Origin of the sequence: Corynebacterium sp. MSK158 (assembly GCF_030229085.1) — a bacterium.
Lineage (GTDB): Bacteria > Actinomycetota > Actinomycetes > Mycobacteriales > Mycobacteriaceae > Corynebacterium.
The window spans coordinates 1-56,855 of the sequence record NZ_JASPHJ010000013.1; the positions used below are offsets into that span (position 1 = coordinate 1).

A 56,855-nucleotide genomic window follows, 5' to 3' on the forward strand; every position below is an offset into this window, starting at 1 on the left:
ATACGCTAAACTCCACCAACACAAAATGTCGTTTAGCCCGACACGCCGCAAAACAACACATTCTGTCGTTTAGGCCCCCAAGACCGTGCCAATCGACGCCCATCTGCGCGTCTCCATGTGCCCAGAACGGACTAGGGCAAAAAGAACTACTCTCCCCGTCACCCTTGCGCCGTTGTTAAGGCGGAAGGAGAGGGGAGAGCGGTGGATGCTAGAGCGTCTTAGCTCTGCGGGGCGTCGCTTGCGGCGGCGTCGTCAGAACCGGCGTTGGCTGCGGTCTCGGAGCCAAGCTTGGCCATTTCTTCGGCGGCAGAAACCATGGCATCCTGGCCGCGGATGACGCCATCTACGGCGGTCTTCAGGGCAGCCTGCAGCTGCTCGTCGGTCATGCCGGCGGCGGCAGGGATATCGCGCTCAGTGCGCACCACGAGCATGTCATCGTGCTCCGAGATAACTGCGCGGGCACCGAAGGCGACGGAGTTGATCTGGTTAGCCGCGAGGAAGAGGCCGGCGTCGGCCTTGGAGTAGGCGGCGTCGGTAGGCACATCGCAGCGGACAATAACCACGGAATCGAGAACGGCGAACATGGTGGGCAGGCCGTTGAGGTTGGCGGTAGCTGCCTCAATATCGCTGTCCATCTTGGTCAATTCGATGTCGAAGGTGCGCATGGCCTCGACCACGCGGTCCAGGGTGATCTCCGGCAGGTTATTTTCGGTAGAGGCATTAGTCATGGTTGTGCTCCTCCCAAGTCACGAGCTGTGGGTAGTGTTCTTCCACGAAGGCGAAGGACTGCAGCATAGAATCCAGCGTGGACATCACGAAGGCGCCGATCTGATTACGGGACAAACCGTGGGCAATGTTGATCTCGCGCACGCCGGAGACAGCGAGGTTATTCTCGGCAGACTCGAAGAAGCGCAGGGTCGGCGCGAAGTGCTGCTGGTTCCATTGGTTGAGTACCATCAGCAGGCTTGGACCCTCAGAAGAAGGCACGTTGCCGCGCCATACGGAATCTGCCACGAGCACATCATCGCGCACCTGCATGGCGATGGCGACGTTGGAGAAGCCCGTGCGCAGAATCTGCACGGTTTCTTCCTCGCTCACTGGCTGCTCTTCGAGGCGGTATTCTAGGTTCTCAGATGCAAAGATCTCGCCGATGCGCTCGAGAGTTACGGGCTCTACCGGCGTATCGGGATACAGGGTTGGTTCTTCAGACACTTAAGTAGTCTCAATCCATGTACTAATCGGGGATAAAGGTCAACCTTTGCTAGTTTACCTAAGTTCTTATCTAGCTACTGGGACTGCCATAGGCGCTCGCCGCCAAGTTCGTGGGCGAGAGCAGTATCGATCGTGGGGTACCGGAACGTATGCCCGATGTTTTGTAGAACGGTGGGGCTTACGCGTTGTTGCGCCAAGGCCAACTCTTGGGCGCCTTCCTTGCCCAGCAAGATTGCGGGACCGAAGGGCGGAACGGGAAGCAAGGCCGGACGGTGTAGCTCTGCACCGAGGGCTTTGACGAAGTCCTTGTTGAGCACCGGGTTAGGCGAGGCCGCATTGACCGGGCCTTCCAGCGAATCGTCCACGATGGCGCGGAAATAGGCATCCGTCAGATCATCGAGGGCAACCCAGCTGAACCAGAACTCACCGTCGCCGAAGGGGCCGCCCAGGCCGGTGGAGAAGAGGGCGCGCAGCAGTGGCAGGAGGCCGGAACCGCCCGACATGGCGATGCCGGTGCGGATATTGACCACGCGGGTGCCTGCGGCGCGGGCGGGCTCGCAGGCGCGCTCCCATTCGACCACCACGTCTGCCAGGAAGCCCTCGCCAGGTGCGGAGTCTTCGGTGAGGATCTCATCGCCGCGGTCGGACCCGTAGTAGCCCACGGCAGAGGCGCAGACCATGGTGTGGACGGAATCCGTAGTGCCCGCCAGCCGCGCTAGGCGCTCGGTGGGGCCAACGCGGGAATTGCGGATGGCGGCCTTGTGCTCGTCGTTGAAGCGGCCGAAGATGGGCTCGCCTGCCAGGTGGACGAGGACGTCAACGCCGCGTAGGAGGTCGGGATCGGGCTGCTCCGGGCGCCAGGTGCGCTGGCCCTTGGAAGCCGTGCCGCGCACGAGCTGGATCACCGTGTGCCCAGCGGTGCGCAGTTGTGCGGTAAGCGCTGTGCCTACGCTGCCGCGGGAGCCGGTTACGGCGATGGTTAGTGGTTGGGTGTTTAAGGCGGCGTCGGCAAGCCGCTGGAGAAAGGAAAAATCCTCAATGAGCTGGTGCTGCCGATAAGCAAAGACCGATTCCAGCGCCGCCGAAGGGATGCGGGTAGTAACTTCATCGCGAACGAGCGTGCCGTCTGGGTGATCCGCAAAGGTGTGGTGGTGCTGCCATGTGGCAAATTTGCGAATGGGCGAGTTTACGCACACATCGGTGAACTCATAGCCCTCGCGGTACTGGGAAAGTTTATGCTGAGCAGTCCAGCGCAGGCCGCCCGGAAGGCCCAGGATGGAGGTGCCATCGCCTAGGCTCTGGGCCTGCTGGATGGGTTTCATGAAGGCAAAGGGCGCGTTCAGACGGGTTAAAGCGCCTTGGCGGGTATGCCATTGCCAGACCTGCTCGCGCGGGGCGGGGACTATGTGTTCGGCGGAAAAACTCACTGACTGATACGCCTCCTTCTTTTCGCCCTCACCCAAATGGTGGGGAAGGTGCTAGAGTATTCTGTGTCTAAGAGCATAGACATTTTTGAGACCATCAACCGGCATCCTTTAAAGACCGCACCGTGAGGCGGGGAAGGAGGTCACGATGAGTGGAACTGACGCTACCGCGAACAAGCTAGAGCTTTTAAGCTCCGATGATGTTTCGCGTACCGTTGCACGCATCGCGCACCAGATTATTGAAAAAACGGCGCTCGATTCCGCGGACGCACCGCGGGTCATTCTGCTTGGCATTCCCTCTGGTGGCGTGCCCCTTGCACAGCGCCTAGCGCACAAGATTGAAGAATTTTCCGGGGTCGTAGTCCCATGGGGCTCCCTCGATATCACTCTCTACCGCGATGACCTTTTGAATAAGCCGCATCGCGCACTCCAACCGACGACGATTCCCACCGGTGGAATCGATAATGCCATCGTCATTTTGGTCGACGATGTGCTGTATTCAGGCCGCACAATCCGCGCCGCCTTGGACGCGTTGAGTGACGTGGGCCGTCCGGACATTATTCAGCTGGCCGTCCTCGTAGATCGCGGCCACCGCGAGGTTCCTATCCGCGCCGATTATGTGGGTAAGAATCTGCCCACCGCGCGAGAAGAAGATGTCACCGTATACAACAGCGAGATTGACGGCCGGGATGCGGTCGTATTGACCCGAGCCGCCGCAACAACTGACGGAGCTGGCTCCGAAACGGGGGAGGCATAACCATGAAGCACCTCATCGATATGGCAGAGCTGGACCGAAGCGAAATTATCGGTCTGATGGATGAAGCGGATCGCTTCCGCGAGGCCCTCGAAGGCCGCGAGGTAAAGAAGCTGCCGACCCTGCGGGGGCGGACCATCTATACCCTCTTTTATGAAAATTCCACCCGCACCCGCTCTTCCTTTGAAACGGCCGGCAAGTGGATGTCCGCGGACGTCATTAACCTGTCTGCCTCCACCTCCTCGGTAAAGAAGGGCGAGTCCCTGAAGGATACGGGCCTTACCTTGGCCGCCATCGGCGCCGATGCGATCATCATGCGCCACCCTTCCTCCGGTGCGCCGCAGCAGCTGGCCCAGTGGGTAGCCCCTAATGGCAAGGGACCTTCAGTGATCAACGCGGGCGACGGCGCGCACCAGCACCCAACGCAGGCGCTGCTCGACGCCGTCACGATGCGCCAGCGCCTGGGCCTGCACAGCGACGAAGGCTTTGCCGGGCTGAAGGTGAAGATTGTGGGCGATTGCCTGCACTCGCGCGTCGTTCGCTCCAACGTAGATCTGCTTACCACTCTTGGTGCTGAGGTAACCCTCGTGGGCCCAGCCACCCTCATGCCCTTTGGGGTAGAGAATTGGCCGGTGCGCGTGTCCTATGATTTTGATGCGGAAATCGCAGACGCCGACGTCGTCATGATGCTGCGCGTGCAGCAGGAGCGCATGAACGGCGGCTTCTTCCCCTCCCACCGCGAATACGCCAACCTCTTTGGCCTGTCCAAGGATCGCGCGGCGGCCATGCATAAGGACGCCATCGTCATGCACCCAGGCCCGATGCTGCGCGGCATGGAGATTAACTACGGCGTCGCAGATTTGGACAAAACTGCGGTCCTGCAGCAGGTACGCAACGGTGTACACGCCCGCATGGCGGTGCTGTTTACCCTGCTTACCAATGGCGAAAACGCCGGCATTTAAAACCGCGACCCACACTCAACTTTAGGGAGAGACAATGACTACTTACCCGGAAACCGGTCGCCTTTCCGCGCCGGCGGAATCCCCACTGGTGATTAAGAATGTGCGACTGTACGGCGAAGGCGAGCCCACCAATGTCGTGGTCAAGGACGGCGTCATCGCTGCCATCGGTAATACGGCAGAAGCCGAGGATGCACAGGTCATCGACGGCCAGGGCAACGTGCTCTTGCCAGGTCTGGTGGATATGCACGTGCACCTGCGCGAGCCCGGCCGCGAGGATACCGAGACTATCGAGACCGGCTCCAAGGCTGCCGCCAAGGGCGGTTTCACCGCCGTGTTCACCATGGCTAATACCAACCCGGTGACCGACCAGCCGATCATCGCTGAGTCCGTATGGGCCAAGTCCCAAGCACTGGCGCTGTGCGACGTCCACCCGGTGGGCTCCATTACCAAGGGCCTGGAAGGCAAGACCCTCACTGAGTTCGGCATGATGGCGCGCTCGGACGCCAAGGTCCGCATGTTCTCCGATGACGGCAAGTGCGTCCAGGATCCGCAGCTGATGCGTCGTGCCTTGGAATACGCCAAGGGCATGGACGTGCTGCTGGCACAGCACGCCGAGGATGACCGCATGACTGGTGGTGCTTCCGCCCATGAAGGCGAGACCGCGGCCAAGCTCGGCCTGCGCGGGTGGCCGCGCGTGGCGGAGGAATCCATCGTGGCCCGCGACGCCCTGCTGGCGCGCGACTACGGCAACCGCGTGCACATCTGCCATGCCTCGACCCAGGGCACCGTGGAGCTGCTGAAGTGGGCAAAGGAGCAGGATATTCCTCTCACCGCCGAGGTAACCCCGCACCACCTATTGATGACCGATGACAAGCTGCGCACCTATGATGGCCTCTTCCGCGTCAACCCGCCGCTGCGCGAACAGCGCGATACCGAGGCCCTGCGCGAGGCGCTGCTCAACGGCACCATCGACTGCGTTGCCACCGACCACGCCCCGCACGGCTCCGAAGACAAGTGCGTGGAGTTTGAAAATGCCCGCCCTGGCATGTTGGGACTGGAATCTTCCTTGGCCGTCATCGCCAAGATCTTTGTCGAGACCGGCTTGGCCGATTGGCGCTTTGTCGCCCGTGTCATGTCCGAGCGCCCAGCAGAAATCACCCGCCTGCCGGGCCATGGCCGTCCCATCGTAGAAGGCGAGCCTGCCAACTTGACCATTGTGGACCCAAACCACCATTGGGTTTCTGATTCCGCCAAGCTGGCCTCCAAGTCCGAAAACAACCCGTACGCTGGCGAAGAATTTGGTGCCCGCGTTACCCACACCATTTTGCGAGGTGCCGTCACTTTTGACTTGGCAGCCTCCGAAGAAGACTAACCTTGCACACTGAGACCACCTATATGGCAGAGAAAGGCCACGACGTGACTGATAGAACCCCAGCAATCCTCGTTCTCGCGGACGGGCGCACCTTCCGCGGTTATGGCTTTGGTGCCACCGGCACCACCTTGGGCGAGGCCGTATTCACCACGGCGATGACCGGCTACCAGGAGACCATGACGGACCCGTCTTACCACCGCCAGATTGTGGTTTCCGCAGCGCCGCACATTGGCAATACCGGTTGGAACGACGAGGACAATGAGTCCCACGGCAACCACATCTGGGTTGCGGGCCTCGTCATCCGCGACCTCGCGCAGCGCGTATCCAACTGGCGCGCCGAGCGCAGCCTCAGCGAGGAGATGGAAAAGCAGGGTGTCATTGGCATCCGCGGCATCGATACCCGCACCTTGGTGCGCCACCTGCGCAACTACGGCTCCATTGCCGCCGGCCTGTTCTCCGGCGAAGATGCAAAGCGCCCAGTAGAGGAGTTGCTCAAGGAAGTTAAGTCCCAGGACTCTATGGAAGGCGCCGATCTCGCCGCGGAGGTATCTACCGACGAGCCGTACACGGTTGAGGCCGTAGGGGAGAAGAAGTACACCGTCGTTGCCTTCGACATGGGGGTGAAGACCGCAACCCCGCGCCACTTTTCCCAGCGCGGCATCGAAACCATCGTCGTGCCCGCAAATACCTCCTTTGGCAAGGTGAAGTCCTATAACCCGGATGGCGTCTTCGTCTCCAACGGCCCGGGTGACCCGGCTACCGCCGATGAAATGGTGGGCATCATCAGGCAGGTGCTGGAAGCCAAGATTCCGTTCTTCGGCATCTGCTTTGGCAACCAGCTCCTGGGCCGCGCGCTTGGCCTGGACACCTACAAGATGAAGTTCGGCCACCGTGGCATCAACGTGCCGGTGCGCAATAACGTGACCGGCAAGATTGATATCACCTCCCAGAACCACGGCTTCGCGCTGAAGGCGCCGGAAGGCTATGACCTAGACAGCAAGGACGCCGAGTTCGCCACCGACTTCGGCCCCGCGCAGGTCACCCACATCTGCCTGAATGACGACACCGTTGAGGGCGTGGCATTGCGCAACGGCATGGCCTACTCCGTGCAGTACCACCCGGAATCTGCGGCTGGCCCGCACGATGCCAACCCGCTATTCGATCAGTTTGAAGAACTGATGGCTAACCACACCCCAAATAAGTAGACAACCAGGAAAAGGAAGAATAACTATGCCAAAGCGCAACGACATCAACCACGTCCTGGTCATCGGCTCCGGCCCGATCGTCATCGGCCAGGCTTGCGAGTTCGACTACTCCGGTACCCAGGCCTGCCGCGTGCTCAAGGAGGAGGGCCTGCGCGTAACGCTGGTCAACTCCAACCCGGCCACCATCATGACCGACCCTGAGTTTGCGGACCACACCTACGTGGAGCCCATTGAGCCGGAATACATCGAAAAGATTCTGGTCAAGGAACGCGAAGAGGGACACCCCATCGACGCCGTTCTGGCTACCCTGGGCGGCCAGACCGCGCTAAATGCCGCAGTTCAGCTCGACCGCCAAGGAATTTTGGACAAGTACGGCATTGAGCTTATCGGTGCCGATATTGACGCCATCGAGCGCGGCGAGGACCGCCAGAAGTTCAAGGACATCGTCGCCTCCATCGGCGGTGAGTCCGCCCGCTCCGCTGTGTGCCACAACATGGATGAGGTCCACGAGACCGTCGACAAGCTCGGCCTGCCCGTCGTTGTCCGCCCTTCCTTCACCATGGGCGGCCTGGGCTCCGGTCTGGCCTTCAATAATGAGGACCTGGATCGCATCGCCGGCGGCGGCTTGGCCGCATCCCCTGAGGCCAACGTGCTCATTGAGGAATCCATCCTGGGCTGGAAGGAATACGAGCTCGAGCTCATGCGCGATGGCGATGACAACGTCGTGGTCGTTGCCTCCATCGAAAACGTCGACGCCCTGGGCGTGCACACCGGCGATTCCGTCACCGTCGCCCCGGCGCTGACGCTTACTGACCGTGAGTTCCAGAAGATGCGTGACTTGGGCATTGCCATCATCCGCGAGGTCGGCGTCGATACTGGCGGCTGTAATATCCAGTTCGCGGTCAACCCGGACGACGGCCGCATCATCGTCATCGAGATGAACCCGCGCGTGTCCCGTTCCTCCGCGCTTGCCTCCAAGGCCACCGGTTTCCCGATTGCCAAGCTGGCTGCCAAGCTCGCCATTGGCTACACCTTGGACGAGGTGCAAAACGACATCACCGGCGAGACCAAGGCAGCCTTCGAGCCGACCCTGGACTACGTCATTGTCAAGGCCCCACGCTTTGCTTTTGAGAAGTTCCCGGGTGCCGATGACACCTTGACTACCACCATGAAGTCTGTGGGCGAGGCCATGGGCATCGGCCGTAACTACATCGCGGGCCTGAACAAGGTCATGCGTTCTTTGGAAAACAAGCCCAATGGCTTCTGGACCAAGCCGGATGAGTACTTCGCGGGCGAGCGTGCTACTGACCTGCAGGCCGTGCTCAAGGATCTGGAGCGCCCAACCGAGGGCCGCATGTACGACATCGAGCTGGCCCTTCGACTCGGCGCTTCTGTCGACGAGGTCCACGAGGCTTCCGGCGTTGACCCCTGGTTCATCGCTGAGCTGGCCACGTTGGTGGCCTTCCGCCAGGAGCTTATCGACGCCCCAGTGCTCACCGAGGAACTGCTGCGCGAGGCCAAGGTCTTTGGGCTTTCCGACGCCCAGATTGCCGCCCTTCGCCCCGAATTCAACGGCGAGGATGGCGTACGCAGCCTGCGCTGGCGCATGGGCATCCGCCCCGTGTACAAGACGGTAGATACCTGCGCCGGTGAGTTCGAAGCACAGACCCCGTACCACTACAGCTCCTATGAGCTTGACCCGGATGCCGAGTCCGAGGTTCGCCCCGCACCGGAAGGCTCCAAGGGCAAGGTCATCATTTTGGGTTCTGGCCCTAACCGCATCGGTCAAGGCATCGAGTTTGACTACTCCTGCGTTCACGCAGCCCTGGAACTTTCGGATCAGGGCTACGAGACCGTCATGGTCAACTGCAACCCGGAGACCGTCTCCACCGACTATGACACTGCAGACCGCCTCTACTTCGAGCCGCTGACCTTCGAGGACGTCATGGAGGTCTACCACGCGGAGGCCGCTTCTGGTGACGTTGCTGGCGTGATTGTCCAGCTGGGCGGCCAGACTCCGCTAGGCCTTGCCGCCCGCTTGGAGGAGGCAGGCGTTCCGGTTGTGGGCACCAGCCCCGCAGCTATCGACTCCGCCGAGGATCGCGGCGAATTCGGCAAGGTCCTCGATGAGGCAGAATTGGCAGCACCGGAATACGGCACCGCCACCTCCTTCGCGGAGGCCCGCGAGGTTGCTTCCTCCATCGGCTACCCGGTACTGGTTCGCCCGTCCTACGTGCTGGGCGGCCGCGGTATGGAAATCGTCTACGACGAAAAGGCGTTGGAAGACTACATCGAGCGCGCCACCGAGCTGTCTCCGGACCACCCGGTTCTGGTGGACCGCTTCTTGGATTCCGCTATCGAGATTGATGTTGATGCGCTGTGCGACGGCACCGAGGTCTACTTGGGCGGCGTCATGGAGCACATCGAGGAGGCCGGTATCCACTCCGGTGACTCCTCCTGTGCGCTGCCTCCGATGACACTTGGACCCGAGGACATTGAAAAGGTCCGCACGTCCACCCGCTTGCTCGCCGAGGGCATTGGCGTCAAGGGCCTGATGAATGTCCAATTCGCCTTGAAGGACGACATCCTCTATGTGATCGAGGCGAACCCACGTGCTTCCCGTACCGTGCCGTTCGTATCCAAGGCCACCGGCGTACCACTGGCTAAGGCAGCTTCTCGCGTCATGATGGGCTCGAGCATCGCGGATCTACGCGCCGAAGGCATGATTCCTTCCGAATACGACGGTGGCTCTTTGCCGCTGGAACACCCGATTGCCGTCAAGGAAGCAGTCTTGCCGTTCAACCGCTTCCGCCGCCCAGATGGCAGCCTGCTCGATACGCTGCTCTCGCCAGAGATGAAGTCCACCGGTGAGGTCATGGGCTTGGCTACCAACTTTGGTGCGGCCTATGCCAAGGGCGAAATCGCGGCCTTTGCCGTACCGCCCACGGAGGGCACCGTCTTCGTTTCTGTTGCCAACCGCGACAAGCGCACCCTGATCTTCCCCATTCAGCGCCTGGCCAACATGGGCTACAACATCGTCGCTACCGCCGGCACCGCGCAGATGCTGCGCCGCAACGGTATCGAGTGTGAGGTTGCCGCCAAGGTCTCTGAGGCCAAGGATGGCGAAGAGTCCATCGTGGATAAGATTTTCAATGGCGAGATTGACTGGATTCTCAATACTCCTGCCGGCTCCGCCGGTGCCCGCCACGATGGCTACGATATCCGCGCCGCCGCCGTGCACATGGAGATCCCGCTGGTGACCACCGTGCAGGGTGTAACCGCAGCTGTTCAGGGCATCGAAGCTATGCGCATTGGCAACCTGCAGGTACGCGCACTCCAGGAGCTTGAGCATGGCCCACAGCACTAAAGGATTTGGCGAGCGGCTAGAAGAAGCCGGGCAGGAGCGTGGGCGCCTGTGCGTTGGCATCGACCCACACCCATATCTCTTGGACAAGTGGGGGCTAGAGCCCACCGCTGAGGGTCTGCGGACCTTTAGCATGCGCTGCGTTGAAGCCTTTAGCGATACCGCCGCCTTGGTAAAGCCACAGGTTGCCTTCTTTGAGCGCTTTGGCTCTCAGGGCTTTGCGGTCCTCGAAGAAGTCCTAGCTTCCCTGCGGGAAGCGGGGTGCCTGACTGTTGCCGATGCCAAGCGCGGCGATATTGGCTCCACCATGGCCGGCTACGCAGATGCGTGGCTCGGCGATAGCTCGCCGCTGCGCGCAGACTCTGTGACCGTGTCGCCCTATCTAGGCGTTGGCGCACTGGGTCCGGTTTTCACCAAGGCCGAAGAAACCGGCCGCGGTGTATTCGTCCTCGCCGCTACCTCCAACCCGGAGGCGCGTGCCATCCAGTCGGTCCCGGTGGGCGAGGAGAGCACTATCGCTCAGGGCGTCGTCGATGAATGCGCCGCGTTCAATGTCGAGGCGAACAAGGTCGACAAGCCTGGCGATGTCGGCGTAGTCGTCGGCGCTACGTTGGACAATCCGCCGCGCCTCGATGCGCTCAATGGCCCAGTTCTTCTGCCAGGCGTCGGTGCCCAGGGCGCCGGCCCAGAGCAGGTGCACGGCATTGTTTCTGCTCGACCATCGCTGGGATTCGCCAATGTGTCCCGAGCAGTGCTGGAGCAAGGTCCTGACGTCACTGACCTGCGCAAAGCAGTTGCTCAGGTGGCAGCGGAGTTCCGGGACTAAAAGGGGCGGCGTGGCTGATTAACAGCCGCGCCGTTTACCTGGTACTTTGTTTAAGGTATGTGCGGTGACGTGCTAAAATAGGCGTGCTTTTGGACCCGCTAATCGTCACCGTTCAATGAGCAGTGCTAGGATTACCAGAAGTCGGTTTGCTCGAAGGTTATTAATAACTTTCCGCGGTGTATTAACTGCGTTAGGCAACCGTAATCTGGTACCAAGTACTAGACGTAACAGAATCAATCTAATGAATCGGAGGAAACCCGTGGCCCTTCCAAAGTTGACTGATGAGCAGCGCAAGGAAGCTCTCGCAAAGGCCGCTGAGGCCCGCAAGGCTCGCGCCGAGCTCAAGGCTGCGCTCAAGCGCGGCGAGACCGACCTGAAGGACGTGCTCGAAAAGGCCGAGACTGATGAGATCATCGGCAAGACCAAGGTTTCTGCACTCCTCGAGGCTCTGCCGAAGGTTGGCAAGGTCAAGGCTAAGGAAATCATGGAGGACTTGGAGATTGCTCAGACCCGTCGTCTGCGCGGCCTAGGTGAGCGTCAGCGTCGTGCTCTCCTCGAGCGTTTCGGCTACGGCGAATAGTCACAACCATGGCTGACGCAACTGCACGCGGGCGCCTCGTCGTATTGGCGGGGCCTTCCGCAGTGGGAAAATCCACCGTAGTTTCGCGTCTGCGCAGTGACGTCGAGGGGCTGTATTTCAGCGTGTCTATGACCACGCGCCAGCCCCGCCCCGGGGAGCAGGACGGTGTCGACTACTTCTTCGTCACCCCAGAAACCTTTCAGCAGCGAATCGATGCCGGGGAGATGCTCGAATGGGCTGATATCCACGGCGGGTTGCAGCGCTCTGGAACGCCCGCCCAGCCGGTAGAGGAAGCTTTGGCCGCTGGCCGGCCGGTACTCGTTGAGGTTGACCTCGCGGGTGCTCGGAGTGTTAAGAAAGCGCTGCCGGAGGCAGACCTGGTCTTTTTGGCACCCCCGTCATGGGAGGTACTTGTGGAGCGGCTTACCGGCCGCGGTACCGAGCCGCAAGACGTCATTGACCGTAGGTTGCAAACTGCGCATGAGGAACTAGCCGCACAGGACGAGTTCGATCACGTCGTTGTGAACGAGGATCTGGACGAGGCAGTATCTGCCATTAGTGATATCCTGCGGGCATAGACCTCCTTTTTGACCATCTTCAATCAATGTAAAGGTGCATGTGACTAACGTGACCACCCCTTCTAACACTGAAGCCGCAAAGGCGGAACCAGTATTTGATGATCCGATCGGCATTACTGATCCCCCGATCGATGAGCTTTTGGACAAGGTTTCCTCTAAGTACGCTTTGGTCATCTTTGCCGCTAAGCGCGCACGCCAGATCAATAGCTACTACCAAGAGCAGGATGAAGGTGTCTTCGAGTTCGTAGGCCCGCTGGTTACCCCAGAGCCAGGCGAAAAGCCTTTGTCCATCGCATTGCGCGAGATTGATGCTGGCCTGCTTGACCACGAGGAAGGCAAGTAGCTAGCACTAAGCGTGTAATAGCTTTAAGGCTCCACGCGCCGCCACGGATGTGCATCCCCGAAGTAGGGTGCACCTCTTGGTCGCGGCGGGTGGAGCCTTTCTCTATGTCGGCAGGTACCATCGTGCGGTGTGACTGATAAAGATACCTCTCGCAATATTGTTCTGGGCGTCGCTGGCGGCATCGCTGCCTACAAGGCGTGCCATCTCGTGCGCAACCTCAAAGAAGCGGGCGATGATGTCCGCGTTGTCCCCACGGAAAGTGCACTGAACTTCGTGGGCGCGGCCACGTTTGAGGCACTGTCCGGCCATCCCGTCGCCACGAGTGTGTTTCAGGCCGTGGATGAGGTGCAGCACGTCAACGTAGGACAGCATGCGGATGCAGTGGTCATTGCGCCCGCCACCGCGGATCTTATCGCGCGGTTAGCTGCAGGCCGAGCAGACGATTTGCTCACGGCCACCGTATTGGTCGCGACGTGCCCGGTTATTGTGGCCCCGGCCATGCACACTGAGATGTGGCATAACCCCGCTACGCAGGACAACGTGGCTACTTTGCGGCGCCGCGGTATTACCGTCATCGAGCCCGCCCACGGACGCCTTACCGGCAAGGATTCTGGCCCAGGTCGTTTGCCGGAGCCGGAACAAATCGCGGAGATTACCCGTACTGAACTGGCAGGCTATCGAGTGCAGCACACCTGGCAGGGCAAGAAAGTCGTCATATCAGCCGGCGGTACCCAGGAAGAGCTGGATCCGGTCCGATACCTGGGCAATCGCTCTTCCGGCAGGCAGGGATTCGCGCTCGCGGAATGGGCCGCCCAGATGGGGGCCAAGGTCACCCTCGTTGCGGGTAATATCGCCCAGCTTCCTGTGCCAAGTGGCGCGAAGCTCCGGCACATTGTCTCCACCCGTGAGTTGGAGGACGCCATGCGCGAGGAGTCCCGCGATGCGGACGTGGTGATCATGGCCGCTGCAGTCTCTGACTTCCGTCCGGCGGTGGTCGCCGAATCGAAGATGAAGAAGGGGCAGGCAGACGATGCACTCTCGACGCTCCATCTGGTGGAAAACCCGGATGTGCTCAAAGGGCTCGTCGCTGCGCGCGAGCGCTCGGAAATCCCTGCCGAGTGCGTAATTGTGGGGTTCGCCGCCGAAACCGGTGATGCTCAGAAGTCCGCCTTGGACTACGCCCAGGAAAAGTTTGCGCGTAAAGGCTGCGATGTACTCATGGCCAATGAGGTCGGGCGCGGAAAGACTTTTGGTCAAAAGTCCAGCGAGGGTTGGATCTTGCGCCCGGATTCCGCGCCGCAACGCGTGGAGCATGGCTCGAAGCAGGTTGTCGCCGCTCAGATTCTCTCGGCCGTGAATGAAATGTTTCAAGGGTAGACAACTAGAATTGCGTTTATAGACCGCTTGGTCTAGGCTTGCGAGGTATTAGGCTTGGGCGTAGAAAACCCACAGCATCGAATCAACAGTGAGAACATAAGGAAGTTTTTGTGACTGATAACGCTGCAGTGGCAACTCGTCTTTTTACCAGCGAGTCCGTTACGGAAGGCCATCCCGATAAGATTTGTGACGCCATTTCTGACGCCATCCTTGATGCCCTGCTAGAAAAGGATCCAGCATCCCGCGTGGCCGTTGAGACGTTGGTAACCACCGGCCAAGTCCACGTGGTGGGCGAGGTTCGCACCGAGGCATACGTAGAAATCCCGGCGCTGGTGCGTGACACCCTTAAATCCATCGGCTTTACTTCTTCCGAAGTCGGCTTTGATGGCAACACTTGCGGTGTGAATATCGCCATCGGCGAGCAGTCCCAGGAAATTGGCGCGGGCGTAGATAACTCCACTGAAGCCCGCGCCCATGACGAGGACTATGATGCCGAAAACGATACCGCTGGCGCAGGCGACCAGGGCCTGATGTTCGGCTATGCTTCCAATGAGACCGCTGAGTACATGCCACTGCCTATCGCTTTGGCGCACCGCCTGTCCCGCCGCCTGACGCAGGTACGCAAGGAAGGCATCGTCGATCACCTCCGCCCGGATGGCAAGACCCAGGTGACTTTTGCCTATACGGACGACAATGAGCCGTCCCACCTGGATACCGTGGTGATTTCCACGCAACACGATGCCGAGGTCGATAGCGCTTGGTTGGAAGGTCCCTTGCGCAGTGAGGTCCTTGAATGGGTTATCAAGGACGCCGGCTTGGACAAGTACTACACCGAAGAGACGACCTTGTTGGTCAACCCTTCCGGTTCCTTCATTCTTGGCGGACCGATGGGTGATGCCGGTCTTACCGGCCGCAAGATCATCGTCGATACCTACGGCGGCATGGCTCGCCACGGCGGCGGCGCCTTCTCCGGCAAGGACCCAAGCAAGGTGGACCGTTCCGCTGCTTATGCCATGCGCTGGGTGGCTAAGAATATCGTCGCGGCGGGCTTGGCAGATCGCGCTGAAGTCCAGGTGGCTTACGCCATCGGCCGCGCCAAGCCGGTCGGCTTGTATGTGGAGACCTTTGGTACCGCCAAGGAAGGGCTGAGCGATGCGAATATCCAGGCTGCGGTGAATCAGGTATTTGACCTGCGCCCGGCCGCTATCATTCGCGAGCTCGACCTGTTGCGTCCCATCTATGCGCAAACTGCGGCCTACGGACACTTTGGCCGCACCGACGTTGAGCTGCCGTGGGAGCAGTTGAACCGAGTGGAAGCATTGCGTGCTGCCGCTGGTCTGTAGAATCGAGGCCTATGCCTAAGAAAACACCCGCCACCCGGAAGCCGGTTGCGCGGGTGTTGCCTCTCTTAGGGGTTGCGCACCTGGACCGAGGATTTGATTACCTCGTGGAAGAGACAGACTCGGAAGAAGTCCAACCGGGGATTAAGGTGCGCATCCGCTTCAACGGGCGCTTGGTGGACGCGATTGTCATAGAACGCCGGCATGATTCTGAATTTGGCGGCAACCTGCGCTTTATCGAGCGCATCATCTCACCCTTCCAGGTTTATCCGCCGCAGCTGGCCCGGCTTGTCGACGCCCTGGCAGACCGCTACGGCGGGGTGCGCTCAGACATTATCCGCTCCGCCATCCCGCCGCGGCACGCCAAAGCGGAAGAATCCGACCTGGAAACCCCGTGGGAGGAGCTCGGCACCACGAGCGAGCCCGACCTATCAGGATGGTCGGCCTATCAACATGGCGAGGCTTTCGTCGATTCGATTCTGGCCGGCAAGCTCGCCCGTGCCGCCTGGCAAATCGCCCCGGGCGATGATTGGGCACATGCGCTGGCTGCACTCGCTGCCAAAGTGGCGCTTGGGGGAGGAGGGGTCCTCCTCGTCGCCCCGGACCAGAAGGGCGTTGATGCTTTAGACGCCGCGCTTCGCCAGGTCCTTGGGGCAAAGCAGATTACGGTGCTGACTAATAGCATGGGCCCGCAGGCGCGCTATCGCCGCTATCTCTCCGCTCTAGTGGGCCAAGCGCGCGTGGTCATTGGTACCAGGTCCGCCGCTTTTGCCCCGGTCAAAGACCTGCAACTGGCGGTGATCCTCGATGATGGCAATGATAATTTGGTCGACAACCTCAAGCCCTATGTCCACGCGAGGGAAGTACTTACCACCCGCTCCGCCTTCGAAGGCTGCAGCATGGTTTTGGCCAACCATTCGCGGACGGCGGAGACACAGCTCCTCGTGGAATCAGGATGGGCGCACGACGTGGTGGCCAAAGAGCAAACCATAACGGCGCGTTGCCCGGCTATTGAAGCGGTGGGGTCGTTCGGTCTGTCTATCGCCCGCGACCTCCAGGGCGGCACCACAAAAGTACAGGCGCAGGCCTTCCAAGCCGCCCACCAGGCGCTGGATAGAGGAGAGCCCGTGTTGGTGCAGGTCCCGCGCAAGGGGTATGCGCCCATTTTGGCCTGTGGCCAGTGCCGAGCGCCGGCTCGCTGCCGGCATTGCAATGGGCCATTGGGGCTGCCGCCCAAGGGGGCGTCGGCAAGCGTAGGCTCGGACGAAGCGGGAATGCCTACCTGCCGCTGGTGCGGTCGCATTGAGGCGCGGCATCGGTGCACCGAATGCGGGTCTCCGCGCCTGCGGGCCATCGTGTTGGGCTCGGAGCGCACTGCGGAAGAAATGGGCCGGGCCTTTCCCAATACGCGGGTGGTGGTCTCAGGCGGAAACAAGGTCCTCGATGCGGTGGACAATGCGCCGGCGCTGGTCATTGCCACCCCTGGTGCGGAACCGAGAGTAAACGATGGAGCCTATGGCGCGGCGTTGCTCTTGGATGCCGGGGCATTGCTCAACCGGCAAGACCTGCGCGCCACGGAGGATACCCTAGCGAAGTGGGCGCAGGCGGCTACCTTGGTGCAGCCGCATTTCAAGGGCGGTCGAGTAATCCTGGCGGCCGATGACTCGCTTACCGTAGTCCAGCATTTCCTGCGTTGGGATATGGTGGGCGCGGCCGCGGCAGAGCTTACTGCCCGGCGCGAAGTGCGCTTCCCACCCGCGGTGCATTTTGCTGCCATCGACGGTGCGGATGCATCCTTGGATGGCTTTGCCGAGCTTGTGGATCTTCCAGACCACGCGGAGGTATTAGGACCAGTTCCCCTTCCGCCGGGGCAGAGCCTGCCTGGTGACTACGATAGCCAGCGCTTTGGCCCACCGCAGCGGTTGGTCGTGCGCACCCCGCTGGGGCCGCGGTCCCAATTGGGGCGGGCTTTGCGCAGCGCCAACGCCGCGCGCAGCGCCCGGAAGGATGACCTGCCTTTGCGCATTGTGGTTGACCCTATCCACGTGGGTTAGCCATATCGGGGCCATAGGCGCTCATGCGCTAATCTCGACGGAGGAAGCCGCCACCGCCGGCCGGCTTGGTCTCGGTGCCATGAGAAAGGTGTGATTGCCATGTCCCTTCGAGAGCTGCGTATCTACGGCGACCCAGTATTGGGCAGCCGCGCGGAGGAAATTAATAAATTTGATGCCGGTCTGCGCGCTCTGGCGAGCGATATGCTCGAGACCATGGATAAAGCCGGGGGAGTAGGGCTAGCGGCTAATCAGGTGGGGATTTTGAAGCGAATCTTCGTCTATGACTGCTCGCACACCCAATCTGGGCTGCGCGGGGCGATTGTTAACCCGATCTGGACCCGGTGGGAGAGCAGCAGCAAACAGGCCCGGAAGGCTGTCTATCCATTCCGGGAATTAGCGCTGAAACTACGAGGTTCAACCAGGTTTTTGTGTCTGGCCAGGATATTGAGGGGCGCCCTGTGTCCATGGTGGCCTCAGGACTAATGGCTCGGTGCATCCAGCATGAGACGGACCACCTCGATGGGGTGCTCTTCCTACAACGCTTGGAGGCGCCAGTGCGCAAGGAGGCCATGCGCGCCATCCGTGAATCCGAGTGGTTTAACGCCTCGTAGCCCGCTCGCTGTGGCGGCAGCGTTGCGGCGTTGTAGCCTAGTATTTTGAACGACATTAAGAGGAGAGTTTCCCCGCATGCGGATTATTTTTGCCGGTACCCCTGAGCCAGCCGTTGTGGCCTTGGAAAAGCTGCTTGCCTCGTCGCACGAGGTGGTGGCGGTAATCACTCGCCCAGACGCGAAGAAGGGCCGCGGCCGCACTCTTCACCCGAGCCCAGTAAAGGCGCTCGCCCAAGAACACGGCATTGAAGTATTGACCCCGACCACCCTGCGCCCTGACTCGGAGGACGGTCAGGCGCTGCGCTCCCGCCTAAAGGAATTGCAACCAGAGGCGATTCCGGTGGTGGCCTACGGCAATCTGGTGACCAAGGACCTGCTGGAACTACCACAGCATGGCTGGGTAAACCTGCATTTTTCCTTGCTTCCAGTATGGCGTGGTGCGGCACCGGTGCAGGCCGCCATTGCCGCAGGTGATGACGTGACCGGCGCATCAACCTTCCGTATTGAAGAGGGCCTTGATACCGGCCCGGTGTTCGGCACCGTAACGGAGGAGATTAAAGGCACCGATACTGCTGATGACCTGTTGACGCGCCTTGCCTATTCCGGTGGCGATCTGCTCGTGGCCACCATGGATGGCTTAGCGGCGGGACAGCTGGAGGCACAACCGCAGCAGGGTGAGGCTACCTATGCGCCGAAAATCTCTACCGCGCAGGCCCGCGTGGAGTGGACCCAACCGGCATTTGCCATCGATCGGCACATTCGCGCACACACGCCTGGACCGGGTGCATGGACCATGTGGGACGAGGCCCGCGTGAAGATTGGACCGGTCAGCCTCATAGAAGAGGCGGCGGTTCCACAGGAACTAGAACCAGGGCAGCTGCACATTGCCAAAAACGCCGTACACATCGGTACCGGTACGCAGCCAGTCCAGCTGGGCAAAATCCAGCCTCCGGGAAAGAAGATGATGAATGCGGCCGATTGGGCCCGTGGACTAGGCAAGGATGCCGAGGTGAAGTTTCAATGAGTGGTGGTTTCCGTTCCCGCAGCAAGTCCGGGGATAAGTCCCCGGCGGGTAAGCCGCAGGACTCCCACAAATCCGCTGGTGCGAAGGGCCGCGGTGGCCGCCCGCAACGGCAGCAGCATGGTAGCCGCGGTGGGCAGCACAGGGGCCGGCAGGCTGCTGCTAAGGGCCAGCGTCCCGGCAAGCGCCAGGAAGGCGGTCTGATTCAGGCCGCGCTGGCTGCGGACGTGGATGCGCCGCGTGCGGTCGCCTTCGACGTGGTGCGCAGGGTAAGCGAGGATGATGCTTTCGCCAACCTCATCTTGCCCAAGGCACTGCGCAAGCAAAAGCTCAAGGGGCGCGATGCCGCCTTCGCCACCGAAATCACCTACGGGACGCTGCGCACCCTTGGCGTAGTTGATGCCGTCATCGCAGAGTGCTCTTCGCGCGGCCTCGAGGCCATTTCCCCAGCCGTGGTTGATGCCTTGCGCCTGGGCACCTATCAAGTTCTTTATACCCGCGTGGAGCCACACGCGGCGGTTGATACCACCGTTCGTTTGGTAGAAGCCGCCGGTGAAGTCAAGGCCAAGGGCTTTACTAATGGCATCATGCGCACCATTACGCGGACGCCGGCCAAGGCCTGGCTGGACAAGCTCGCTCCACAGGGGGAGATCGCCGGCATCGCCTTTAAGCATGCCCACCCCACCTGGATTGCGGAATCGTTTAGCCGCGTGTTGGGCCTAGGGGAGTTGGAGGCTGCCCTGGCGGCGGATTCGGATCGACCTTCGGTGCATCTAGTGGCGCGCCCCGGGGAAATCTCGGCCGTGGAATTGGCCCTGATGACCGGCAATGCGGAGGGGCGTTATTCCCCGTATGCGGTGTACATGGAATCCGGTGACCCCGGCCAATTGGAACCTGTGCGCCAGGGATTGGCGGCCGTCCAGGACGAGGGCTCGCAGCTGATTGCCCGCGCGGTATGCGAGGCGCCCCTCGAAGGCGAGGACACCGGCCGGTGGCTGGATCTCTGCGCCGGTCCCGGCGGTAAGGCGGCCTTGATGGGCGCGCTTGCCCGCATCGACTCCGCGCACGTGGATGCAGTGGAGATATCCCCGCACCGAGCGGCGCTGATTGAAAAGACGGTCAGCGATTTGCCCGTGGACGTTCATGTGGCAGATGGCCGCAATCCCGGCGTGGGAGAGGGCTTTGACCGCGTGCTTGTCGATGCCCCCTGCTCCGGCCTCGGCGCCCTCCGTCGCCGACCCGAGGCGCGGTGGCGCAAGTCGGAGGCCGATATTGCCGAGCTCAACCAGCTGCAATTCGAGCTCTTGTCTTCTGCATTAAACCTGGTGCGTCCAGGTGGCGTGGTCATCTATTCCACCTGTTCGCCAGATCTGCGCGAAACCCGGGGCATCGTTGACCGCGCTGTACGCGAACTTGGCGCGGAAGAACTCGACGCACATGCTCTCATTCCTGATATGGGCGATGTGGGCCATGAGAAATCCGTGCAGATGTGGCCGCATCGGCACGGTACCGACGCCATGTTCTTTGCGGCCCTTCGCCGCGCAGCCGACTAATCGCGATAGACTGGTGGGCATGTCCGCACCGATTATTTCCCCTTCCATCCTGGCCGCTGATTTTTCTCGCTTGGGCGAGGAACTAGCGGCGATTGATACCGCAGACTGGGTCCATGTGGACATTATGGATGGGCACTTTGTGCCCAACCTGTCTTTCGGCCCAGATATCACGGCCACGGTCCATTGCAGCACCGATAAGCCACTAGATGTCCACCTCATGATTGAGGAACCCGAAAAGTGGGTGGAGACCTATGCCAAGGCGGGCGCGCATACGATTATCTTCCACGTGGAGGCCGTCGCCGATGACCAGGCGGCAGTGAACTTGGCCAAGCGCATTCGCGATTTGGGTGTGCGCGCGGCCTTTTCCATCAAGCCAGGCACCGCCATCGAGCCGTGGTTGGACAAGCTGCACCATTTCGATGAGGTGCTCGTGATGTCTGTGGAGCCCGGCTTCGGCGGGCAAAAGTTCATGCCGGAGATGTTGGAGAAGGTCCGTAAGCTGCGCCGTGCGATTGATGAACAGGGCCTTGAGACCGTCATCGAGATCGACGGCGGCATTTCACCAGAGACCATCGAGGCAGCCGCGGAGGCAGGCTGCGACGCTTTCGTGGCAGGCTCAGCTGTATTCAAATCGGACGATCCCGCCGGCATCGTGACGCAGCTGCGCGATCTGGCGGCTGGTGCCTAATGGGTGCGGAGCTACAAGACAGCAACATCTCCGCGGCGCTGTTGCGCGCGATGGCGGCGGGTGCTGAAGTCCGTGGAACCACGAGCCCCAACCCACCGGTAGGCGCGGTCATCGTGTCGCCAGCTGGGGAGGTTGTGGGCGTCGGTGCCACCCAGCCCGTGGGAGGCGCGCATGCCGAGGTCATGGCGTTGCAGGAGGCCGGAGGTAAAGCACGCGGGGCCACGGCCGTGGTCACCTTGGAACCCTGCGCGCATACCGGCCGCACGGGTCCCTGCGCGCAGGCGCTTATCGATGCCGGCGTGGCTCGCGTGTACTACCTCCACGCCGATCCGACCCCGCAGGCTGCGGGTGGAGCAGAAGTGTTGGCGGAGGCCGGAGTGGACGTCGCCAAGCTAGAAAAGCCCCCGCACGCCGAGGATGCTTTGGTGCCATGGCTATTCGCTGTGCGCACCCAACGGCCTCACATCACTTTGAAGTTCGCGCAAACGCTGGACGGTTTTACAGCCGCGGCCGATGGAACCAGCCAATGGATTACGGGCGAGGAGGCGCGCGACTGGGTGCATGCCGATAGGGCGCACCGCGATGCCATCGTGGTGGGCACCGGCACGGCGCTGGCTGATAATCCCTCGCTCACCGCGCGCTTTAACGACGGCAGCTTGCGCGCGCACCAACCACGCCGGGTGGTCATCGGCAAGCGTGATTTGGCATCGGCGGGCGATGCGGCAAGCCACCTGCGCGAGTTGGGGTACGAGCAGTACGAGAGCATCGAAGAAGCTCTCTACGAGCTCTACGCCACCGGTGCCCGCGACGTCCTCGTGGAAGGAGGCGCAGGCCTGGCTAGCAGCTTCCTCAAGGCCGACTTGGTGGATGCTATCTCCGCCTATATTGCGCCACTCTTGCTAGGCGAGGGCCGCGGTGTACTCGCGCACCCCGTGACTCAGACGCTGGCAGAGGCCACCCGTTTCCGCCGGGTGGGAATGAAGGCGCTGGGTGATGACGTTCTTATTGAGTACGTGCGCTAGACGCTGGACATAGCAGTGAGCGAGAAAGGTTGGAAGTGTTTACTGGGCTAGTACAAGAGTTGGGCACCGTGGAGGCAATGGAGCCGCACGCAGACGCGCTTCGCCTGAGCATTCGTGCCCCGCGTACCGTTGCGGAGGCCGCACTGGGTGATTCCATTGCCATTAACGGCGTATGTCTTACCGTGGCGGATCTGTCTGCGGATACTTTTTGTGCGGATGTGATGCAGGAGTCCCTGGACCGCACCGCACTGGGGCGCCTTGCCGAGGGCGATCCGGTCAATGTCGAACCGGCACTGCTTCCCACTACCCGGCTGGGCGGGCACATCATGCAGGGCCACGTAGACGGAACCGCTACGCTGCAGAGCCGAACTAGCTCCGAGAACTGGGATGTGCTGCGGTTTAGCTTGCCGTCCGGGCTTGCTCGGTACGTCGTGGAAAAGGGCTCCATTGCCGTGAGCGGCACGTCGCTGACCGTGAGCGCCGTGGGCCCCGACTGGTTCGAGGTATCCCTTATCCCCACCACTTTGCGCGATACCATTCATGGCGCCTTGCCAGTGGGCGGAGAGGTAAACCTCGAGGTGGATGTGCTGGCCAAGTATGTAGAGAAGATGCTTCACCCCGAAGCTAAACTCTCTGAGGCTAAGGACTAGACTGCTACCTTATGAGCGCGAGTGATAATTCCATCAGTCTAGATTCCATCGACCAGGCCATCGCGGATATCGCCGCTGGTAAGCCGGTTGTTGTCATCGATGATGAGGATCGCGAAAACGAAGGCGATCTGATTTTCGCCGCGGAGCTAGCCACCCCGGAACTCGTGGCCTTCATGGTGCGCTATTCCTCTGGATATATCTGTGCACCCTTATTGCCAGACGATTGCAACCGGCTGAACCTACCGCCGATGCTGGCGGTCAACCAGGATGTACGCGGCACCGCCTACACGGTGACCGTGGATGCAGCAACGGGCAGTACCGGTATTTCTGCGACTTCGCGCGCAGAAACCATCCGGCGTCTGGCAGACCCAAACACCACGCCGGGCGAATTTACCCGCCCGGGCCACGTGGTGCCGTTGTGCGCTCGGCCGGGCGGCGTTCTGGAGCGGGACGGACATACTGAGGCCTCCATTGATCTGGCCCGCTTAGCGGGCCTGCGCCCGGCCGGTGTGCTGTGCGAGATCGTCTCCGAAGATGACCCCACGGATATGGCGCGCTCGCCAGAGTTGCGTCGCTTTGCAGATACGCATGGGCTCTCCATGATCTCTATCGCGCAGCTCATCGAGTGGCGCCGCCATAATGAAACGCAGGTCACCCGCCAGGTTGCCACTGAGCTCCCCACCGAATACGGCCACTTCACCGCCATCGGTTACCGCCATGAGGTAGACGGGCAGGAACACGTTGCGTTGGTCGCAGGGGATCCCGCCCAACTGCGCGGCGCACGCGACGTCATGGTGCGTGTCCATTCCGAATGCCTAACCGGTGATGCCTTTGGTTCACGGCGCTGCGATTGCGGGCCCCAACTGCATGAGTCCATGCGCCTTATCAGCCAAGAAGGCCGCGGCGTGGTCATCTACCTGCGCGGTCAAGAGGGCCGTGGCATCGGACTTCTGCATAAGTTGGAGGCTTACCGCCTGCAGGATTCGGGCATGGATACCGTCGATGCCAACCTGGAGCAGGGACTGCCCGAGGACGCCCGCGAGTATTCCGTGGCCGGGCAGATCCTTCGCGATCTCGGCATAGAATCCGCAAACCTCTTAACCAATAATCCGCATAAGGGCGAGGGGCTGAGTGGCTTTGGCGTGGACGCCAGCCACCACACGCCGCTGGCAACCCCTGCCCACGCGGATAATATTGACTACCTGCGTACTAAACGCGACCGCATGGGCCACGACCTTCCGCAGGTTGCCCAGTGGGACGCCGAACATAAGTAGAACTTTGACGTCCAATCGAAAGGATAGCGATGAGTAAAGAAGGACTACCTGATATTGCCCAGGTAGATGGCAGTGGACTGCGCGTTGCCGTGGTTACTGCTACGTGGAACGCAGAAATTTGCGACCAGCTCCATGCCCAGGCAGTGCAGACCGCTACCGATAATGGTGCCGAGGTTGCCGAATACCGAGTGGTAGGTGCCCTGGAACTTGGCGTTGTCGTCCAAGCAGCAGCCCGCGCCTACGATGCCGTGGTGGCACTAGGCTGCGTTATCCGTGGCGGCACCCCGCACTTTGACTACGTATGCGACTCCGTCACCCAGGCGTTGACCCGCATCTCCCTCGATGAATCCACCCCGGTAGCTAACGGCGTCCTGACCGTCAACGACCAGCAGCAAGCCATCGACCGCGCCGGATTTGCAGACTCGGTAGAAAACAAGGGCGCCGAAGCCATGATTGCGGCTTTAGATGCCGCGCTGCAGTTGCGTACACTAAACGCAGCACAGAAGTAACCTCTAGCAATGCGTCAGCGCCCGATGCTTGACCACTAAGGTGGCCGGCGGGGCGCGCCCCAAAGGAGTATGCACATGAACGAGGCGCAGGCCCCAAAGAATCCGCAGCACAGCCACCAGCTTAGCGACGCCGAAGTATTGGCCTATACCAGTGCCGATCCCTTCGCCCAGACCACCTCTAAACCGTGGGAATTTACGGCGACCTCGCCCTTCTTGCGCAAGGTGGCTATCGCCTGGGTGATCCTCGTTCTGGCCATCCATATCTTCATGGGAATCACCTTGGACGTGTCTTTTACCGGTGCGCACGTGACTACCATCGACAAATTCGCCTTCCCTGGCGTTGGTGTTCTCATTTCCGTTTTGTCCTGGATCGCTCTTAACCGTCCACGCTTGCGCGCAAATGAGGATGGGGTAGAGGTCCGCAATATCGTGGGTACCCGCTTTTATCCGTGGCAGGTGGTCTACGGACTTTCCTTCCCCGTAGGCCAGCGTATGGCACGCCTTGAGCTGCCCGAGTTCGAGTTCGTTCCCGTCTGGGCGTTGCAGTCCGGCGATAAGGACACCGTCATTGACAACGTCCGCCGCTTCCGCGACGTGGAAGCCAAGTACATGCCCCAGGATTAACAATTGGCTGACCCCACCACCTACCGCCCAGCTCCGGGAACCATTCCCACCGACCCGGGCGTCTATAAGTTCCGCGATGAAAACCGCCGCGTTATCTACGTGGGCAAAGCCAAGAACTTGCGCGCTCGGCTGTCTAACTATTTTCAGGACATCACGCAACTGCACCCGCGTACTCGCCAAATGGTGCTCACCGCCAACTCGGTGGAGTGGACGGTAGTTGCCAGCGAGGTGGAAGCCTTGCAGTTGGAGTACACGTGGATCAAGCGCTTTGATCCACACTTCAACGTCATGTACCGCGATGATAAAACCTATCCTATGCTCGCGGTTTCGGTCGGGGAGACGGTCCCTCGCGCCTTTTTCTACCGTGGCCCGCGGCGCAAGGGCGTGCGCTATTTCGGCCCCTATTCCCATGCTTGGGCCGTGCGCGAAAGCTTGGACTTGCTTACCCGCGTCTTTCCCATGCGCACCTGCTCGAAGGGTGTGTATAACCGGCATGAGCGGCTCGGGCGTCCGTGCCTTTTGGGTTACATCGGAAAGTGCGATGCACCCTGCATTGGCCGAGTAAGCAAGGAAGACCACCGCGAGACGGTCAACGATCTCGTGTCCTTCATGAATGGCAACACCGGTTCAGTGCGCCGCAAACTCACCCAAGACATGGAGCAGGCCGCCGAGCACCTAGAGTTCGAACGCGCGGCGCGCCTGCGCGATGACTTGGGCGCGATTGACAAGATCATGGAACAGCAGGCCGTGGTCTTTACAGACGGCACGGATGCTGATCTCATTGCTTTTAACTCCGATGAACTTGAGGCAGCGGTGCAGATCTTCCATGTTCGCGATGGGCGCATTCGCGGTCAGCGCGGTTGGGTAGTTGAACGCGCCGGCGATCAGGCAAGCTCAGAGCCCTTGGAAGAGGGCCAGCCTGATCCCGCGTTGCCTGCGTTGGTGCAGAACTTCCTCATCCAGTTCTATTCCGATGCGGTAGAGCGTGAAAAGCAAGAGGCGCGCGAAGACGCTGCGCTCGCCGCGGATGTGAAGCGGCGCGGGGTGGACCAAGAATCGCACATGAAATCCCGTCGCGTGCAGGTTATTCCACGCCAGATTTTGGTTCAGGCCCTGCCGGATGAACCGGAGCAGGTCGTCGCATTGTTGGAGGAGCTGCGCGGTGCCCAAGTGGACCTGCGCGTTCCGCAGCGCGGTGATAAAAAGCAGCTTATGGCCACGGTGGAGAAAAACGCCAAGGAGCAATTGCGCCAACATAAGCTCAAGCGGGTAGGAGACCTCACCGCTCGGTCCGCGGCTTTGCAGGATATTCAAGAAGCCCTGGGCATGGAGCAAGCCCCATTGCGCATCGAATGTACCGATATCTCGCACATTCAAGGCACAGATGTGGTTGCTTCTCTAGTGGTCTTTGAAGATGGTTTGCCCAAGAAGGCGGACTATAGGCGCTACCGCATCAAGGAGGCGGCTGGCGATGGCCGCTCGGATGACGTCGGTTCTATCGCAGAGATCACTCGCCGTCGGTTTAAGCGCCATAAGCAAGATAAGCTAGCCCATCCGGATGAGGAAGCAGAAGAGTCCTCCTTTGCAGAGGAGAAGGTGGCGGAAGAATCTGCCGAAGCGGGTCGCCGCTTTGCGTATCCACCGCAGCTTTTCATCGTGGATGGCGGCGCGCCCCAGGTGGCCGCAGCTCAAGAGGTATTTGATGAGCTAGGTATCGTGGATGTAACCCTGGTGGGCCTGGCCAAGCGCCTCGAGGAAATCTGGGTTCCCGGCGATGATGAGCCGGTGATTCTGCCGCGAAACTCGCAAGCGCTATTCCTCTTGCAGCAGATTCGCGATGAAGCCCACCGCTTCGCCATTACTTACCACCGGCAGCAGCGCTCAAAGCGGATGCGTTCCTCAGTTCTTGATTCCGTGCCGGGATTAGGACCGCAACGGCGCACCGATCTGGTCAAGCATTTCGGTTCGGTGAAAAAGCTCAAGGCCGCCACTGTGGATGAGATCTGCGAGGTAAACGGCTTCGGTCCAAAACTGGCCCAGACCGTCTACGAGAGTTTGCATGATTCTTCGGGCAACTAAGTGGAATTCTCCTAGAAGCGGCGAATCCTAAAGCGCTAGAATATTGGGCATGACGCATTTCGAAACTCCACCCATTTTGATAACCGGCATGTCCGGCGGCGGGTTGAGTTCCGCTGCCAAAGTGTTTGAGGACAAGGGCTACTACGTGGCCCACAATATTCCGCCTCGTGCCATTGTTGACCTGCTCAAGCTATGCAACCAAGAGGAAACTCCGGTGGGCAAGGTAGCAGCCGTAACGGATGTGCGCTCGCGCATGTTCCCAGGGTCTCTGTTGGAGATTATGGATGAGCTTACGGAACTAGATATGAAGCCCACCGTGCTCTTTTTGGATGCTCGTGATGATGTGCTCATTCGCCGATTTGATTCGGTGCGTCGCACCCACCCACTGCAGGAAGGCGACACGCTCAAAGTAGGTATCCAACGCGAGCGTCGGGCGGTGGCAGACGTGCGTTCCCATGCGGACATCATTATCGATACGACGAACCTATCCATTCATGATCTCCGCCGCGCCATTGAGGCGGCCTTTGGTGAGATGCAAAATGAAAAGCAACATGTCACCGTGGAATCCTTTGGATTTAAGAACGGCTCGCCCCGCGATGCTGACTTAGTGGTAGACGTGCGTTTCCTGCCCAACCCCTATTGGGTTCCAGAACTGCGGGGATACCGCGGCACGGATGAACCGGTTGCCCACTATGTGCTCTCGCAGCCAGCGGCGCAGGAGTTCGTGGATACTTTCTTGCAGATGTTTTCTACCATGCTGGATGGCTACCGCCATGAGGGCAAGAACTTCATCACGCTTGGCGTCGGTTGTACGGGCGGCCACCACCGTTCCGTCGCCATCGCAGAGGCTATAGCGGCGCGACTGCGGGACAATGGCACCTTGGACGTCAGCACCTTGCATAGGGATATCGCACGAGGCTAGAGCACAGGAGTTTTAACGCTTTTATGACCAATCCTTCACACATGGTCTGCCTCGGCGGCGGCCATGGACTTTATCAAACCCTTCTGTCCGCACGCTTTAGCGAGGCGGCCGATATTTCTGCTATCGTTACCGTCGCGGATGATGGCGGTTCCTCTGGCCGTTTGCGCCGCGAGCTGGAAATCATTCCCCCGGGTGACTTGCGCATGGCGCTGGCTGCCTTGGCCAATAGTGACCCAGTGGGGGACTTGTGGGCGCGAACCTTGCAACACCGTTTCGGTGGCAATGGCGCTATGGCAGGGCATGCGGTAGGCAATCTGATGATTGCGGGATTGACGGATGTGCTCGGCGACTATCAAGCTGCCCTGGATACCATCGCAGAACTTACTAATTCCCAGGGGCGAGTTTTCCCAGTGGTCAATCAAGCCTTAGAGATTGAGGCGGATGTTGCCGGGCTTGACGACGACCCCCGTGTCATGCGCCAGGTCCGCGGCCAGGTTGCGGTCGCTTCCACACCGGGCCAGGTGCGGCGCGTGCGCATCGTGCCCGAACGACCCAGCGCGAATCCGGATGCCCTCGATGCCATCCAGCGCGCGGATCTCATTACCATCGGCCCAGGCTCGTGGTTTAGCTCTGTATTGCCGCATACGCTCGTTCCGCAGGTAGTGGATGCGATTTCTGCTTCCGATGCGCTGCGCGTCGTTGTTTTGAACCTTTCGCCCGAGCCGGGCGAAACTCATGGCTTTTCCGCAGAGCGTCACTTGCACGTGCTCGCGCAGCACGCCCCTGATCTGCGGATTGACCGTATTTTGGTGGACGAGGCGGCTTTGCCCACCGATAGTGAGCGCGTCTATATTCAGCGCGCCGCGCAGTCCCTAGGCGCTCGCGCTACCTTCGCGGATGTGAGCCAAGTTGATGCCAATGGTCGCAGCATCAATAAGCACGATCCGGAAAAGCTGTCTGCGGCGCTCTTGGACCTATATTCGGACTATCGCAGCACTCGCGATTAGAACCTGCGCTAATTCACCGCGGTATCGTGCGAGCGGCCGCACTCGACCGACTGCGCGGCGATCGAGCCCGCGCGGTATGATGTCAGAAATCCTTTCACCGCACTGGGCTGGAAGCAATGGCTCTAGCCGGTATGCGTACTTTGTGACTGTGAGAATAGAAATGGGGCGAACTAGGTGACCACACCATTGACCGACCAGGTCAAAGAAGAATTGACGGCTGTCGTCGTGCCACGCCAGTCCGCTCGCGCTGCCGAACTGGCGGCGATGTTGCGATTCGCCGGCGAACTAGATGTTTCCGGTGACAGCATGTCCTATGAGCTGGAGCTAGAAAGCCACGCCATTGCGCGGCGCTTCATGAACGCTCTCGATGACCTCTATGGGATCACTGCCGATAGCCATGTTGCCGGCCCGGCAGGAACCACCAAGAAGACTCGTGTAACGGTCCGCATCTCCACCGGTGCGAAAGAGCTGACTCGTCGGCTGGGCCTTATCACCCGCTCCGGTCATGCAGTAGTGGGTTTGCCGCCGCAGGTCATCTCCGGCACCGTGGCCGATAGCGAAGCAGCATGGCGCGGAGCCTTCCTTGCCCATGGCAGTCTCACGGAGCCAGGCCGCTCTTCCGCGCTGGAAGTTACCTGCCCGTGCCAAGAGGCTGCGTTGGCACTGGTGGGCTGCGCCCGCCGCCTTGGTATCTCTGCAAAGACCAAGGAAACTCGCGGTGAAGATCGCGTCGTTGTACGCGATGGTGATGCTATCGGGGCGCTTCTTACGCGTATGGGTGCTCAGGAGACTCGATTGAGCTGGGAAAAGAAGCGAGTTAAGCGGGAGGCGCACGATACGTCTCGGCGCTTGGACAATTTTGATGACGCCAACCTTCGGCGCTCTGCTCGCGCTGCGGTTACCGCAGCAGCGCGCGTTGACCGCGCCATGGAGATCTTAGGTGACGATGTTCCTGAGCACTTGGCAGACGCGGGCCGCTTGCGAGTTCAGCACCGCGAGGCATCTCTAGAAGAGCTGGGACGCTTGGCCGAGCCTCCTATGACCAAGGACGCAGTAGCTGGGCGTATTCGCCGCTTGCTGTCGATGGCCGATAAGCGAGCCGAGGAGCTGGATATCCCCGATACCAACCAAGCGATTACAGATGACCTCTTCAACGAATCCTGACCCTCGGATTCGCTTACATTAAAAAACTCCCCGCAGTGCGGATACCAAAGCGGTAGACGCAGTTGCGGGGAGATTTTTAGTGCCTTCCCGGCTAGCAGGTGCGCAACCGGCTAGCCAGAAGCGTTAAAGAACTAGGGCACGAGGAATCCTAGGACGTTGGTCATCAAGAACACGATGACGCATACAATGGCTAGGAAAGCCACGGAGTAGCCCACTACGTTCTTCAGGATGACTGATTCCTTGCCCTCCATATTGACGGCGGTAGCCGCAATTGCAAGGGACTGCGGGGAGATCATCTTGCCCACAACGCCGCCTGCGGTATTGGCCGCGAGCATGAGGTCAGGGTTTACGCTGATTCGCTCTGCCGCTGCTACCTGTAGGTTGGCAAAGAGGGCATTAGCAGACGTATCGGAGCCAGTAACCGCGGTACCAATCCAGCCCAGGACTGGGGCGAAGAGCGCAAAGATGCTGCCGGCAGAAGAGACGAACTCACCAATAGCAATAGTCTGGCCGGAGTAGTTCATCGTGTAGGCCAAGGCCAGCACCAAGATGATGGTAAGAGCCGAGAACTTCATGCGGCTGACTACGTCCCCAAAGGCGCTCACCGGTTGCCCAAAGCTTAGGCTGTAGCGGCCATTTTCATTGAAGTAGTGGTAGACAACCGCAACAATAATGCCCGAGAGCAGCAGGAGCGTACCTGGATTGCCAAAGACATTGAAGCTGAAGCTGGTATCCATGAGCTTGCCGTCGGCGTCGACAATCGCGTCATCAAGCAAAGGCCAGGCAAAGTGGAGCTTGAGGAATCCGAAGATGGCTGGGGCGGCGGTGGCCACGGCAAAGACAACGGTCACTACGGCGTAGGGAAGCAGCGCCATCCAGATACGGCGTCCGTTGAGGTCGGTGGTGGACTCAGCGGCAGGCAGCTCGAGACGCTCGCGCAACTCCTTGACGCCCTTCGGCTTCCATACCCGGAGGAAGGCGAAAGCACAGCCCAAAGAGACGATGCAGGCGATGACGTTGGTGAGCTGGTACGCAAAGAAAGTCGCGGTCAACCACTGAGCCAACGCGAAGGAAATGCCAATCACGGCAGCAGCCGGGGCAGTTTCCTTGACACCGCGGAAGCCATCCAAGATGAAGGCGATGAGGAATGGCACGATGGCGGCGATGAGCAGCACCTGCAAGGAGATAAGTGCTGCAATGTCGTGGGTTTGCTCGGCACTGCGACCGGCAACCTCGCCCGCAGTGGTTACCGGGATGCCAACCGCGCCAAAAGCAACCGGAGCGGTATTAGCAATCAGAACTACTGTAGCCGCGCGCAGTGGCTTCACACCGAGGGCCATGATCATGGTCGCGGTAATGGCTACGGGGGCACCAAAACCGGCGAGGGCCTCCAACAAACCGCCAAAACAGAAGGCGATGAGGATAGCCTGGATGCGAATATCGCCGTCACCCAAAAGGTCAAAGGTCTTGCGCAGGTCCTCGAAGCGCCCGGAGGCTACGGTGATTTCATAGAACCAGATTGCGGTAATGATGACCCAGACAATGGGTAGGAGCCCGAATAGCCCGCCACGTACGGCGGAGGACAAAGCCATATCTACTGGCATGGAGAAGCCGGCGATGGCAATAATGAGGGATACTGCCAGGGCAACGGCGCCAGAAGTATGCGCGCGTGCCTTTACACCTAGCAGCATGATAAAGAATGCAATGAGCGGGAGAATCGCCACCAGGGCGGTGAGCCCGAGGCTGTCACCCACAGCAGAGGTATTTATTTCGAACAAGAGAAGTCCTTGATTTCTACGGTGGTCTTGCCCGTAGGCGATTACGGGCACATGAAGCATTCTCACGGTGACCAACGGTGGCGCTAGAGCAGGCAGGGTTGCCTTAAACGCTTTGTGAGCCAGTGAGTAAGGAAAGCATATCGTGCGGTGGGTGTCACGGAAACAATACGGTCGTCTTGGTAGGTGTTAGCGGCAGGATTTCTCAATGTCCGATCGGACAGAAGCGGGCGCAACCCCTAAAGGTAGTAGTGATATATCTCATGGTAACAGTGTGAACTCAACATAAACCCACGTGTTCGGGCCTATCCAGCGGTTTTGTATGTGGGAAATAAAAAGGATCGGAAAGAGTGTACGCGCTTTTGGGAAGTCTGTCATCCACTAATTCTTAAGGTCGCTGGGGGCCTGCGCTGACAAAAAACGCTCGGTAGTATCGGCAATGTAAGGGAAAACGCTCGGGCGCTTCTCAAACACAGACTTCATCGAAGGACCCGAGCACATACCCGTACACACCTTTACTCGACTCTTTGAGGAGAAATACAGTGACTATCCGCGTAGGTATCAATGGCTTTGGCCGCATTGGCCGTAACTTTTTCCGTGCAGTCGCTCAGGGTGACAACGACCTCGAAGTTGTTGCAGTAAACGACCTGACCGATAACGGCACGTTGGCTAACCTGCTGAAGTACGACTCCGTACTTGGCCGCTTCGATGGCGAAATTACTCACGACGATGAGTCCATTACCGTTAACGGCCACCGCATCGTGGTAACCGCAGAAAAGGACCCGAAGCAGCTCAAGTGGGGCGAGTACAACGTAGACCTCGTCATCGAGTCCACCGGCCGCTTCACCAACGGCAACGACGCCAAGGCTCACCTCGAAGCTGGCGCCAAGAAGGTCATTATCTCCGCTCCGGGTAAGGAAGTAGACGCAACCTTCGTCTACGGCGTCAACTCTGACACCTATGATCCGGCAAACCACAACGTCATCTCTGCAGCATCCTGCACCACTAACTGCCTGGCACCGATGGCAAAGGTTCTCAATGACAAGTTCGGCATTGAAAAGGGCCTGATGACCACCGTTCACGCTTACACCGGCGACCAGCGCATCCAGGACGCTCCGCACAAGGACCCGCGCCGCGCCCGTGCCGCTGCAGTAAACATGGTGCCTACCTCCACTGGCGCTGCTAAGGCCGTATCCCTGGTTCTGCCTGAGCTGGACGGCAAGCTGGATGGTTACGCAATGCGCGTTCCGGTTATCACCGGCTCCGCTACCGACCTGACCTTCACCGCTTCCCGCGACGTCACTGCCGAGGAAATCAACGCTGCCTTGAAGGAAGCTGCTGAGGGCGAGCTCAAGGACACCCTCGCATACACCGAGGATCCGCTGGTTTCCACCGACATTGTTACCTCCCCGCACGGCTGCATCTTCGACTCCGGCATGACCAAGGTTTCCAACGGAAACCTGGTCAAGGTTCTGGGCTGGTACGACAACGAGTGGGGCTACACCTCCCAGCTCGTTCGCCTGACCAACCTGGTGGCAGACAAGCTCTAAACTAGAGCTCTAGCAATGAGGATCCGGCCGCGATGCAAGCCTAAACGGCGCTGCGTCGCGGCCGGTATTCTTATATCTATAGCCTTTTAACCCGTCCGAATTGTTTAAGGAGTAAATAATGGCTTTCCAGACTCTTGACGATCTTCTCAAGGAGGGCGTCGAATCCCGCCACGTCCTCGTCCGCTCTGACTTCAATGTTCCACTTGATGAAGAGGGAAACATTACCGATCCCGGACGTATCAACGCTTCTCTTCCGACCATCAAGGCACTGGTAGAGGGTGGTGCAAAGGTCATTCTTTCCGCACACCTGGGTCGTCCAAAGGGTGAGGTAAACCCTAAGTTCTCTTTGGCTCCAGTAGCTGAAGCGCTGTCTGAAGCGCTTGACCAGTACGTTGCCCTAGCCGGCGACGTCACCGGAGAAGACGCTCATGAGCGTGCCAACGGCCTCAACGATGGCGATGTGATGTTGATTGAAAACGTCCGCTTCGACCCTCGTGAGACCTCCAAGGACGAGGCTGAGCGCGGCCAGTTCGCTGACGAGCTCGTTGCTCTGGTAGCCGATAACGGCGCTTTTGTTTCTGATGGCTTTGGCGTTGTACACCGTGCGCAGGCATCTGTGTATGACGTCGCTAAGCGCCTGCCGGCATACGCGGGCAAGCTCGTAGATAAGGAACTGTCGGTTCTGTCCACCGTAGCCAAGGAGCCGGAGCACCCGTACGTGGTTGTCCTCGGCGGCGCCAAGGTTTCGGATAAGATCGGCGTGATTGAAGCATTGGCCGGCAAGGCAGACAAGGTCATCATTGGTGGCGGCATGTGCTACACCCTGCTGGCCGCCAAGGGCTATAACGTCCAAGAGTCCCTGCTGCAAGAAGATCAGATCGAAAACTGCAAGGACCTGCTCGAGCGCTTTGGCGACAAGCTGGTGCTTCCGGTTGACCTCGCTGCTGCAAGCAAGTTCGCAGCGGATGCAGAGACCCAGGTGGTCGAGCTCGATAGCATCCCTGAAGGCTGGATGTCCCTGGATATTGGACCAAAGTCCGTGGAAAAGTTTGCAGAGGTGCTTGCTTCCTCCAAGACCGTCTTCTGGAACGGCCCGATGGGCGTATTCGAAATGGAAGCTTTCTCCAAGGGCACTGCTGGTGTAGCGCAGGCTATTATCGACGCCACCGCAAAGAACGGTTCCTTCTCCGTCGTTGGTGGCGGCGACTCCGCTGCCTCCGTGCGCATGCTTGGCTTGGACGAGGATGGCTTCAGCCATATCTCCACCGGCGGCGGCGCCTCCCTCGAGTACCTCGAGGGCAAGGAGCTTCCGGGCGTATCTGTCCTGGAAGCCTAAAACTGCCTTCTTAATTTGCCAGAAAGAGAGGAAAAATTCATGGCACGCACCCCACTTATCGCAGGTAACTGGAAGATGAACCTTGACCACGTCGAGGCCATCGGCTCCGTTCAGAAGTTCGCCTTTTCCCTGCCAAAGGACTACTACGAGAAGGTCGACGTGGCCTACATGGTCCCGTTTACTGATATCCGCACTATCCAAACGCTGGTAGAGGGCGACAAGCTGCAGGTCACCTACGGTGCGCAGGACATTTCTAAGCACGAGTCCGGCGCATTCACTGGTGAAGTATCTGGCAAGATGTTGGCCAAGCTCGGCTGCAGCTGGGTGGTTGTGGGCCACTCGGAGCGCCGTCAGTACCACGGCGAGACCGATAAGCTCGTTGCAGAGAAGGCAGCTGCAGCATTGGACAATGGCATCAGCCCCATCGTGTGCGTAGGCGAGCCGTTGGCTGTACGCGAGGCCGGTACCCATGTGGACTACGTGGTTAACCAGACCCGCAATTCTTTGGCCGGCCTGAGCGCAGACCAGCTTGCCAAGACTGTCATCGCCTACGAACCAGTTTGGGCGATTGGCACCGGCAAGGTTGCGTCCGCAGACGATGCCCAGGAAGTCTGCGCCGCCATCCGTGAGCTCGTAACGGAGCTCGCAGGCGAGGAGGTTGCTGCAGGTATCCGCATTCTCTACGGTGGTTCCGTCAAGGTTGATTCCGTTGCAGAGATCGTCAGCAAGCCTGACGTCGACGGCGGCCTTATCGGTGGCGCTTCCCTGGTCGGCGAGGAGTTTGCCAAGTTGGCTGCCAACGCAGCTAATGCCCTGAGCTAACAGGAGTTATCACCCGTCACAGGTTCGCACTAAGGCGCGGGTTGGAATGGTTCCAGCCCGCGCCATAGTGTACAGTGGGCCGGTGTGATTGCTTTGCTGTACGCAAAGCCTAAAAGTACGATTCCGCGCTAGCGGGTGGCGAGAGTCAACCGCAGGGCGCACGTTAGAAATAAGGATTATCCTCATGGTCTTGGCACTGGAAATCATCTTGGTCATCGCAGCTATTTTGATGTCCATCTTCGTGCTGCTGCACAAGGGCAAAGGTGGTGGCCTGTCCAGCCTCTTTGGCGGTGGCGTGCAGTCGAACCTGTCCGGCTCGACCGTCGTGGAAAAGAACCTGGACCGTTACACCGTGGTCATGGTAATTATCTGGCTTGCGTGCATCGTAGGCCTCAACCTCATCCAAGCATTCGCTTAAGCCACCAGCTGGACTAGCGAAAGCGCCGGTACCGGCTTCCAACCTCCTGGTTTCCTGTGGGAACTGTAGGTGGGGAAGCGGTATCGGCGCTTTTTCTTGGCGCCGAGCCAAAAGTTCAGCTCGGCTGCACGCTAGGCTGACGTGCCTAGAGCTCGGATGCGGCGTCATCGGCAAGGAAGAGGATGGTTTCTTCCTTACCGTGCACGCCTGCAGCTGGCCATTCTTCAGGCTCAGCGCCTTCAACGACGTGCTTGGCAGCTTCCGCCTTGGCCTCGCCTGCTACAAGAAGCCAGATCCGATCAGACTTGTTGACTGCGGGAAGAGTAAGGGTGATGCGCTCGCTCGGCGGCTTGGGAGAGTCATGAACGGGAACAGCTAGCTCTTCTTGCTCCCGAACCGCCTCAGAATGGGGGAACAAGGAATTGATATGGCCCTCTTCGCCCATGCCCAGCAGATGGAGATCGAAGCCGTTCGGGGCAAATTCCTTCAGCTCTGGCTCATACGCACTCGCCGCGGCTTCCATAGACACCGCGCCCAGATCAAAACCGTGGATATTCTGGTTTGGAATATCTACGTGGTTGAGCAGGGCACTGCGCGCTTGACCCTCATTAGAATCTGCATCAGAGACGGGTACATTACGCTCATCGCCGAAGAAGACGTGAACGCGCGACCAATCGATGCGTTGGGCGGGAAAATTCTCGCCTTGTTGCTGTGCCGCGAAATCCAAACGAGCTAGCTCGTGAAGAACGCCAATTCCAGCGCCACCGCCGGTTAGGACAACTCGCGCGACCCCATCGTGGTGGAGGCCGCCACCGGCGGCTTGGATGCGCGCTACGGTATCCACGAATTTCAGCGCGGCCTGGGAGATAAGGTCATCCACATCGCTTACGCGGTGAAGAGTTACCATGAGGTATCGCTATCCTTTGCAAAGAATCAGAGTTAAGCCGTTTTACTGCTTACTGTAGTCTACTTGGGCGAGCGCACGGAGCGCTTGCGCATAAGTCTTATCGGCATCCAGATGGCGCAATTCTTCAGAGAGAACCTCAGCTTGGGAGCGCTTGCTAAGGCTCACCAAGGAATCCGGGGAACCTGGAACGCACACCCGCACCGTGCGCTCGTCGACGACATCAACGTCGACGTGGCTCGTTTCCCGATTAAACCGCAAGTGGGTCACTGGGAAGTGCAGCTCCTGAGAATCGGTCACAGTGCGGTGGACGGGGACTGCCAAACGATCGAGGAGCCATCCGGCCGCGAAGTCTGGCGCTGGGTGGCCCGCAGGGCCCGCCACCTCGACGGACTGCACGGGCTCGTGAGGATGGCGGTCCAATGCGGAGGCCACGACGCCGCGCCACAAAGTGATGGCGGCCCAGGACATATCGGAATCGCCCGGCGTGTAACCGGCGGATAAGGTGCGCAGATCTTCGCCAGTGACGCGTCCGTCATGGGCAACGTTGGTGATGCGGCGTTGAGCCAGTTTGCCCACAGAGCTGGCAGCTGGATCGGGCGGGCACAAGGTAGGCCACCAGGCGACCAAGGGGGTATCGGGAAGCAGCAGTGGAGTAACGACTGCCTCGTCCTGGTTTGCCAAGGCGCCGTGCAACTTCATGATGACCATCTCAGAAGCACCCGCTTCACCACCCACGCGAAGCTGCGCGTCCAGGTGGGTATCTGCCTGCGGGGCGCCCGTCACGACGACCAGAACGCGCGACGGGTGCTCGTGGGAGGCATCGCGCACGGAGGCCAGGATGTTTTCCAGATCATCGTCCTCGCGGGCAGCCACGATTAGGGTAAGTACTCGGCCGGTAGTAAGGGTGTAATGCTCTTGGGCCTCTACTAGCTTCTTGGAGATTTCACGCGTAGTGGTGTTGGGCAATGGAATAATCATTGTCTGCGTCCCTCCTATGGGCGGCGCCAGGAGTGGCCCCGGCGGCGCAACATTCTATCGGCGGATTCCGGGCCCCATGTGCCAGCGCGGTATTCCTCCGGCTGACCAGCTTCGGCCCAGTAATCGATGATGGGATCCAAAATCGACCAGGAAAGTTCCACCTCTTCGTTGGTGGGGAAGAGCGAGGACTCATCGAGGAGGGCATCCAAAATCAAGCGCTCGTATGCTTCCGGAGATTCCTCGGTAAAGGCCTCAGCATAAGCAAAGTCCATATTGACGTCTCGGACCTCCATGGTGGAACCGGGCACCTTGGAGCCAAAGCGCATGGTGACACCTTCATCCGGCTGTACGCGGATCACCACTGCGTTTCGGCCCAGCGCATCGGTCTGGCCGTCAACGAATGGTTGATTTGGCGCTGCCTTGAATACCAGCGCAATCTCGGTCACGCGCCGGCCCAAGCGCTTGCCCGTGCGCAGGTAGAAAGGCACTCCTCCCCAGCGGCGGGAGTTTACTTCCAAGGTACAGGCTGCATAGGTCTCCGTCGTGGACTCCGGATCGAAGCCTTCTTCTTCGCGCAAGCCCTTGACAAACTCGGAGCCTTGCCAGCCGGCGGAGTACTGGCCGCGAGCAGTTGTTTTATTGAGTGGGTGCACGGCGTGGGTAGCGCGCAGCACCTTGACCTTTTCTGCCTGCAGGGCCTCAGGCTCGAAGGAGGAGGGTTCTTCCATCGCAACCAGAGCCAAAAGCTGCAGCAGGTGGTTCTGGATGACGTCGCGAGCCGCACCGATGCCGTCATAGTAGCCAGCGCGGCCGCCCAGGCCAATATCTTCGGCCATGGTGATTTGGACGTGATCGATGTAGTGGGCGTTCCACATGGGCTCAAAAATTTGATTGGCAAAGCGCAAAGCCATGATGTTTTGCACCGTCTCCTTGCCCAAATAATGGTCAATGCGGAAGACCGCGGACTCGGGGAAGACGGCGTTGACAATCTCATTGAGCTTGCGGGCAGACTCTTGATCGTGGCCAAAAGGCTTCTCAATGATTACCCGGCGCCACGAGTCCTCGACGGAGTTGGCCATGCCCACCCGCTCCAGCTGGTGGCAGATATTGGAGAAGAACTCCGGGGGAACCGAAAGGTAGTATGCCCAGTTGCTTCCGGTGCCGCGCTCGCGATCAAGCTCGCCCAAACGCGCCGAAAGGCGATCGAATCCAGCATCATCGAAGGAACCTTGCACAAATTCGATTCCCTGGGATAAATGCTGCCAGACATCTTCATTGAACTCGGTACGTGAGCCAGCGATGACGGCTGAGCGAACGTAGTCACAGAATGCGACCTTGTCCCAGTCGCGACGACCATAACCCACAAGGGTAAAGCCAGCGGGGAGGAGACCACGGCTCGCTAGGTCGTAGATGGCGGGCAGTAGCTTTTTATATGCTAGGTCACCGGTAACGCCGAAGATGACCATGCCCGCGGGTCCTGCGATTCGCGGCAATCGCTTGTCGCTGGCATTGCGCAAGGGGTTGACCCAAGCGGCTGAGTCGGTCACGAAGAATCCTTCCTGAGTTTATGGGCTTTAAGCTCGCTAATATTTTAGCGGCAGAATGCCCCGCCGAATTCTCGGCGGGGCACAAGTCACACGGCTAGTTTACGCGAGTCGCTCCTGAATGGAAGCAAGCAGTTCCTCCCACGCAGCGACAAACTTATCTACGCCCTCGCGCTCCAGCACTGCAAAGACATCATCGAAATCAATGCCGACCTCTTCTAGCTGGGCAAAGACGTCCTCTGCAGCCTCGCGGCTATCAGACAGGGCGTCGCCGTGAAGGTTGCCCTCGGAAAGAACCGCATCGATGGTCTTTTCTGGCATGGTGTTGACCGTATGCGGTCCAGCCAGCTCCGATACGTACAAGGTGGCTGGGTACTCCGGATTCTTTACACCAGTAGAAGCCCACAGCGGACGCTGGAGGTGGGCTCCCTCGGGCAAATCGGCGTCGTTAAGCAAGGCGTCCTGGAAGAGTGCATAGGCGCGCTGCGCATTAGCGACGCCCGCCTTACCCCGCAGTGCCAGAGCAATCTCGCTACCAATAGCCTCCAAGCGCTTATCCACTTCGGTATCCAAACGGGACACAAAGAAGGAAGCCACGGAGTGAATGGTGGAGACGTCCTTGCCTGCTTCGGCGGCACGCTTGAGTCCGGTCCGGAAAGCCTCAATGACATCGCGGTAGCGATCCACGGAGAAAATAAGGGTGACGTTGACGCTTATTCCCTCCGCCAGGGCATCTTCGATGGCCGGAAGGGAGCCGGTCGTGGCCGGAATCTTAATCATCACGTTGGGACGATCAACCTTGGACCACAGCTCACGCGCCTGCTCAAGGGTGGCGGTAGCATCATCAGAAATGCGTGGGTCGACCTCGATGGACACGCGGCCATCCGCACCGTTAGTAGAGGAGTAGATATCCGCAAAGAGGTCGCAGGCATTCTTTACGTCCTCGATAGCCAAGGCGTACACCGCTTCATCGGCGGTGGCCTTGGCCTCCTTCAACGTGGAAAGCTCGGCGTCGTAGGCGGTGCCGTTGGTCATCGCCGCGGCGAAGATCGCCGGGTTGGTGGTAACTCCCACGATGGACTTAGCAGAAATTATCTCCTTGAGATTGCCCGAGACTAGGCGCTCGCGAGAAAGGTCATCGAGCCAGGTTGAGGTTCCCAGTTGGGCGAGTTCGGAAATGTGGTTCATGTTTACTCCTTATCCAGTCCTGGAGGCTTACTTCTGCGCGGCAGCGAGCGATTCCTGCGCCGCTTCAACAACCGCTGCAGTGGTGAAGCCAAATTTCTCAAAGAGTTCGCCCGCAGGAGCAGAGGCGCCGTAGTGCTCGATGGAAATGGTCCGGCCGAAAGAACCGGTGTACTTGTGCCACGGCATAGCGATACCGGCTTCGATGGAAACGCGGGCCTGCACTTCGCTAGGCAGCACGGACTCGCGGTATGCGTCATCCTGTTCATCAAACCACTCAAGGCACGGTGCGGAGACAACGCGGGTGGCTGTTCCGGCGGCCTCCAGTTCCTTAGCGGCGGCGACAGCAAGCTGCACCTCAGAACCGGTAGCGAGGAGGATCACGTCTGGTGTTTCCTTGGACTCTTCCACCAGAACATAAGCGCCGCGGCGCACGCCATCATGCGCCTTTTCCTTGGTGCCTTCCAGTACCGGCAGTCCCTGGCGGCTCAGTGCCAGGCCCTTAGGCGCAGCTTTGTACTCGAGAGCTGCCGCCCAGGCCTGAGCGGTTTCGTTGGCATCGGCCGGGCGAATAACGGACAGGTTCGGGATAGCACGAAGGGCAGAAAGGGTCTCTACCGGCTGGTGGGTTGGGCCATCCTCGCCCAAGCCAATGGAGTCGTGGGTCCAGACATAGTAGGTATCGGTAGACATCAACGAGCCCAGGCGCACAGCGGGGTACTGGTACTCGGAGAAGATAAGGAAGGTGCCGCCGTAAACGCGGGTATTGCCATGCAGAGCAATACCGTTCATAATCGCAGACATCGCGTGCTCGCGAATGCCGAAGTGGAGGTTGCGGCCATATGGCTGAGCCGACCACATATCGGTGGTAATGGCTGCGGGGCCGAAGGAGTCAGCGCCCTTAATCACGGTGTTATTGGAGCCGGCAAGGTCAGCAGAGCCACCCCACATCTCAGGAAGGGAAGCGGCCAATGCTTGGATGGTGGCTTCAGAAGCCTTGCGGGTGGCCAAAGATTCACCCGGTTCCCACACCGGCAATTCAGCGTCGAAACCTTGCGGCAATTCGCGCGCCTTCATGCGGTCAAAGAGTGCCTTGTTCTCCGGATTGGCTGCAGCCCATTCGTCGAACTTCTTCTGCCACGCGGCGTGCTTCTCGGCGCCGCGCTCGCGCAGCTTGCGGGTGTGTTCGATGACCTCGTCGTCGATGTGGAAGCTGCGCTCGGGATCGAAGCCCAAGACCTCCTTGGTGGCAGCTACCTCGTCATCGCCCAGAGCAGCGCCATGAACGCCGCCGGTATTCATCTTATTCGGGGCCGGGTAGCCGATGACGGTCTTCACGCGGATGAAGGAAGGGCGCTCGGTCTCTGCCTGAGCGGCCTTGACAGCCTCCTCAATGGCTACGACGTCTTCGCCGGATTCGACAGTTTGGACGTGCCAGCCGTAGGCCTCGTAGCGGGCTACCACGTCTTCGTTGAAAGCAATATTCGTATCGTCCTCAATAGAGATGCGGTTATCGTCCCAGAAGACAATCAAGTTGCCGAGCTTTTGCGTACCCGCCAGGGAAGAGGCCTCGGCGGTAACGCCCTCCTGCAGGTCACCATCGGAAGCAATGGTGTAGACGTAGTGGTCGAAGGGAGACTCGCCGGCCGGGGCCTCTGGATCGAAAAGGCCGCGCTCCTTCCGTGCCGCCATTGCCATGCCCACGGAGGAAGCAAGGCCTTGGCCAAGCGGTCCGGTGGTGATTTCCACACCATCGGTGTGGTGCACCTCAGGGTGGCCAGGCGTGCGCGATCCCCACGTGCGCAGCTGCTTGAGATCGTCCATCTCCAAGCCAAAGCCGCCCAGGTAGAGCTGGATGTACTGGGTGAGGGAGGAGTGACCAACCGAAAGAACGAAGCGGTCGCGGCCGGCCCAGTGCACATCGGCGGGATCATGGTTAATGACGCGCTGGTAGAGAGTGTAGGCGAGGGGAGCGAGGGACATTGCCGTACCGGGGTGGCCGGAACCGCACTTTTGTACAGCATCTGCGGCTAGAACTCGCACGGTGTCGACGGCGCGCGTGTCAAACTCCGACCAATCCTCCGGATAACGGCGCTCGACCATAGTTTGGAGTTCTGGGGACAACTTATCTTTCGACACAGGAAAGCCTCGCTTACGTCTAGGCAAAAAGTACTTAACTTTATTCAGTCTAGTAATTTTTTAACCGGCGGTGCGCAATTATAGAAAGCTCGGCATAAACGGTATGCTGGCATGGCTAAGTGGAGTGCGCGTGGGCGCTAGAGCGCGCACTGAATCTAGCGGCCGTAGGCCTGTAGTCTTTCGCCCTTGCGCCGAAAATTGTGAGTGAGAGAACTGGAACTTTTTCACGGGCCTGTGCGACCGCTAGAGGTGACCACGCGCAGGGAGTGTGCGGGGCACAGTTCACCAACGTTCAGATAGTGGAGGAATCCCTTGGAGACCATCAAGGCCTATTTTGCGCTAACGAAACCGAGGATCATTGAACTCCTCCTCGTGGCCGCAATCCCGGCGATGCTCCAAGCACAACGCGGCGTGGAGGCCGTTTCAGACAATATCTGGCTTATCGTGTCGACCATTTTCGGCGGTTGGATGGGTGCTGCTGCCGCCCACACGTTTAATAACGTCGTGGACTACGAGCTGGATCAAAAAATGCAGCGCACGAGGGCCCGCCCGCTGGTAAGGGCCAAGATTTCCAAGCGGAACGCAGCAATTTTCGCCTGGGTAATGCTGATTATCTCCGTGCTGTGGTTGGGCGTCCTTGCCCATTCCTGGCTAGCGGCCTTTTTCGTGGTTTTGACGAACTTCTTCTACGTCTTCGTCTACACCAAGTTTTTGAAGATGCGCAATGCTCAAAATATCGTCTGGGGCGGCTTGGCCGGCTGCATGCCCGCGATGGTCGGCTGGGCGGTTATCCGGGATAATGCTCCTGCTGGAGAGCCTGACCGATGGTGGCAGGCAATCGTGCTCTTCCTCATCATCTTCTTTTGGACTCCGCCACACACGTGGGCGCTGGCCATGAAGTACAAGGAAGACTACCGCAAGGCCGGCGTGCCGATGCTGCCCGTAGTGGCCGATGAGAAGGAAGTCACTCGACAGATCGTGTGGTATACCGTGGGCACGGTTATCGTAACCCTACTAATCGTCCCCGCTGCATCGTGGATTTACTTGGTCGCAGCACTTGCCTCCGGCGCGGTATTCCTGTGGATGGCTATCCGCCTGCATAAGGGAGTCAAGAACGGCGCCAAGGTTAAGCCGATGCGCCTGTTTATTTACTCCAATAACTACCTCTCGGTGCTCTTTATCGGGTTGTCCATCGATGCAGTATTGGGCTGGGAGCCACTAGGCCGGATGCTCGGCTGGTCGGCCACGTTATTCTAACTGCGCCCAAATACCCCAGCATAAGAGGCGGGAAGCGCGAGAAGGCAAATGCTTTCCCGCGCTTTTGGCGTTTGTGGGTGGGTTTAGGCTTTATCGCCAGCTTGGACGCGCAGCACGATGGAACCGGTAGTCTTGCGCTCTTGGAGATCGCGGTGGGCCGCAGCGGCATCTTCCAGTGGATAAGATGCCGTGACGTTAAAGTTCAGGTCGCCGTCGATAATAGCTTGGACGACCGCCTGGGCACGCATTTGGAACTCGCCTTCTTGGGCTGTCCATGCGCCGATGGAAGGCCGGGTGAGGAAGATAGACCCATGCTTGTTCAGCAGCTGCGGGTCGATAGGCTCAACTGGGCCAGAGGCGGCGCCGAAGAGCGCAACGGTGCCACGGGGGCGCACCGCTTCGAGTGACTCCTGGAAGGTCGCCTTGCCGACGCCGTCGTAAACCACGTCAACTCCCTTATCACCGTTGTAGCGACGGACCTGCTCGGCGAGCCCGTCGCCATAGCGAAATACCTTATCCGCACCGGCTGCGTAGGAGAGTTCTTCCTTTTCGTCCGTGGAGACCACCGTATAGACGGTAGCGCCGAGCGACGATGCCATTTGGGTGAGGATCTGGCCTACACCGCCGGCGCCGGCGGTAATCAGGCAGGAAGCGCCTTCACCCAGTTGATAAACGCCATGCGCCAAATAGTGTGCGGTAATGCCTTGCAGCAGCATAGAGGCAGCGACTTCTGGCTGGAAATCATCCGGGACCGCTACTAGTGCCTCGCGTGGGACGCAGACCTGCTCAGCGTAGGAGCCAAAAGCCTGGTTCCAGGCCACCATTGTGCCCTCGGCAATTTCCCCCTTGGGGTCGTAGACTACGCGTCCGGTGCCTTCGAATCCCGGAATAAACGGGGTGGCCGCGTTATAGATACCCTCCCGATAATAGGTATCGATGTAGTTGACGCCAGCCATGATGACGTCCACCAATACCTCGTCGTTATTAGGGGTGGGGGCGGGAACTTCGGTATAGCGAAGTACTTCTGGTCCGCCGGCTTCTGTGACCTGAATTGCGTGCATATGGTCAGGCTAGCGTAAAAAGCCGGCCGAGTGCAGTACTTCGGCCGGCTGGGAGTATTACGGGTTAAGCAGTCGCTCGCTCTTGTTCGAGTGATGCTTGGCGCGACGCGTACTTCTCATCGCCGCTGGGAGAGCCGGTGATGAGATCCGCGGTGCCGTCGGTGCGGCGTACACCGTGCGCCCACAGGAGGGCGGTAAACGCGGTGACGAAGGAGGAGAGGCCAATATGGAAGGGGACAGTCCAGCGCGGAATGCTCATGTAGAACTGGTAAACGCCTACCGCCCACTGAATGAGGATGCATACAACGAGTACCCAGCCAGCCTTCTTAGCGTCTTGAGGTGCCCGGTTCTTGTAAAGCAGGAAGACGGTAATAACAGTAAGAGTCAGGTAGACATACATGCACATGGCGTGGGTGACGGCCATGGCTTCGGTATCTACTTGCAGGCGGCCTTCCATTCCCACCCCGGAATCGCCAGAGTGAACGCCCGAACCAGTAACCATCGTGCCGGTGATGAGCACAATGCTCAGGGCCACGGTAGCGACCGCTGCAAGGAGGCGAATCGCTTGGGGGAAGCGAGCGCGTGGCGTTCCATCATCGGGTTCCAAGATGCGGGAATAGAGCATTGCCGCTAGCCATACCAAGAGCATGGAAGGCAGGAAGTGCAGGGCCACCGACCACCAGCGTAGGTCTAGGTGGACAGAGATACCGCCGATGATCGCTTGCAGGACGATGCCGGCGACGTTGAGCCAGGCGTATACCTTGAGCTCTGCGCGGCGACGCGCCATGCGCATGGCAATGACGGCGGCGAAAGCCGCTGCGGTTACGACGAAAGTAAGCAGGCGGTTACCAAACTCAATGGCCTGGTGGAGAGCAGGCGCAGCGCCTTCCATAGGGACAAGGGAGCCTGGTTGGCATTCCGGCCAGGTGGGACAGCCCAATCCCGAGCCGGTCACGCGGACAATGGAACCAGACACGGTGATGCCACCCTGGCACAAGAGAAGGATGAGCGCGATGAGGCGCTGCTGTTGCAGTGTAGGGGCGGCTTCCTTAAAGAAGCGCTTGATCTTCGTCCAGTAATTCACGCATAGCATCCTACTAGTCGGGAGATTTCGGGCCTAAAAATTCCTCTCGTTTCGGAAGGAACCGGACAAAAGTCACATTTAGCCATCGAAGCGGAACCAACGGACCGCAGCGAACGACGCCACCGCAAGCCATGCCAACAAGGATAGGAGCTCGAGGCTGGGGAAGGCGGAATTGGAGGCGTCGGTAAGCGCGCCTGCTAGGGCGACAGTCGGCACTGCGTTGAGGACGCCATTATTGCCAAGGCCCTGGGAGTAGAGGGTCCACCCGACTACGCCGAGGAGCAGGAACCAGATGAGGTTGGCCAGTGCGAGTACTACCTCAGAGCTGAGGGTGCCGCCGAGTAGCAGCCCCATGGCGGTAAAAGCCGCAACGCCAAAAAATAGCGAAAGGATCATGAGCAGCACCCCGCCCGGGCTGATACGGAGACCCAGGATATAGGCAGCTATGCCCAAAACGAGGATTTGGAATACCACCATGGTGAGTACGCCGAGGATCTTGCCGCCAATAATTGCCCAGGCCGGCACACCGGACGCGCCGGTGCGTTTAAGGGCCCCATAGCGCCGGTCAAAGGCAAGCGAAATGGCCTGACCGGTAAAGCCTGCGGAGGTGGCCGCTACTGCAAGCACCATGGGAAATACCTCGTGTAAGCCATGTCCGGTGAGGGACTCCAGGTGGGCCGCGCCAATGAGCAAGGCCAGCGGTATGATGACGCTCAACAATTGCTGTTCGCCGTGGCGCAGCATGAGTTTTGCTTCCATCTTACCTTGCGCGAGCAACATGGCGCCGGCGCTGGCCCGTTTGGGGGCTGGGGTAAAGGTTCCGGGGTTAAAGGTCGTGCTCATGTGGTGGCTTCTTTCCGCAACGCAGTTGGTTGAATTCGGTCCTGGCGTAGGGTGCAGCTAGCTGCGCAAATGGCGGCCGGTAAGGTCAAGGAAGACCTCCTCCAAGTTGCGGTGAGCCGCGTCTAGGCGCCGCAGCAGGACTCCTTGGCGGGCAAGTTCGGCGGTAAGCGTAGCGATGGTCTCGGGCGTACCGGCCTGGGTCAAGCGGTAATGCAGCGGCCGGGATTTGGTTGCTTGAATGCCAGCCTCAGCCAAAGCCTCCACATCAACATCGATATCGGTGCTGAAACTAAGGCCTGCCGAGTCTGACTGCGCGGTAAGTTCCGCGGGGGTGCCGTGGGCTACTAGCTGGCCATGATCCATGATGGCTACTCGGTCCGCTAGTGACTCCGCTTCATCCATGAGGTGGGTGGTAAGAACAATGGTGACGCCATCGTGCCTTAGGGCTCGAACAAGGTCCCAGACCGCCAACCGGGATTGTGCATCCATGCCAGCGGTGGGCTCATCCAGGAAAACCAGCTCGGGCCGACCGATGATTGCTAGAGCGAGGGAAAGCCGCTGCTGCTGCCCACCGGAGAGCCTGCGATAGGGAGTCCGGGCTACTCCTTCCAGCCCGAGCGTTTCCAGTAGCCAGTGCGGGGAGAGGGGATGGGCGCTGTAGCTAGCGGAAAGTTCAAGCATTTCCAGAACACGGATGCCGGAGTAGGAACCACCACCCTGCAACATGATGCCGACCTTTTCGCGCACCTTGTCCGGTGCGGAACTCGGGTCCAACCCCAGGACGTCGATTGTGCCGCTGGTGGGGTGGATAAAACCCTCCGACATTTCGATCGTCGTGGACTTTCCAGCGCCATTGGGACCAAGGAGGCAAAAGATCTCACCTGCGGCAACGCTAAGGCTCAGACCATTAACGGCGGTGGTGGAGCCATATTTTTTCACCACGTTGTCCACGGTGAGGGCTGGGCGATCGGCTGAAATGGAATTCACGTGGGATTAGTTTAGGACACGGATTCCGCTGCGCCGCACTGCAACCCACCACAGGGCGGCAATGACGGCAAACGTGCAGGCTGCCGACACATAGATGACGATGATGGTGCTGGGCGGCAACCCGAGGCCGCGTGGCAGCACAAAGAAGCTCATAGCTGCCGAATAAGCCACGACGCAGAAACGGAAGATAAGCCGGTTGGCCCATGCGGCCAAAGGCAGTACCGCCCACAGGATGTACCACGGATGGACGACGGGAAAGAAGATAACCAGCACTAAGGAGGCGGTGCCGAGTCCTCCCACAGGGTGGATGCGGCCGCGCAACGTTGCAAAGAGCATGCGGGCCATGAAAGCTACTGCCACCAGCACGCCAAAGGTACGGGTAACGGTGAGAATCGCTTCGGTGTGGTCACCTAGACCCAGTAGCATTCCAATGAAGCCGGTACCCACGCCTACGGCGGTGGAGGTCGAAAGCCACGAGCGGATGGAGGCCGCCCCGCCTTGTCCCGTGATCCACCCCAGGCCAATGCCGGTCAAGGCGCTAATAAGGGCAATGCTTGCAATTAAGATAACTAGCTGCAGGGCAATGGCATAGGCTAAGGCTTTCCAGCGTGGTGCGCCGTCCTTGTCTATCAGGTGGCGGGCATACGCCATCCCCACAAAGCCCAGTCCGATAAAACCGGTAACCTTGACCATTCCGGCGCAGGACAGACAAAATCCAGAAGCAATTAGTGCTAGGTAGGCACTGCGCGTGGACTCTTCCAGCTTGTCGACGCCCCTCAGACCCAGCTCCATACCCACTAAGAGCAGACCCAGCATGATGGACTCATTATGGATTCCGCCCACTAGGTGCAGGATAGTGAGTGGGTTGAGAATGCCGAGCCACAGCGCAGATTCTGGAGATACCCGGCAGCGTCGCGCGAGACAGCTAATTGCCCACCCAGCAACCATGATGCCGGCGATGGATAGGAGGCGGTGGGCGATAACTCCTAGAAGGATGGAATTTGAGGTAACTGCGCTCACCACTCCAGCGAGCCCGAGCGCTACGGGGCCATAGGGGGAAGGGGAGTTGGCCCAGATAAACGGTACGGATCGGGCGAGCTCATCACCCGCGCCAAGCAATTGCACCGGTCCTGCAGAATACGGATCCATGCCCTGCATCACGATGGAACCGTTAGCCAAATAGGAGTAGATGTCTTGGGTAAAGAGCGGGGCAGTAAAAATCAGCGGGAGGACCCAACCGGCCCACGTGCGCCACAGCTGGTGTGTGGTCACGAGCCGGCGGGCGCGCGCTGGTGTGAGGGCACCTTCTTGGGGTTGGCGCAGCGGCGTGCCTACAAAAGGGGCAAGGAAAACCCAGGCGGCCACCAACAGGCCTACTCCCACCATGACTATGGCAGAAGAGGTCTGCAGCATGCGAGACATGAGGGAGCCGAAGGGCACGTTGTCATAGGGGTTTCCCACTACAGGGAGAGCGCCGGCACCTAACGCGCCGAAGGCGATAAGCAGAGAACCCACTGTGCCTACCCAGCGCAGGATAAAAAATGTCCGCCATTGTGCGGTGGTGGTGCGCTTTAGACCATCCGCATTGGCGGGGACAAAATCAAAACGAGAATCAGGTTCTGCGGCTCCGGTGTCCTCGGCGTGCAGTCGCGCAGACCGAGAACCAGCGGTGCCCAGCTGCGGCAGCTCGGCCTTGACGCCGGAAAGAAAGCCGCGGAATTTGCCTGTCATGGGATAAGACCTTACGCGAATCCTCCGTCTCAACCCCAGCAGGGGCGCTCTTTTAGCGTGGGCAGCGCCGCCAGTCGTGGCGATGAGGGGAGTTGGCCACCCCCGTGCCACGCCGAAGAATGGCCAATGGTGGCATTCTGGAATGAATTAAGGAACACTAGTGTTGTCTAATAAAGGAGGCGCAGTTGGACTGCGGCGCGACTTTCGGAACTACGGGAGTCGGTTGCAGGGCGACTGTAAGTGACCGAAGCACGAAGGGAGGTCCCGGCATGAGTGCACCTCAGCGTGTAGAAACTACCTACAAGGCGGCTAAGGAATCCCGCACTACGGATGGTGATACCCGCCGGCAGGTGATGCTGTTGCTGCTGAAGGACGGGCCCGTTACCGCTTCCCACTTGGGTGAACGCCTTGGCCTTTCTGCTGCCGGAATTCGCCGGCACTTAGACAATTTGGTGGAAGAGGAACTGACGGAGGTTGTGCGCCGCCGCCCAGTTACTCGCGGCTCAACGGGCAGCGGGTCTGGTCGCGGGCGACCAGCCAAACACTTCCGCCTCACTGATCGTGGTCGAGCGCAATTCGGGCACGCCTACGATGATTTGGCCTCTGATGCCTTGACGGCGCTCCGCGACGTCGGCGGGTCTGAGGCTGTTAAGCGCTTTGCCAAAGTCCGCTTCGAGCGACTCGTTGCAGATGTGCGTCCCTTGATAGAAGAGGGCGAATCTGTAGAGGATGTGGCCCGTAAGCTGGCCGAGGTCTTGGACGAGCACGGTTACGCCGCCACGGTGGACCGCGCTGGTCAAGGAGTGCAAATCTGTCAGCACCATTGTCCGGTCTCCCATGTGGCGGCCGAGCACCCGGAGCTGTGCGAGGCGGAACAAGAAGTCTTTTCTGCTCTATTAGGCAAACACGTACAGCCTTTGGCCTCCATTGCTGGCGGCCACGGGATCTGTACCACGAACATCCCCTTGACACCCGTTAATACAAATACTGAAAGGAGCGAGTCATGACCCAGGCACAATCGGCACCCGAGAACAAGATGACCGATGATGAAATCATTGATTCCATTGGTGCATATGAGTACGGCTGGCACGACTCGGACGCGGCTGGTGCTTCTGCTCGCCGCGGCTTGAACGAAGATGTAGTACGCGATATTTCCGCCAAGAAGGGCGAGCCAGAATGGATGCTTAACCAGCGCCTGAAGGCCCTCAACATCTTTGATAAGAAGCCCGTTCCCACCTGGGGTGCGGATTTGTCTGGCATCGACTTCGACCAGATTAAGTACTACGTGAAGTCCACTGAGGAGCAGGCCCAGACCTGGGAAGACCTCCCGGACGACATCAAGGCCACCTACGATAAGTTGGGCATTCCAGAGGCAGAGAAGCAGCGCCTCGTTGCCGGCGTGGCAGCCCAGTACGAGTCCGAGGTTGTCTACCACCAGATCCGTGAGGACCTGGAAAGCCAGGGCGTCATCTTCGTGGATACTGATACCGCACTGCGTGACTACCCTGAGCTCTTCAAGGAATACTTCGGCACCGTTATTCCAGCCGGCGACAACAAGTTTTCTGCGCTGAACTCAGCAGTGTGGTCCGGCGGCTCCTTTATCTACGTGCCCAAGGGCGTACACGTAGATATTCCTCTGCAGGCTTACTTCCGCATCAACACGGAAAATATGGGCCAGTTCGAGCGCACCCTCATCATCGTCGACGAGGACGCATATGTGCACTACGTCGAGGGCTGCACCGCTCCTATCTACAAGTCTGATTCCCTGCACTCCGCAGTAGTGGAGATCATCGTGAAGAAGGGCGGCCGCTGCCGCTACACCACCATTCAGAACTGGTCCAGCAACGTCTACAACTTGGTGACCAAGCGCACCAAGGTAGAAGAAGGCGGCACCATGGAATGGGTCGACGGCAACATTGGCTCCAAGGTCACCATGAAGTACCCGGCCGTATGGATGACCGGTCCTTACGCCAAGGGCGAGGTTCTCTCCGTTGCCTTTGCTGGTGAGAACCAGTTCCAGGACACGGGTGCCAAGATGACTCACATGGCTCCGCACACCTCTTCCAATATCGTGTCTAAGTCGGTTGCCCGTGCCGGCGGCCGCGCCGCGTACCGCGGCTTGGTGCAGGTTAATCAGAACGCGCACCATTCCACCTCTAACGTCGAGTGCGATGCGTTGCTGGTGGACAATATCTCGCGTTCGGATACATACCCGTATAACGACATCCGCAATGACCACGTCACGCTGGGCCATGAGGCAACCGTTTCCCAGGTTTCTGAGGAGCAGCTGTTCTACCTGATGTCCCGCGGTATTGCGGAAGAAGAAGCAATGGCGATGATCGTGCGTGGCTTCGTTGAGCCGATTGCTAAGGAGCTGCCGATGGAGTACGCCCTCGAGCTCAACCGCCTCATCGAACTGCAAATGGAAGGATCGGTCGGCTAAAGAAAATGGTCGCTTCGAACGAATTCAACCCGGATAAGATCACCAAGGGTGATGTCTTTACCTCCACCAACGTGGAGGACTTCCCGGTGCCGCACGGCCGCGATGAGGTGTGGCGCTTTGTCTCCCTGCGCAAGCTCCGTGGACTGCACAATGGCGAGTTCGCTGAGGCAGTGGCACAGGACGTCACCGTGAGCGAACATCCAGGCGTAAGCTCCGAGACCGTCGCTCGCGATGACGAGCGCTTGGGCCGCGTTGGTACCCCGTCTGACCGCGTTGCGGCACAGGCGTGGACTTCTATGCCTGAAGGCCAGGTTGTCACCATTGACGCCGAGGCTCAGGTGGAAGAGCCCGTGGTCATTACCTACACCGGCAAGGGCGAGGGCGTAACTTCCTTTGGCGCTACCTCCATCGAGGTAGGCCACCACGCGGAAGCTACCGTCATCTTGAAGTACGTCGGCTCTGGCACCCACGCGGATAACGTCGAGTTTATCGTGGGCGATGGTGCTCACCTCACCGTCGTTGTTGACGTTGATTGGGAAGACGATGCCGTACACCTGTCTAACCACGTGGCACAGCTCGGCCGCGATTCCGTGCTGCGCCACAACTCCGCCATCTTTGGCGGCGAGGTGGTACGCATCGTGCCTCGCGTGAACTTCACCGAGCAGGGCGGCGACGCAGAGCTGCTGGGCGTCTACTTCGCTGACGAAGGCCAGTACTTTGAAAACCGCATGTTGGTAGATCACTCTGTCCCTAATTGCCGCTCCCACGTCCTGTACAAGGGCGCACTGCAGGGCACCAAGGACAATGAGGCCCGCACCTGCTGGGTCGGCGATGTCCTTATCCGCTCCAATGCACAGGGCACCGATACCTACGAAACCAACAACAACCTGATTCTGACTGAAGGCGCTCGCGCGGACGCAATCCCTAACTTGGAGATTGAGACCGGTGAAATTACCGGTGCAGGCCACGCGGCCACCGTTGGTCGCTTCGATGACATCGAGTTGTTCTACCTGATGTCTCGCGGCATTCCAGAGGCTGAAGCCCGCCGCCTCATCATCCGTGGCTTCTTCAATGAGGTCATCCACCGCATTCCGGTGCAGTCCCTGTCCGAGGAATTGGAAAACCGCATTTCCGAAGAACTGGAAAAGATCTCCGCCTAAAGCTTTCATAGAAGGAAACCCACACACATTATGTCTACTCTGGAAATTAAGAACCTCCACGCCCAGGTGCTGCCGACGGAAGAAGGCGGCGAACCGAAGGAAATCCTCAAGGGCGTTAACCTGACCATCAACTCCGGCGAGATCCACGCCATCATGGGTCCGAACGGCTCCGGCAAGTCCACCTTGTCCTACACCATCGCCGGCCACCCAAAGTATGAGGTCACCGAGGGCGAGGTGCTTCTCGACGGCGAAAATCTGCTGGAGATGCCCGTCGACGAGCGCGCTCGCGCCGGCCTTTTCTTGGCGATGCAGTACCCAACTGAGGTACCGGGCGTAAAGGTCTCCCAGTTCATGCGCTCCGCAGTCACCTCCATTCGCGGCGAGGCACCGAAGCTGCGCGAATGGAATAAGGAGCTTACCCAGGCCCGCGAGAACCTGAAGATTGATAAGTCCTTCATCTCCCGCTCCGTCAATGAAGGCTTCTCCGGCGGCGAGAAGAAGCGCCACGAAGTTATGCAGCTGGATATCCTGAAGCCGAAGTTCGCAGTCATGGATGAGACTGACTCCGGCCTAGACGTTGACGCCCTGCGCATCGTGTCTGACGGCATCAATAGCTACCAGAAGGAAACCAATGGTGGCATCTTGATGATTACCCACTACAAGCGCATCCTGAACTACGTGAAGCCGGACTTCGTCCATGTCTTCGCTGACGGCCACGTCATCAAGACCGGTGGCGCTGAATTGGCGGACCAGCTCGAGTCTGACGGCTACGACCAGTTCCTCAAGTAAGGACCGACCCTTGGCCGGTCAACCGCGACTATCCAAAGAAGATTCATGTCTGGATTTGATGTAAACGCAATTAGGGAACAGTTCCCGATTCTCCAGCGCACGGTGCGTGGCGATAAGCCACTGGTGTATCTGGATTCGGGTGCTACCTCCCAGCGCCCGCTGCCGGTATGGAAAGCGGAAGAGGAGTTTGTGCTGCACACAAACGCCCCTGTTCACCGCGGTTCCTATCAACTGGCAGAAGAGGCCGATGATGCCTACGAGTCCGCGCGCCAAGCTATCGCCGCATTCGTGGGCGCGGACCGCGACGAGATCGCCTTTACCAAAAACGCCACTGAGGCCCTAAACGAAGTTGCCTATGTGCTTGGCGACGAGCGCGCGGGGGACCTCTACGTGGGTGAGGGCGATACCGTTGTCATCACCGAATTGGAGCACCACGCCAATTTGGTGCCGTGGCAGGAGCTGTGCGCTCGCACCGGCGCTACGTTGAAGTGGTATTCCATGACCGAAGACGGCCGTATCGATCTCGATTCGCTCGAGCTCGATGATTCCGTCAAGGTAGTTGCGTTTACTCACCAATCCAATGTCACGGGTGCCGTGGCGGACGTGGATGAACTGGTGCGCCGTGCCCGCGCGGTCGACGCCATGGTCGTCCTCGACGCCTGCCAGTCGGTGCCACACATGGCGGTGGATTTCCACGCTTTGGACGTGGATTTTGCGGCCTTTTCCGGCCATAAGATGTGCGGCCCTAGCGGCGTTGGTGTGCTGTACGGCAAGGATGAGCTGCTCAAGAAACTGCCGCCCTTCCTGACCGGTGGCTCCATGATTGAGATCGTCAAGATGGAAGAGACGACCTTTGCCGAGCCGCCGACGCGTTTTGAGGCGGGCACGCAGATGACCAGCCAGGTGGTTGGCCTTGGCGCAGCGGTGAAGTTCTTGGAAGAAGTGGGCATGGACAATATCCACGCCCACGAAAAGAAGCTCACCGAGCGCGCATTGCGTCAGCTCAAGGAAATCCCTGGTCTGCGCATCATCGGTCCAGAGACCACCGAAAATCGCGGTGGCGCCATTTCCTTCACTGTAGAGGGCGTTCACCCGCACGACTTGGGCCAGGTCCTCGATGACCACGGTGTGTCCATTCGCGTTGGCCACCACTGTGCGTGGCCACTGCACCGTGCCTGCGACGCACAGTCCACCGCCCGCGCTAGCTTCTACCTTTATAACACCGAGGAAGAAGTAGATAAGCTGGTGGACGCAATCAAGGCTGCCCGCGAATTCTTTGGAGTTGCCTCATGAACTTAGATTCCATGTACCAGGACGTCATCCTGGATCACTATAAGAACCCCCAACACGCCGGCCTGAGGGAGCCGTATCAGGCCGAGGTTCACCACGTGAACCCGTCCTGCGGCGATGAGCTGACCCTGCGCGTGCGCCTTTCGGACGACGGTAAGACCGTAGAGGACGTCTCCTATGACGCGGAAGGCTGCTCCATTTCGCAGGCTTCTACTTCAGTTATGGCTGAAGAGATCGTTGGACTGCCGCTTGCGGAAGCCAATGAGAAGCTGGCCGAGTTCGAAAAGATGATTACCTCGCGTGGACAAGAAGAGGGCGATGAAGACCTCATCGGTGACGGTGTTGCCTTCGCCGGCGTGTCCCAGTACCCAGCGCGCGTCAAGTGTGCCCTCCTCGGATGGAAGGCCTTCCAGGCTGCATCCGCCGATGCACTAACTGAAGTGGAGAACTAGATGACCGAACCCGTAGATCCTTATCAGAACGAGAGCTCTTCATTCTCCGGCAGCGGCGAGCGCCCGGAGCAGACTGAAGAGCAGATTTCTAAGGCCTTTGATGTCACCGAATTCATGCGTGATGTCATTGACCCCGAGCTCGGCATTAACGTCGTTGACCTGGGCCTTGTCTATGATCTTTGGTTTGAAGAGGACAATGGCAAGGAGATCGTCATGATCAATATGACGCTGACCTCGCCGGCGTGCCCGCTGACCGATGTCATTGCAGAGCAGGTGGAAGACATCGTTAAGGCCAATAAGCTGGCCGATGCCGTCCGTATCAACTGGGTATGGATGCCGCCATGGGGTCCGCAGATGATTACTGAGGAGGGCCGCGAGCAGCTTCAGGCACTTGGCTTCGCGGTTTAAAATCGCGTATTAATCGCACGCCCCCAGCAGCGCATTTCTCGGATTAGGGAAACGGCTGTTGGGGGGTGTTCCTATATAGGTTGTCAACCTAGCGGGTGGAGAAATGAACTGCTCCCCATTAGTTGGACTGAGAAATCAGTTTCCGATTAGTGGGGAGTAGTTTTCATTGAGAGCTCGAAGT

Annotated in this window: 50 protein-coding genes and 1 pseudogene; 37 read left to right on the top strand and 14 right to left on the bottom strand. The window is 59.5% G+C overall.

From position 1 onward, the window contains the following. Positions 1 to 218: 218 nt before the first annotated feature. From QP915_RS09720 to QP915_RS09730, 3 genes are all read right to left on the bottom strand, one after another. Positions 219 to 728 carry a YbjN domain-containing protein gene (locus QP915_RS09720; protein ID WP_005324916.1) on the bottom strand — a complete coding sequence of 170 codons (510 nt, stop codon included), beginning with the start codon at positions 726 to 728 and terminating at the stop codon, positions 219 to 221. Then, complete coding sequence (locus QP915_RS09725; RefSeq protein WP_086587601.1) at positions 721 to 1,212, bottom strand: YbjN domain-containing protein; 492 nt, start codon at positions 1,210 to 1,212, stop codon at positions 721 to 723. Before QP915_RS09725 ends, QP915_RS09720 begins: the two co-directional genes overlap by 8 nt. A gap of 74 nt (positions 1,213 to 1,286) precedes the next feature. Beyond that, entirely contained in the window at positions 1,287 to 2,639 is a 1,353-nt protein-coding gene (locus tag QP915_RS09730; protein WP_284769199.1) for a TIGR01777 family oxidoreductase, read from the bottom strand. Positions 2,640 to 2,784: 145 nt separating this feature from the next. On the opposite strand from QP915_RS09730, the gene pyrR reads away from it, so the two are divergent. From pyrR to whiA, 25 genes and pseudogenes are all read left to right on the top strand, one after another. Continuing rightward, on the top strand, positions 2,785 to 3,393 hold the full coding sequence (pyrR, locus tag QP915_RS09735; protein WP_284769200.1) for a bifunctional pyr operon transcriptional regulator/uracil phosphoribosyltransferase PyrR: 609 nt from the start codon (positions 2,785 to 2,787) through the stop codon (positions 3,391 to 3,393). Between the two features lie 2 nt (positions 3,394 to 3,395). Continuing rightward, positions 3,396 to 4,352: an aspartate carbamoyltransferase catalytic subunit gene (locus QP915_RS09740; RefSeq protein WP_284769201.1), complete on the top strand. Its 957-nt coding sequence runs from the start codon at positions 3,396 to 3,398 to the stop codon at positions 4,350 to 4,352. A 34-nt stretch (positions 4,353 to 4,386) separates the two neighbouring features. Then, positions 4,387 to 5,724 carry a dihydroorotase gene (locus QP915_RS09745; protein WP_284769202.1) on the top strand — a complete coding sequence of 446 codons (1,338 nt, stop codon included), beginning with the start codon at positions 4,387 to 4,389 and terminating at the stop codon, positions 5,722 to 5,724. A gap of 23 nt (positions 5,725 to 5,747) precedes the next feature. After that, complete coding sequence (carA, locus tag QP915_RS09750) at positions 5,748 to 6,929, top strand: glutamine-hydrolyzing carbamoyl-phosphate synthase small subunit (protein ID WP_284769224.1); 1,182 nt, start codon at positions 5,748 to 5,750, stop codon at positions 6,927 to 6,929. 25 nt (positions 6,930 to 6,954) lie between these two features. Then, on the top strand, positions 6,955 to 10,296 hold the full coding sequence (carB, locus tag QP915_RS09755) for a carbamoyl-phosphate synthase large subunit (RefSeq protein WP_284769203.1): 3,342 nt from the start codon (positions 6,955 to 6,957) through the stop codon (positions 10,294 to 10,296). Beyond that, on the top strand, positions 10,280 to 11,119 hold the full coding sequence (gene pyrF, locus QP915_RS09760; protein ID WP_284769204.1) for an orotidine-5'-phosphate decarboxylase: 840 nt from the start codon (positions 10,280 to 10,282) through the stop codon (positions 11,117 to 11,119). The genes carB and pyrF overlap by 17 nt, the downstream gene beginning before the upstream one ends. Positions 11,120 to 11,378: 259 nt before the next feature. After that, positions 11,379 to 11,699, top strand: a complete 321-nt coding sequence (gene mihF, locus QP915_RS09765; protein ID WP_005328460.1) for an integration host factor, actinobacterial type — start codon at positions 11,379 to 11,381, stop codon at positions 11,697 to 11,699. A gap of 8 nt (positions 11,700 to 11,707) precedes the next feature. Further along, on the top strand, positions 11,708 to 12,277 hold the full coding sequence (gene gmk, locus QP915_RS09770; protein WP_049378220.1) for a guanylate kinase: 570 nt from the start codon (positions 11,708 to 11,710) through the stop codon (positions 12,275 to 12,277). 40 nt (positions 12,278 to 12,317) lie between these two features. Then, positions 12,318 to 12,620: a DNA-directed RNA polymerase subunit omega gene (gene rpoZ / locus QP915_RS09775; protein WP_005324891.1), complete on the top strand. Its 303-nt coding sequence runs from the start codon at positions 12,318 to 12,320 to the stop codon at positions 12,618 to 12,620. A 129-nt stretch (positions 12,621 to 12,749) separates the two neighbouring features. Beyond that, positions 12,750 to 13,997, top strand: a complete 1,248-nt coding sequence (gene coaBC, locus QP915_RS09780) for a bifunctional phosphopantothenoylcysteine decarboxylase/phosphopantothenate--cysteine ligase CoaBC (protein ID WP_284769205.1) — start codon at positions 12,750 to 12,752, stop codon at positions 13,995 to 13,997. Positions 13,998 to 14,107: 110 nt separating this feature from the next. Next, complete coding sequence (gene metK / locus QP915_RS09785; RefSeq protein ID WP_239277672.1) at positions 14,108 to 15,340, top strand: methionine adenosyltransferase; 1,233 nt, start codon at positions 14,108 to 14,110, stop codon at positions 15,338 to 15,340. Positions 15,341 to 15,351: 11 nt separating this feature from the next. Further along, positions 15,352 to 17,391, top strand: coding sequence for a primosomal protein N' (locus QP915_RS09790; protein ID WP_284769206.1), 2,040 nt, complete (start codon positions 15,352 to 15,354; stop codon positions 17,389 to 17,391). A 99-nt stretch (positions 17,392 to 17,490) separates the two neighbouring features. Next, positions 17,491 to 18,002, top strand: a pseudogene (gene def / locus QP915_RS09795) (peptide deformylase). Between the two features lie 76 nt (positions 18,003 to 18,078). After that, positions 18,079 to 19,026 (top strand): methionyl-tRNA formyltransferase, encoded by a 948-nt coding sequence (gene fmt, locus QP915_RS09800; protein ID WP_284769207.1) that lies wholly within the window; start codon positions 18,079 to 18,081, stop codon positions 19,024 to 19,026. Beyond that, a complete protein-coding gene (locus tag QP915_RS09805) occupies positions 19,023 to 20,576 on the top strand; it encodes an RsmB/NOP family class I SAM-dependent RNA methyltransferase (protein WP_284769208.1) in 1,554 nt (517 codons plus the stop codon). The genes fmt and QP915_RS09805 overlap by 4 nt, the downstream gene beginning before the upstream one ends. 19 nt (positions 20,577 to 20,595) lie before the next feature. Further along, complete coding sequence (rpe, locus tag QP915_RS09810) at positions 20,596 to 21,264, top strand: ribulose-phosphate 3-epimerase (protein WP_284769209.1); 669 nt, start codon at positions 20,596 to 20,598, stop codon at positions 21,262 to 21,264. Next, complete coding sequence (gene ribD, locus QP915_RS09815; RefSeq protein ID WP_284769210.1) at positions 21,264 to 22,286, top strand: bifunctional diaminohydroxyphosphoribosylaminopyrimidine deaminase/5-amino-6-(5-phosphoribosylamino)uracil reductase RibD; 1,023 nt, start codon at positions 21,264 to 21,266, stop codon at positions 22,284 to 22,286. The genes rpe and ribD overlap by 1 nt, the downstream gene beginning before the upstream one ends. A 35-nt stretch (positions 22,287 to 22,321) precedes the next feature. Beyond that, on the top strand, positions 22,322 to 22,936 hold the full coding sequence (locus tag QP915_RS09820) for a riboflavin synthase (RefSeq protein WP_284769211.1): 615 nt from the start codon (positions 22,322 to 22,324) through the stop codon (positions 22,934 to 22,936). Positions 22,937 to 22,947: 11 nt separating this feature from the next. Beyond that, positions 22,948 to 24,210, top strand: coding sequence for a bifunctional 3,4-dihydroxy-2-butanone-4-phosphate synthase/GTP cyclohydrolase II (locus QP915_RS09825; RefSeq protein WP_284769212.1), 1,263 nt, complete (start codon positions 22,948 to 22,950; stop codon positions 24,208 to 24,210). A gap of 29 nt (positions 24,211 to 24,239) precedes the next feature. Further along, a complete protein-coding gene (ribH, locus tag QP915_RS09830; protein WP_284769213.1) occupies positions 24,240 to 24,719 on the top strand; it encodes a 6,7-dimethyl-8-ribityllumazine synthase in 480 nt (159 codons plus the stop codon). Between the two features lie 75 nt (positions 24,720 to 24,794). Further along, positions 24,795 to 25,343: a PH domain-containing protein gene (locus QP915_RS09835; protein ID WP_284769214.1), complete on the top strand. Its 549-nt coding sequence runs from the start codon at positions 24,795 to 24,797 to the stop codon at positions 25,341 to 25,343. A gap of 3 nt (positions 25,344 to 25,346) precedes the next feature. Next, positions 25,347 to 27,422, top strand: a complete 2,076-nt coding sequence (gene uvrC, locus QP915_RS09840) for an excinuclease ABC subunit UvrC (protein WP_284769215.1) — start codon at positions 25,347 to 25,349, stop codon at positions 27,420 to 27,422. 40 nt (positions 27,423 to 27,462) lie between these two features. After that, complete coding sequence (rapZ, locus tag QP915_RS09845; protein WP_284769225.1) at positions 27,463 to 28,344, top strand: RNase adapter RapZ; 882 nt, start codon at positions 27,463 to 27,465, stop codon at positions 28,342 to 28,344. A 23-nt stretch (positions 28,345 to 28,367) separates the two neighbouring features. After that, complete coding sequence (locus QP915_RS09850; protein ID WP_284769216.1) at positions 28,368 to 29,351, top strand: gluconeogenesis factor YvcK family protein; 984 nt, start codon at positions 28,368 to 28,370, stop codon at positions 29,349 to 29,351. 174 nt (positions 29,352 to 29,525) lie between these two features. Further along, positions 29,526 to 30,515: a DNA-binding protein WhiA gene (gene whiA, locus QP915_RS09855; RefSeq protein ID WP_284766517.1), complete on the top strand. Its 990-nt coding sequence runs from the start codon at positions 29,526 to 29,528 to the stop codon at positions 30,513 to 30,515. A 131-nt stretch (positions 30,516 to 30,646) separates the two neighbouring features. Here the strand turns inward: whiA and QP915_RS09860 are convergent, their stop codons facing one another. Next, positions 30,647 to 32,293, bottom strand: coding sequence for an L-lactate permease (locus QP915_RS09860; protein WP_374048904.1), 1,647 nt, complete (start codon positions 32,291 to 32,293; stop codon positions 30,647 to 30,649). A 539-nt stretch (positions 32,294 to 32,832) separates the two neighbouring features. Between QP915_RS09860 and gap the strand changes: the two genes are divergently transcribed. The 4 genes from gap (at position 32,833) to secG (ending at position 36,416) form a co-directional block, all read left to right on the top strand. Beyond that, the gene (gene gap, locus QP915_RS09865) at positions 32,833 to 33,840 is read left to right on the top strand and encodes a type I glyceraldehyde-3-phosphate dehydrogenase (protein WP_250408520.1); all 1,008 of its coding nucleotides are present in this window, start codon (positions 32,833 to 32,835) and stop codon (positions 33,838 to 33,840) included. A gap of 118 nt (positions 33,841 to 33,958) precedes the next feature. Beyond that, a complete protein-coding gene (locus tag QP915_RS09870) occupies positions 33,959 to 35,176 on the top strand; it encodes a phosphoglycerate kinase (protein ID WP_284769217.1) in 1,218 nt (405 codons plus the stop codon). Positions 35,177 to 35,215: 39 nt separating this feature from the next. Beyond that, positions 35,216 to 35,998: a triose-phosphate isomerase gene (gene tpiA, locus QP915_RS09875; protein ID WP_225746913.1), complete on the top strand. Its 783-nt coding sequence runs from the start codon at positions 35,216 to 35,218 to the stop codon at positions 35,996 to 35,998. Between the two features lie 184 nt (positions 35,999 to 36,182). Continuing rightward, complete coding sequence (secG, locus tag QP915_RS09880; protein WP_005324856.1) at positions 36,183 to 36,416, top strand: preprotein translocase subunit SecG; 234 nt, start codon at positions 36,183 to 36,185, stop codon at positions 36,414 to 36,416. 145 nt (positions 36,417 to 36,561) lie between these two features. Here secG and pgl read toward each other — a convergent pair whose 3' ends face one another. From pgl to tkt, 5 genes are all read right to left on the bottom strand, one after another. Next, complete coding sequence (gene pgl, locus QP915_RS09885; protein WP_239277698.1) at positions 36,562 to 37,323, bottom strand: 6-phosphogluconolactonase; 762 nt, start codon at positions 37,321 to 37,323, stop codon at positions 36,562 to 36,564. Positions 37,324 to 37,365: 42 nt separating this feature from the next. Beyond that, entirely contained in the window at positions 37,366 to 38,301 is a 936-nt protein-coding gene (locus QP915_RS09890) for a glucose-6-phosphate dehydrogenase assembly protein OpcA (protein ID WP_284769218.1), read from the bottom strand. A gap of 14 nt (positions 38,302 to 38,315) precedes the next feature. Next, entirely contained in the window at positions 38,316 to 39,848 is a 1,533-nt protein-coding gene (gene zwf, locus QP915_RS09895) for a glucose-6-phosphate dehydrogenase (RefSeq protein WP_005328410.1), read from the bottom strand. 99 nt (positions 39,849 to 39,947) lie between these two features. After that, a complete protein-coding gene (gene tal / locus QP915_RS09900) occupies positions 39,948 to 41,033 on the bottom strand; it encodes a transaldolase (RefSeq protein WP_239277701.1) in 1,086 nt (361 codons plus the stop codon). A 27-nt stretch (positions 41,034 to 41,060) separates the two neighbouring features. Further along, positions 41,061 to 43,133 (bottom strand): transketolase, encoded by a 2,073-nt coding sequence (gene tkt, locus QP915_RS09905; protein ID WP_284769227.1) that lies wholly within the window; start codon positions 43,131 to 43,133, stop codon positions 41,061 to 41,063. Between the two features lie 348 nt (positions 43,134 to 43,481). Here tkt and QP915_RS09910 point away from each other — a divergent pair, with 348 nt between their 5' ends. After that, positions 43,482 to 44,426, top strand: a complete 945-nt coding sequence (locus QP915_RS09910) for a heme o synthase (RefSeq protein WP_239191961.1) — start codon at positions 43,482 to 43,484, stop codon at positions 44,424 to 44,426. Positions 44,427 to 44,509: 83 nt separating this feature from the next. Here the strand turns inward: QP915_RS09910 and QP915_RS09915 are convergent, their stop codons facing one another. The 5 genes from QP915_RS09915 to mptB form a co-directional block, all read right to left on the bottom strand. Next, positions 44,510 to 45,487 carry a quinone oxidoreductase family protein gene (locus tag QP915_RS09915; RefSeq protein WP_284769219.1) on the bottom strand — a complete coding sequence of 326 codons (978 nt, stop codon included), beginning with the start codon at positions 45,485 to 45,487 and terminating at the stop codon, positions 44,510 to 44,512. 64 nt (positions 45,488 to 45,551) lie between these two features. Beyond that, the gene (locus QP915_RS09920) at positions 45,552 to 46,580 is read right to left on the bottom strand and encodes a COX15/CtaA family protein (RefSeq protein ID WP_284769220.1); all 1,029 of its coding nucleotides are present in this window, start codon (positions 46,578 to 46,580) and stop codon (positions 45,552 to 45,554) included. Between the two features lie 69 nt (positions 46,581 to 46,649). Then, entirely contained in the window at positions 46,650 to 47,414 is a 765-nt protein-coding gene (locus tag QP915_RS09925; protein ID WP_239277711.1) for an ABC transporter permease, read from the bottom strand. 57 nt (positions 47,415 to 47,471) lie between these two features. Then, positions 47,472 to 48,401: an ABC transporter ATP-binding protein gene (locus tag QP915_RS09930; protein ID WP_284769221.1), complete on the bottom strand. Its 930-nt coding sequence runs from the start codon at positions 48,399 to 48,401 to the stop codon at positions 47,472 to 47,474. A 6-nt stretch (positions 48,402 to 48,407) separates the two neighbouring features. Beyond that, positions 48,408 to 50,132 carry a polyprenol phosphomannose-dependent alpha 1,6 mannosyltransferase MptB gene (gene mptB / locus QP915_RS09935; RefSeq protein WP_284769222.1) on the bottom strand — a complete coding sequence of 575 codons (1,725 nt, stop codon included), beginning with the start codon at positions 50,130 to 50,132 and terminating at the stop codon, positions 48,408 to 48,410. Positions 50,133 to 50,401: 269 nt separating this feature from the next. Here mptB and QP915_RS09940 point away from each other — a divergent pair, with 269 nt between their 5' ends. The 7 genes from QP915_RS09940 to QP915_RS09970 are packed head-to-tail and all read left to right on the top strand — an operon-like array spanning position 50,402 to position 56,674. Continuing rightward, positions 50,402 to 51,139 carry a helix-turn-helix transcriptional regulator gene (locus QP915_RS09940; protein WP_239277715.1) on the top strand — a complete coding sequence of 246 codons (738 nt, stop codon included), beginning with the start codon at positions 50,402 to 50,404 and terminating at the stop codon, positions 51,137 to 51,139. After that, on the top strand, positions 51,136 to 52,575 hold the full coding sequence (sufB, locus tag QP915_RS09945) for a Fe-S cluster assembly protein SufB (RefSeq protein WP_005324837.1): 1,440 nt from the start codon (positions 51,136 to 51,138) through the stop codon (positions 52,573 to 52,575). The genes QP915_RS09940 and sufB overlap by 4 nt, the downstream gene beginning before the upstream one ends. 5 nt (positions 52,576 to 52,580) lie before the next feature. Next, positions 52,581 to 53,735 carry a Fe-S cluster assembly protein SufD gene (sufD, locus tag QP915_RS09950; protein WP_005328395.1) on the top strand — a complete coding sequence of 385 codons (1,155 nt, stop codon included), beginning with the start codon at positions 52,581 to 52,583 and terminating at the stop codon, positions 53,733 to 53,735. 30 nt (positions 53,736 to 53,765) lie between these two features. Then, a complete protein-coding gene (sufC, locus tag QP915_RS09955; RefSeq protein ID WP_284766507.1) occupies positions 53,766 to 54,524 on the top strand; it encodes a Fe-S cluster assembly ATPase SufC in 759 nt (252 codons plus the stop codon). 45 nt (positions 54,525 to 54,569) lie between these two features. Further along, positions 54,570 to 55,817 carry a cysteine desulfurase gene (locus tag QP915_RS09960; RefSeq protein ID WP_284769223.1) on the top strand — a complete coding sequence of 416 codons (1,248 nt, stop codon included), beginning with the start codon at positions 54,570 to 54,572 and terminating at the stop codon, positions 55,815 to 55,817. Beyond that, entirely contained in the window at positions 55,814 to 56,266 is a 453-nt protein-coding gene (sufU, locus tag QP915_RS09965; RefSeq protein WP_005324831.1) for a Fe-S cluster assembly sulfur transfer protein SufU, read from the top strand. The genes QP915_RS09960 and sufU overlap by 4 nt, the downstream gene beginning before the upstream one ends. Further along, positions 56,267 to 56,674 carry a metal-sulfur cluster assembly factor gene (locus QP915_RS09970; protein WP_239235298.1) on the top strand — a complete coding sequence of 136 codons (408 nt, stop codon included), beginning with the start codon at positions 56,267 to 56,269 and terminating at the stop codon, positions 56,672 to 56,674. It begins immediately after the preceding gene. The last annotated feature ends 181 nt before the right edge of the window (positions 56,675 to 56,855 follow it).

Excerpts from the sequence above, each read along its gene's own strand:
- QP915_RS09720 (WP_005324916.1), bottom strand. The coding sequence starts at position 728 with ATGACTAATGCCTCTACCGAAAATAACCTGCCGGAGATCACCCTGGAC.
- pyrR (WP_284769200.1), top strand. The coding sequence starts at position 2,785 with ATGAGTGGAACTGACGCTACCGCGAACAAGCTAGAGCTTTTAAGCTCC.
- QP915_RS09740 (WP_284769201.1), top strand. The coding sequence starts at position 3,396 with ATGAAGCACCTCATCGATATGGCAGAGCTGGACCGAAGCGAAATTATC.
- QP915_RS09745 (WP_284769202.1), top strand. The coding sequence starts at position 4,387 with ATGACTACTTACCCGGAAACCGGTCGCCTTTCCGCGCCGGCGGAATCC.
- carA (WP_284769224.1), top strand. The coding sequence starts at position 5,748 with ATGGCAGAGAAAGGCCACGACGTGACTGATAGAACCCCAGCAATCCTC.
- carB (WP_284769203.1), top strand. The coding sequence starts at position 6,955 with ATGCCAAAGCGCAACGACATCAACCACGTCCTGGTCATCGGCTCCGGC.
- pyrF (WP_284769204.1), top strand. The coding sequence starts at position 10,280 with ATGGCCCACAGCACTAAAGGATTTGGCGAGCGGCTAGAAGAAGCCGGG.
- gmk (WP_049378220.1), top strand. The coding sequence starts at position 11,708 with ATGGCTGACGCAACTGCACGCGGGCGCCTCGTCGTATTGGCGGGGCCT.
- QP915_RS09790 (WP_284769206.1), top strand. The coding sequence starts at position 15,352 with ATGCCTAAGAAAACACCCGCCACCCGGAAGCCGGTTGCGCGGGTGTTG.
- fmt (WP_284769207.1), top strand. The coding sequence starts at position 18,079 with ATGCGGATTATTTTTGCCGGTACCCCTGAGCCAGCCGTTGTGGCCTTG.
- QP915_RS09805 (WP_284769208.1), top strand. The coding sequence starts at position 19,023 with ATGAGTGGTGGTTTCCGTTCCCGCAGCAAGTCCGGGGATAAGTCCCCG.
- rpe (WP_284769209.1), top strand. The coding sequence starts at position 20,596 with ATGTCCGCACCGATTATTTCCCCTTCCATCCTGGCCGCTGATTTTTCT.
- ribD (WP_284769210.1), top strand. The coding sequence starts at position 21,264 with ATGGGTGCGGAGCTACAAGACAGCAACATCTCCGCGGCGCTGTTGCGC.
- QP915_RS09825 (WP_284769212.1), top strand. The coding sequence starts at position 22,948 with ATGAGCGCGAGTGATAATTCCATCAGTCTAGATTCCATCGACCAGGCC.
- ribH (WP_284769213.1), top strand. The coding sequence starts at position 24,240 with ATGAGTAAAGAAGGACTACCTGATATTGCCCAGGTAGATGGCAGTGGA.
- QP915_RS09835 (WP_284769214.1), top strand. The coding sequence starts at position 24,795 with ATGAACGAGGCGCAGGCCCCAAAGAATCCGCAGCACAGCCACCAGCTT.
- QP915_RS09850 (WP_284769216.1), top strand. The coding sequence starts at position 28,368 with ATGACCAATCCTTCACACATGGTCTGCCTCGGCGGCGGCCATGGACTT.
- QP915_RS09870 (WP_284769217.1), top strand. The coding sequence starts at position 33,959 with ATGGCTTTCCAGACTCTTGACGATCTTCTCAAGGAGGGCGTCGAATCC.
- tpiA (WP_225746913.1), top strand. The coding sequence starts at position 35,216 with ATGGCACGCACCCCACTTATCGCAGGTAACTGGAAGATGAACCTTGAC.
- secG (WP_005324856.1), top strand. The coding sequence starts at position 36,183 with ATGGTCTTGGCACTGGAAATCATCTTGGTCATCGCAGCTATTTTGATG.
- pgl (WP_239277698.1), bottom strand. The coding sequence starts at position 37,323 with ATGGTAACTCTTCACCGCGTAAGCGATGTGGATGACCTTATCTCCCAG.
- QP915_RS09890 (WP_284769218.1), bottom strand. The coding sequence starts at position 38,301 with ATGATTATTCCATTGCCCAACACCACTACGCGTGAAATCTCCAAGAAG.
- tal (WP_239277701.1), bottom strand. The coding sequence starts at position 41,033 with ATGAACCACATTTCCGAACTCGCCCAACTGGGAACCTCAACCTGGCTC.
- tkt (WP_284769227.1), bottom strand. The coding sequence starts at position 43,133 with ATGGTCGAGCGCCGTTATCCGGAGGATTGGTCGGAGTTTGACACGCGC.
- QP915_RS09915 (WP_284769219.1), bottom strand. The coding sequence starts at position 45,487 with ATGCACGCAATTCAGGTCACAGAAGCCGGCGGACCAGAAGTACTTCGC.
- QP915_RS09920 (WP_284769220.1), bottom strand. The coding sequence starts at position 46,580 with ATGCTATGCGTGAATTACTGGACGAAGATCAAGCGCTTCTTTAAGGAA.
- QP915_RS09925 (WP_239277711.1), bottom strand. The coding sequence starts at position 47,414 with ATGAGCACGACCTTTAACCCCGGAACCTTTACCCCAGCCCCCAAACGG.
- mptB (WP_284769222.1), bottom strand. The coding sequence starts at position 50,132 with ATGACAGGCAAATTCCGCGGCTTTCTTTCCGGCGTCAAGGCCGAGCTG.
- QP915_RS09940 (WP_239277715.1), top strand. The coding sequence starts at position 50,402 with ATGAGTGCACCTCAGCGTGTAGAAACTACCTACAAGGCGGCTAAGGAA.
- sufB (WP_005324837.1), top strand. The coding sequence starts at position 51,136 with ATGACCCAGGCACAATCGGCACCCGAGAACAAGATGACCGATGATGAA.
- sufD (WP_005328395.1), top strand. The coding sequence starts at position 52,581 with ATGGTCGCTTCGAACGAATTCAACCCGGATAAGATCACCAAGGGTGAT.
- sufC (WP_284766507.1), top strand. The coding sequence starts at position 53,766 with ATGTCTACTCTGGAAATTAAGAACCTCCACGCCCAGGTGCTGCCGACG.
- QP915_RS09960 (WP_284769223.1), top strand. The coding sequence starts at position 54,570 with ATGTCTGGATTTGATGTAAACGCAATTAGGGAACAGTTCCCGATTCTC.
- sufU (WP_005324831.1), top strand. The coding sequence starts at position 55,814 with ATGAACTTAGATTCCATGTACCAGGACGTCATCCTGGATCACTATAAG.
- QP915_RS09970 (WP_239235298.1), top strand. The coding sequence starts at position 56,267 with ATGACCGAACCCGTAGATCCTTATCAGAACGAGAGCTCTTCATTCTCC.